This window comes from Rhizobium sp. BK602 (genome assembly GCF_014195095.1).
Taxonomy (GTDB): Bacteria; Pseudomonadota; Alphaproteobacteria; order Rhizobiales; family Rhizobiaceae; genus Rhizobium.
Genome location: NZ_JACIBC010000009.1, coordinates 165608 through 222089 on the forward strand (window position 1 = coordinate 165608; position 56482 = coordinate 222089).

The following is a 56482-nucleotide window of genomic DNA, read 5'->3' on the forward strand; positions in this document are numbered from 1 at the left end:
GGCGAGCCGCATGCTGTCGGGCATCTCGCGCGGCGCCGGGCTGGTGATCACCTCGAAGAGCGATCCGATCCTGAAACATGTCGAATTCATCCGCCTGGAGCCGACCAAGGCGCTCGCCGTGCTCGTCGGCGACCATGATCAGGTGGAGAACCGCATCATCGAGCTGCCGGCCGGCGTCACCTCCTCGCAATTGACGGAAGCGGCGAACTTCCTCAATGCCCATATGACCGGCCAGACCTTGCCGGACCTGCGCCGGCAATTGCAATCGCTGAAGGAAAGCGTGCGCCACGAGCTGGATACGCTGTCGCACGAACTGGTGGAACGCGGTATCGCCGTCTGGTCCGGTCGCGATGACGATGGCAAGCCGGGCCAGCTCATCGTGCGCGGCCGCGCCAATCTGCTGGCCGAAGTGGGCGGCGCCGAGGATCTGGACCGGCTGCGCCTGCTGTTCGACGATCTCGAAAAGAAGGACAGCCTGATCGAAATCCTCAATCTCGCCGAAAGCGGGCCGGGCGTGCGCATCTTCATCGGCTCGGAGAACAAGCTCTTCTCGCTTTCCGGCTCGTCGCTGATCGTGGCGCCCTATCGCGACGATGACGACCGCATCATCGGCGCTGTCGGCGTCATCGGCCCGACGCGGCTGAACTATGCCCGCATCGTGCCGATGGTCGACTATACCGCCCAGCTGATTTCCAAGCTGTCGCGGCCGGGGCTTTGACGAGACGCGGCTTCAGCGATGGCGTTCATTGGAACGCGGTCACTCGGGGAGCAGAGTTCCCGACCCGCCCATCTCCGCCGGCATGTCCTTTTGCTTCGGCAGGCCGTCCCTCATATGCAGCACGGTGTTCTCGTAGTTGACGTGAAGCATCGGCTGAAAGTCGAGGGTTGGAATGATCGCGGCGTAAACGTCGGTCACGCCCCACAAAGGGTGTTCGGTCAGCAGATGGCCGCCGCATAGTTCGCACCATTTGCGCAGGCTCGTTTCGCTTCTCTGATAGCTGCCGACATGTTCGGCGCCCTTGGTGATGCGGACGGCGTCCGGCGGCCAGAGCGAGAAGGCATTGATCGGCCCCGCCGACCATTCGCGACAGGAATCGCAATGGCAGTAGCCCATCGCGACCGGTTCGCCACTCACCGCGATCTCCACCGCGCCACAGAAACATTTGCCCGAATGGGAGTTGCTGCTGGACATGGTTCATACCTCATGTCGTGTTGAAACGGCTCCGATTATACCGGCAAAGGCCCTTGGAGAGTAGAAGCCCTAACGGGGGAGGCGTTCTCAGCCGATTGGTATTCGCTCAAATAAGACCGGATTGCCGGGAATCGGCTGTTCTTCACCACAAAGCCTTGATTTTTTCCGGCCAAACCTCGATATCGGGCACATCCAAAAGACAAAGCAATTCGGAGACCGTCATGACCGACGAAACAACGAAAACCGGACCTGACGCCACGGCGACCGATCTCGCGCAAGATGTCGCGGATACCGTGGAGACGGCGGCTGCATCCCAAGAGCCGGATCCGGTCGAGCTGCTGAAGGCAGAGAACAGCGATCTGCGCGACCGCTACCTGCGCCTTGCCGCCGAAATGGACAATCTGCGTCGCCGCACCGAGCGTGACGTCAAGGATGCCAAATCCTATTCCGTCGCCAGCTTCGCCCGCGACATGCTGGCCGTGTCGGACAATCTGCGCCGCACGCTGGAGGCCATCCCGGCGGACGCGCTTGCCGCCGCCGATGCCGGCCTCAAGACGCTGGTCGAGGGCGTGGATATGACGGAGCGTTCCATGCTGTCGGCGCTGGAGCGCCATGGCGTGCGCCAGATCGAGCCGGTCGGCCAGAAGTTCGATCCCAATTTCCATCAGGCGATGTTCGAGGTGCCCAACACCGAAGTTCCGAACAACACCGTCGTGCAGGTGGTCCAGACCGGTTACACGATCGGTGAGCGCGTCCTGCGCCCGGCCATGGTCGGCGTCGCCAAGGGTGGCCCCAAGGCCGAGGTTTCCGAGCCGGGCAGCAACAGCCCGCTCGACGAGAAGGACGCCTGAGCCTCAACGCAATTCCAGGAAAAGTGCCCAGCGGTTTTCCGTCCGGAATTGCGTAAAGCAAAAGGCAATTCCAGGAAAAGTGCACAGCGGTTTTCCATCCGGAATTGCGCAGAGCCAAAAAGCCAGACTGAAACGACAAGAGCCGGATGACCTCGTCATCCGGCTCTTGTCGTTTGGTGTCCTGAATTCAGGCGAGGCGGTCAGGCGGCGTTGGAGGCCTGTTCCTCATTGAGGAAAGCGTAGATCGCCGAAGCGGAATCGGTGGCGCGCAGCTTGGCGACGAGATCCTGGTCGCGCAGCACGCGCGCAATGCGCGACAGCGCTTTCAGATGGTCGGCGCCGGCGCCCTCGGGGGCGAGCAGCAGGAAAACGAGATCCACGGGCTGGTCGTCCAGCGCCTCGAAATCAACAGGCGCCTCCAGGCGCGCGAAAATGCCGATGATCGACTTGATGCTGTTGAGCTTGCCGTGCGGGATGGCAATGCCGTTGCCGACGCCGGTGGATCCCAGGCGTTCGCGCTGCAGCACGACGTCGAAGATCTCGCGTTCGGGCAGTCCGGTCAGTTTGGAGGCCTTGGCTGCCAGCTCCTGAAGCAGTTGTTTTTTGGAATTTGCCTTCAAGGCGGGGATGATCGCATCTTGGTGCAGCAAATCTGCCAATGCCATTCTCTTTATCCTTCGTGTCGCCGAGATTCGATGACGGGAGAGGGGCGACCAGCCGACATGGTGCCGGCCGCCCCTCGATCTTTTGTCTCAGCCTTTGATATTGGCGGCGTCGATCCAGCCAATGTTGCCGTCTTGACGACGGTAAACGATGTTCAAATGTTCCTTGCCGGGGCTGCGGAAAAGCAGCAGCGGCTCGTCGGTCATATCGAGCGCCATCACGGCGGTCGCGACCGACATGGTCTTCAGTTGCTTCGTGCTTTCGGCGATGATCGCCGGCGCGAAATCGGTAGGCACTTCGTCGTCATCATCGGGCACGCCGTCCATGACGGTATAGGCAACCTCGACATGTCCGTTCGTGTGGTTGCTGGCCTGATGGTCCTTCAGCTTGCGCTTATAGCGGCGCAGGCGCTTTTCGATGCGTTCGGACGCCGCGTCGAACGCCAATTGCGGGTCCATGGCTTCTCCGGCAGCATGCAACACGACGCCACTGTCGAGATGAAGTTTGCAATCGGCTGCAAAGCGGGAACTGGATTTCTGCACCGTCACTTGGCCTGAATACCCCCCGTCGAAGTATTTCGTCACGGCCATACCGATCTGGTCTTCAATCCGCTGGCGGAAGGAGTCACCAATTTCCATATGTTTACCGGAGACACGCACACTCATGGAGTTTCCCTTCTTGTAGTGGTTATTGCGCGTATCAGTTTACGCCAAGCCTCAAGCTCATCCAAGCACTTCACGCGGTCAAAGACAAATTGCGTTTATCAGGCGCCTTTTAGGATGATGGGGATAAGTTCATGGCAGTGCCGTGCCGCACCGATTGCGGCGGGCTTCTAGCTCCGCCACACCGGAAAGTCAACTGTATCTTAACGATCCGTTAGGGTGTCCGCAGTCTGCGGTTGAAGCCGGGCGATCGCTAGAAGCCGGCGACTTTTGCCAGCGCGCGCTTCTCTCTGCGGCGTTGCACGGACGAAGGGATGTTCATCGCCTCCCGGTATTTTGCAACCGTGCGGCGAGCCAGCTCGATGCCGCCCTTTTTCAGCGTATCGACGATATCGTCGTCGGAAAGCACGGCTTCCGGGCTCTCGCTGGAAATAAGCTGGCGGATCTTGTGGCGCACCGCCTCGGCCGAGTGGCTGTCGCCGCCTTCGACGGCGCTGATCGAGACCGTGAAGAAATATTTGAGCTCGAACAGACCGCGCGGCGTCAGCATGTATTTGTTCGACGTCACGCGGCTGACGGTGGATTCATGCATCTTGATGGCATCGGCCACGGTCTTCAGATTGAGCGGCCGCAGATGATCGACGCCGTACAGCAGGAAGGCGTCCTGCTGCCGGACGATCTCGCTTGCCACCTTCATGATCGTCTTGGCGCGCTGATCGAGGCTGCGTGTCAGCCAGTTGGCGTTCTGCAGGCATTCCGACAGGAAGGCGTGATCCTGGCTCGTCTTGGAGACGGAGGCGAAATAAGACTGGTTGACGAGAACGCGCGGCAGCGTATCGGGGTTAAGCTCCACCAGCCAATTGCCGTCCGAGGCGGGTCGCACGACGATATCGGGCGTGATCGCCTCGGATATGCCGGTTTCGAAGCCGCTGCCGGGCTTCGGGTTCAACTGGCGGATTTCCGCCATCATGTCGAGCAGGTCTTCCTCGTCGACGCCGCAGATCCGCTTCAGCGTCGCGAAATCGCGGCGGGCGAGCAGTTCGAGGTTCTGGATCAGCCGCTCCATGGCCGGGTCGAACCGGTCCTTCTGCCGCAGCTGGATCGCCAGGCACTCGCTGAGGCTGCGGGCGAAGACGCCGGGGGGGTCGAGCTGCTGCAAGGCGTCGAGCACCCGCTCGATATCGGTCAGCGCCGCGCCGAGGCGTTCGGCCGTTTCCGGCAAATCAGCCTGCAGATAGCCGGCATCGTCGAGCTGGTCGACAAGATGCTGGGCAATCAGCCGGTCGGCCATATCAGGCAGGGAGAAGGGGATCTGCTCGTTCAGATGGTCGCGCAGCGAAACCTGGCCGGCGACGAAATCGTCGAGATCGTAGCTTTCGCCGGCCTCGCCGCCGGGCATCGACTTCCATTGGCTCAGAAGCTCGGGCGCATCGGCGCGCTGCGGGCTGCCGTCATCGGGAAAGACATTGCTGAAATTGGTGTCGAGTTCGTCGCTCAGCCGGTCGGCATGCCCGGTGTTTTCGCTCTCGTACCAGTCGCTCGCCAGGTCGCCGCCGCCGCGCTCGAAGCTGTCGTCGCCGTGGTTTTCATCCGCGCCGTCGAAACGCTCTTCCTTCGCCTCGCGGTCACCGCTGCTGCCTATATCCTCGTCATTTGACGTAAATTCGAGCAGCGGGTTCTTCTCGACTTCCTGCGCGATGAATTGCGTGAGCTCGAAATGGGTCATCTGCAGCAACTGGATGGATTGCATCAGTTGCGGTGTCATCACCAGGCTTTGGCTTTGGCGCAGAAAAAGATTGGCCGATAATGCCATGGCGGACGCGAGACTCCCTTGATCTCTTCGAAAATCCGCGTTTTCTGTCAGGAAAAAAGCCGCAGAATTCCAACTGGCCCAAAAATTGCTTTTTTATTGGGTTTGGTCAAGTGGAAGTGTATCGAGATGGCGGATTTCCGGAGCGCCGCGCCTTTGAAGGCACAAGAGGACGCTCCGGTCCGGCCTCAGCCTATCAAAGGCTGAAATTGTCGCCAAGATAGAGCTTGCGCACTTCCGGATTGCTGACAATGTCATTGGCCCGGCCATGCGTCAGCACTTCGCCGGCATGAATGATATAGGCGCGATCGATCAGGCCGAGCGTTTCGCGCACATTGTGGTCGGTGATCAGCACGCCGATACCGCGCGCCGTCAGGTGATGCACGAGATTCTGGATGTCGGCGACCGAAATGGGGTCGACGCCGGCAAAGGGTTCGTCGAGCAGCATGAAGGTCGGATCGGTCGCCAGCGCGCGGGCGATTTCCAGGCGCCGCCGTTCACCGCCCGAAAGCGCGATCGCCGGCACGGTACGCAGATTGCGAATGTGGAACTCCTCCAGCAGTTCGTCGATCTTGCGTTCCCGCTTCTGCTTGTCCTTTTCGTGGACCTCGAGCACGGCGCGGATATTCTCTTCCACGGTCAGGCCGCGAAAGATCGAGGCTTCCTGCGGCAGGTAGCCGACGCCGAGGCGCGCGCGCCGATACATCGGCATCGAGGTGACGTTGTTGCCGTCGATCTCGATGGAGCCCTCATCGACCGGCACGAGGCCGGTGATCATGTAGAAACAGGTCGTCTTGCCGGCGCCGTTCGGTCCGAGCAGGCCGACAGCCTCGCCACGGCGCACGACCAGCGAAACGCCGTTGACGACGCGCCGCGTGCGGTAGGTCTTGGTAAGGCCACGCGCGATCAGGGTGCCCTGATAGCGCGCTTTATCCGCGGCCGGCGCGCCGGATGCCGCAACGGGCGACCCGGATGCGCCGGGTGATGTGGATGTGGTCGATGTGGTCACGAGGAGGCCGATATCAATTCTTTTTCTGTTGCTGCTGCACTTGCTGCGATTTCGGATCGAGCTGAATCTGCACGCGGCCTCCACAGGATTCCAGTTGCGCTTCGCCCGTGGCCATGTGCACGGTCAGCTGGCAGCCGGTGAAAACGTTCGGCCCGTCGGTCAGCACCACCTTCTGGCCCTTCAGGATCGCGAGCTGCTGCGCCATGTCGAAAGAGCCATCTTCTGCCGTTGCCGTCTGCGTGCCGGAGACGAGGTAGACTTTGTTGGTGACCAGAATGTGGTCGATATCGGCATCGCCGGAAACCAGCGACTGATTCTGTTCCTTGGCGGCCTTGGCGACCGGATTGGCATCCGCCGCTGCCTTGGCGTTGGCGTCCGCCGGCTGCTTCTTCTTGTAGAAGACCGTCATCTTGCCGGCCTGCAGCGTGGTCGTCCCCTGTACAACCTTGACGTTGCCGGTGAAGACCGCCTGGCTCTCGGCGTCGTGGATTTCCAGCTTGTCGCTTTCGATCTGGATCGGCTGATCGTTGGAAAGGGCAAGGCCCGGCATCTTGCTCGAGGTCGTCTGGGCCCCGGCTCCCGCCGCCACGAAAAATGCGGCGGCGCCGAGCGCACAGAGAAGGCCCGCCTTACGGAAGCCGGAGTTGAAAAGTGAGTGTTGCCAATCGTTTGTCATGAACCGCCCGGCCGTTGTTCGCTAGCTGTATTGTTGTGGAGTGTGGTCGGATCGATATGCATCCGAACCTGTCCGTCGAATTCGATTACGCTCCCCTTATCCGTCATCTTGAGCGAGCGCGCAACAACCGACATGCCCCCTCGTTGGATTGCAACCTGATCCTGGCTGGAGAGGTCGCCCTTCTTCACGTCGAGGAAGGCGGTCTGGAATTCGGCGCGCAGGCCGTTGTCCATCACGATCGTGAAAGGTTCGGTGAGCTTCAGCGTGTCGGCCTGGCGGTCGAAATCCGCGCTTTGGGCCGTGACATGCGCAATCACGTCATTGTTGACCGGCATCGAAGCCTTGATGGTCTTGAGCGTGATCATGTTCGGATTTTTGATATCCTGCAGCGCCTTTTCGGCGAGCATGGAATAATTGATGCCGTCCTTGTTGCGGCCGGCGATCGCGGGGCGTTCCATCACCACCTTGCCGTCCTCGATCCGCGCGCCCTCGATCTGGATGTTCTCCGGCATGTAGGCGCGCACGATCGAGACGGCGATGAAGATCAGCGAGATGATCAGCGCGGTCACCGGGAGCAGGACCCTCAGCTTTCTCACGCGCGTCGAGTGGAAGAGCGCGTCCTTGTACGCACTCCTTTCTCGCTCGGCGCCGATCGCCTGGCCGGTGGTCTCGATAGTATTGAGCATGCTACAGTTCCGTGTTCTCTGATCCGGAAAACCGCGTTCGGGTCATGCACAGACTGTGCCAACAAGCCCGCCAGATCGTTTCGCATTATTGCATTGGCTTGCCAATATGGATTTTTTTCTGCAACCGAGGAAGTTTAGCAGAAAAACATACGGCAAGCCTGTTTCATCCGATCGGGCGATGCCCTATCTCATGAAGCACTGGGCAAAGGTCCTGACACAATCATCTCGAAAAACGGGTCGCATTTTCCTGAAGGATTGCGCCGGTTTCAAGGTGTTATATATCCGGTTCTCAGCGTGTCCAGTTTATGACAAGGGGAGAAATAAGGCGTCATGGACAGTTCTGCAATCGCAGACCGGCGGCAATTGCGCCGCAAGCTCGGTTTTTGGCGCGTCATCGCCGTTCTCCTTCTGGTCGCGCTCGGCTTTGCCTTCTATCGCTTTTATGCCGGCGACCTGCCCGACGTGCGCGGGCCGCAGATTGCGCGCGTCACGATTTCCGGGCTGATCCAGGACGATACCGAACTCCTCGAACGGTTGAAGAAGATCAAGGACAACGACCAGGTCAAGGCGCTGGTCGTCTCGATCTCGTCGACCGGCGGCACGACCTATGGTGGCGAGCGGATCTTCAAGGCCATCCGCGCCGTCGCCGCCAAGAAGCCCGTCGTCTCCGATATCCGCACCGTGGCCGCCTCCGCCGGCTATATGATCGCGACGGCCGGCGACGACATCGTGGCGGGCGACACCTCGATCACCGGCTCGATCGGCGTCATCTTCCAGTATCCGCAGGCCAAGGATCTGCTCGACAAGCTTGGCCTTTCGCTGGAGGAGATCAAGTCGGCGCCGCTGAAGGCCGAGCCGTCGCCGTTCCATCCGCCGAGCGAGGATGCCAAGGCCATGATCCGCAACATGGTCATGGACAGCTACGGCTGGTTCGTCGATCTCGTGGCCGAACGCCGCAAGTTGCCGCGCGAGGAAGTGCTGAAGCTTGCCGACGGCAGCATTTTCACCGGCCGCCAGGCATTGCAGAACAAGTTGGTCGACACGCTCGGCGGCGAGGACGAAATCCGCGCCTATCTCGATACGCGCAAGGTGAAAAAGAACCTGCCGATCGTCGATTGGAAGGCCGAGGACAGGACCTCGTCGCTGTTCTGGCCGGGCGCTGCTTCCTGGTTGATAAATCTCTTCGGTTATGGTGATTTCATAAAGGGAGAGGATCTCCAGAAAATTATGACCGAGAAGTTGTTTCTTGACGGCCTGCTTTCTGTTTGGCAGGGTGCAGCCAATTGATAAATCAATGATTTAAGGGGGCAAACCGTGATCAAGTCGGAATTGGTGCAGATCGTTGCGGCCCGTAACCCGCATCTCTATCACCGAGACGTCGAAAATATCGTCAATGCCGTTCTTGATGAGATCACCGATGCGCTCGCCGCTGGCAACCGTGTGGAGCTGCGCGGCTTCGGAGCTTTCTCCGTCAAGAACCGCCCTTCGCGCTCTGGCCGCAACCCGCGCACCGGCGATACCGTGTTCGTCGAAGAGAAGTGGGTTCCCTTCTTCAAGACCGGCAAGGAGTTGCGCGAACGCCTCAATCCTGGCGCCGGCGACGAAGAAGACGATAATTAACAATCACTTCCGACCGGTATCCCGCACGGATATCCCTGGTGGACATCATGGTGCCACGACACGGTGGCACTTGAACTTGGCTCCGTCTTTCTTATTCTGCTGCCAGAGCAATCCCAGGAAAACCGCGCGGCGGTTTTCCGTCCGGAATTGCTTGGAAGCAAAGAGATCGAGCGGTCCCGCGATTCCATGAAACGCGAAACCGTTCTGAAGGCGATATCCGCGCATCGCGCGAATGCGCCGGGACAAAGGAGCTTGCGCGATGGCCAAGAAGATCGTCAATCTGCTGATATTGCTGCCGCTCGGCGTCATTTTGATCGTCTTCTGCGTGGCCAACCGGCAAGCCGCTACCCTTGCGCTCAATCCCTTCCGGCCTGAGGATCAGGTACTCTCGTTGCATGCGCCGCTCTTCGTGCTGCTATTTGCCGCACTGATCCTCGGCATGGTGGTCGGCGCGCTGGTCACCTGGGTCAATCAGGGCAAACACCGCAAGCGCGCCCGCAATCAGTCGCGCGAAGCCGTGCACTGGCAGGCGGAAGCGGACAAGCATCGCAACCGCGCCGAACAGATCGCCGGCCAGCTTCCCTCGAAGTGACCGGGTGGCGGGTTCCGCGCCCCTTGCCTTAATCGAAGCTACAGCAGGCATCGTGTCAACGATTGGCCGCATAGCGCGCTCTGGATCAGCCGGATTGCACGGATATGGTGTACACTTTGCGTAGCGCTATCCATTTCATGCGGGCAATTTCCGGAAGAGAGCCGAGCTTAGGGAGCGATTAATCTTCGTGACCCAATCAGCTTAGGCGACAAATTCCAAAGATGTCTCGGCAGGAATGATGCTTGCCGACAAGTCATCCTTTCAATTTCATATCGCCTAGGGCGCACGATGAACCTGCCGCGGCATCAGGAGACAATCCGGTGAAAGCAATATCATTGAACTTTGGTTCCGACTCGGCGGCCGTGCTTGCCGCTATGGACAAATCGCTGGCCATCATCGAATTCGATGTGACGGGAAAAATCCTGACGGCAAACGCGAATTTCTGCCGCACCGTCGGCTATGATCTCACCGAAATCGCCGGGCAACAGCACCGCATGTTCGTTGCACCGGCTGAAGTCAACTCGCCAGGCTATGCCGCATTCTGGGCGAAGCTCGGACGAGGTGAATTCGACAGGAGACAGTACAAGCGCATCGGCAAGGGCGGGAGGGAGATCTGGATCGAAGCCTCCTACAATCCGATTTTCAGGCATGGAAAACCCTACAAGGTCGTGAAAGTCGCGACCGACATAACGGCCGAAAAGCTCAAGAGCGTCGAAGATGCCGGCAAGCTGAATGCCCTGTCGCGCTCTCAGGCCGTTATCGAGTTCACGCCGGACGGTCGCGTCCTCACTGCGAACGCAAACTTTCTGGCGACAATGGGCTATGAGCTGCCGGAGATCCAAGGCAAGCATCACTCATTGTTCTGCGATGGCGCATACGCCACCAGCGAGGGCTATCGCCAATTCTGGCAGCGGCTGGCCAAGGGCGAATTTATCGCCGACGAGTTCATGCGTGTCGGCAAGGGTGGCCGGAGGATCTTCATCCAGGCGTCGTACAATCCGATTTTCGACATGGACAACAAGGTCTTCAAAGTCGTGAAATTCGCCACCGATGTGACCGGCCGCGTCAATAATGTCGAACAGCTTGGCGGAGCGCTCAAGCGGATGTCGGACGGCGATCTGACACAGCATCTCGATATGCCCTTCATTCCGACCTTGGACAGGCTCCGTCTGGATTTCAATAGCGCGGTTGGAAAACTTCGGGATGCCATGCGCTCGGTGGCGCAAGCGGCCGGCGCAATCTCCGCCGGCGCGCGGAAGATTCATATGGCGACGGACGATATCTCCATGCGTTCGGAACAGCAGGCGATGTCGGTCGAGGAAACCGCCGCGGCGCTCGAGGAGATCACCACCACAGTCGCCGATTCCAGCCATAATGCCGAGGATGCCGGGCGGCTTGTTCGCGACACGCGCGATACCGCGATCCGCTCCGGAACGGTCGTGCGCTCCGCCATTGACGCCATGGCCAAGATCAAGTCCTCGTCCGAAGAAATATCCAGCATCGTCGGTGTCATCGATGAGATCGCCTTCCAGACCAACCTGCTGGCGCTCAATGCCGGTATAGAGGCCGCCCGTGCCGGTGACGCTGGCAAGGGCTTTGCCGTCGTTGCCCAGGAAGTCCGCGAACTTGCACAGCGCTCGGCAAAGGCAGCGAAGGAAATCGGAGGGTTGATTGCATCGTCGCAGGACCATGTGAAAAGCGGTGTGGCGCTGGTGGCGGAAGCAGGCACAACCTTGCAGACCATCGAAGCTCAAGTCGAGCAGGCGAACAAGAATGTCTCCCTCATCGTTCAGGTCGCGAAGGAACAGGCGGTGACGCTCGGGGAAGTCAATGGCGCGGTCACGATCCTGGACAGGGGAACGCAGCAGAATACGGCTCTGGTTCAGGAATCCGCCGTCGCGGCGCGTAGTTTGTCCGCCGAAGCCGAGGAACTCTTCGTGTTGCTGAAACGGTTTAAGCTCGAAGCGAGTACGGTATCGTCATCGGCAAAGCCAGATCCTGCCGCAATATCGAAGAACGGCGATTGGCCACATCCCCGATTGGCGGGCTGATGCGCATCTCTACTCGCCGCTGAGCTGCATATCCTTGTAGTCGCCCTCCGGCGAAGCGCCGTCGCCGGTGATCTCGAAGCCGACTGCGCGGTAGAAGGCGATGGCGCGCGTATTTTTCACCAGGCATTTCAGCCGATAGCGCCGTGCGGGCCAGTCCGGCAGCGCCGACAAAAGGGCCGTGCCGGCGCCGCGCCCCTGGAAGTCGGGCAGGATATACAGCATGTGGATGAAATCGTCCGGCTCCCATAGCGCCAAGAAGCCGACAATCGTTGCATGAGGGTCTTCGCAGACGAAGACGCGTTCGCCATGCGTGTGGGCAGCGAAATCCTCCCTGTGGAAGCGGCCTGGATCGACCCAGAGGAAGGTCTGGCGGCGCACGCCGAGATAGATCTCGGCAAGGCGGTCTCCATCCTGCTCGCGAGCCGGCCGTATGGTCCAGGGATGTGATGGCGACGTCATGAACAGCCTTCGAGGGAGCGCGGCACCCGCCGTCAGGCGCCGGCTCTGCCGTTGATGGCGGCGGTGAAGTCGGCGAAAAACTGCTGCGCCAGTTTCTTGGCGCTGGAATCGACCAGCCGTGAGCCGAGCTGGGCGATCTTGCCGCCGACCTGGGCCTTGGCCTCGTATTGCAGGATCGTCTCGCCGCCATCTTCCTTGAGCACGACGTCGGCGCCACCCTTGGCGAAGCCGGCAATGCCGCCTTTTCCCTCCCCGGAAATCGTATAGCTTTCCGGCGCGTTGATGTTGGAGAGCGTCACCTCGCCATTGAAGGAAGCGGAAACCGGACCGATCTTCAGCTTCACGGTCGCCGTCAGCTCGGTCGGCGAGATCCTCTCCAGGCTCTGGCAGCCCGGAATGCACTGCTTGAGAATATCGGGGTCGTTCAGCGCGGCCCACACCGCATCCCTTGGCGCGGCAATCCGTTCTTCGCCGGTCATGTCCATGCGCAATCCTCCCGATCTGGCATTTTGTCCCGGGATCATCGCAGATCGGAAAGCGCTTTGCCAAGTGGCGGCCAGATGCTATTTGCACGCACACATCAATTTTGAGACAAGCATGGCGAAACACAGGGAAAGCCGGCCCGGCCACAAAGCCGCGGGCGGCGCGAGTGCAAAATCCCCGAGGGATGCGAGGCGTGAGGCGCCCGTCAAGACCGGCAAGCCGGCGGCAAAACCCGCACGCGATGCCGGACAGAGGCCCGTGCCGGCAGCGCGCGACCGTGGCGAACGCGCCGCCGCGCCGCGCGAGGCCGCGCCTGCTCCGACAGCACCCGAACGTCCTTTGACCCCGCGCAGCGGCGAGCGCCCGACCGAACGTGTGCCCGTCATCCTCGAATCGCTCGGTGCCGGCGATTTCCACCTGATCGACAGCGGCAACGGGCTGAAGCTCGAGCAATACGGCCCCTATCGCATCGTCCGGCCCGAGGCGCAGGCCTTGTGGCCGCCATCGCTCGCCGCGCATGTCTGGGACAATGCAGACGCGATCTTCACCGGCGATACCGATGAGGACGGCATGGGCCGCTGGCGGTTTCCGCGCGAGGCGCTCGGCGAGACCTGGCCGCTGCAATTGCTCGGCGTCGACTTTCTCGGCCGCTTCACCGCCTTTCGCCATGTCGGCGTCTTCCCGGAGCAGATCGTCCACTGGGCCTGGATGAAGCAGCAGGTCGAAGCCGCGAACCGGCCGCTGAAGGTGCTGAACCTCTTCGGCTATACCGGGGTTGCCTCGCTGGTGGCGGCTGCCGCCGGCGCCGAAGTCACGCATGTCGATGCCTCGAAAAAGGCGATCGGCTGGGCGCGGGAAAACCAGGCGCTCGGCCGGATGGAAAAGCTGCCGATCCGCTGGATCTGCGAAGACGCGATGAAATTCATCCTGCGCGAGGAACGGCGCGGCAATAAATACGACATCATCCTCACCGACCCGCCGAAATTCGGCCGCGGTCCGAATGGCGAGGTCTGGCATCTCTTCGAGCACCTGCCGTCGATGCTCGACATCTGCCGCGAGATCCTGTCACCCAAGGCGCTGGGCCTGGTGCTGACGGCCTATTCGATCCGCGCCAGCTTCTATTCGATCCATGAGCTGATGCGCGAGACCATGCGCGGCGCCGGCGGTGTCGTCGAATCCGGCGAGCTGGTCATCCGCGAAGCGGGTCTCGACGGCAAGACGCCGGGCAGGGCTCTCTCCACATCCCTCTTCAGCCGCTGGGTGCCGAAATGAACCAGGACTACAGGAATGACGGTCCCCGCAAGGTCGGGCAGGTCAAGGAGGTCACCTCGCTTGCCAATCCGATCGTCAAGGACATCAAGGCGCTGACAACCAAGAAGTCGCGCGAGGAGAGCGGCGCTTTCCTGGCTGAAGGCCTGAAACTGGTCATCGACGCGCTCGAACTCGGCTGGACCATCCGCACGCTGGTCTATGCCAAGGCCGCCAAGGGCAAGCCGCTTGTCGAGCAGGTGGCCGCCAAGACCGTCGCCGCCGGCGGGTTGGTGCTCGAAGTCAGCGAAAAGGTCATCGCCTCCATCACGCGGCGCGACAATCCGCAGATGGTGGTCGGCATTTTCGATCAGCGCTGGCGGCCGCTTCGCGACGTCAGGCCGAAGGCCGGCGAGACCTGGGTGGCGCTCGACCGCGTGCGCGATCCCGGCAATCTCGGCACCATTATCCGCACGGCGGATGCCGCCGGCGCCTCTGGCGTGATCCTCGTCGGCGAGACGACCGATCCCTTCTCGCTGGAAACCGTGCGGGCGACGATGGGCTCCGTCTTCGCCGTGCCCGTCGTCAAGGCGACGCTGGAAGAGTTTCTGGCCTGGAAGAAAACGGCGGGTGTCTCCGTGGTCGCCACGCATCTCGCCGGCGCCGTCGATTACCGCACCATCGATTACAAGAAGAAGCCCGTCGTGCTCCTGATGGGCAATGAACAATCCGGCCTGCCGGATGCCCTGGCGAAGGAGGCCGATGCGCTTGCCCGCATTCCGCAGGCCGGCCGTGCCGACAGCCTCAACCTGGCGGTGGCGACGGCGGTGATGCTGTTCGAAGCCCGCCGCCATCTTCTGACCCTCAGCGAGACACGATGACCGACAGCGACATCAACGAACAGGCCGCCGCCAAGTCCGCATTGTTTTCCCGGCCTCTGCCGATCCTGATTTTCATCGTCCTCGCCGTGATCCTCGATCAGGTCGTGAAGATCATGGTCGATCACTGGCTGCCGCTGCAGGAGATGGTGCCGGTCATTCCGATGCTGGCCCTCTATCGCACCTATAATCTCGGCGTCGCTTTCTCGATGCTGTCGAGCATGGACGGCTGGTTCATCGTCGGCATGCGGATCGTCATCGTCGGTTTCGTATTCTGGCTCTGGCGCCGCACGCCCAATCACCGCTGGCTCGCCCATCTCGGCTTTGCCTTCATCATCGCCGGCGCGATCGGCAATCTGATCGACCGCTTCCTTTATGGCCACGTGATCGATTACATTCTCTTCCATACCGAAACCTGGTCCTTCGCGGTCTTCAATCTCGCCGACAGCTTCATCACCATCGGGGCTGCCTGCGTCATTCTCGACGAGCTGCTCATGCCGAAAAAGGCAGACGCTTAAAATTCTAGCGAATCCCTGAAGGCATCGGGAAGGGTGCGTGTGTTAGCAAGCTAACATGAGCACTCTGGCAAACTTGCGGGAAAAGCTTGTCGCCGACGACCAGACCGGGCCACGTCAAAGGCTGGTGGTCGATGCGCCCGGCTTGGCCGCCGATCCGATCGACATGTCCATGGCCATCGAAGAGGGCAAGGCCCCGTCGTCGGTGTTGCCGCAATGGCTGCAGCGTCATTGGTTGAATGGCGGTGGCCTGCTTGCCGGTGCGCTATTGCTTGGCGTCGGTTATGGCGGCGGGCCGCTCGCCCTTGCCGGTCTGCTTGGCTTCATTGCCCTGGCCGTGGCGGTCGCCGGCATGCTGATGCGGCGGAATAAGGTCCGCGACGCGGATGTCGATGCGCCGCTGCTCAGCGAGCATGAGCACGATCGCCTCTGGGAGGCCGACGAAGGCACCAGCCTCTTCGCCACCATTCACGATGCGCTCGGCGATATCACGGTGACGCGCGGCATGGACCGCCGCATCCTTCATGCCAATGCGACCTTCCGCAAGCTGACCGGCAAATCGAACCCGGAAGGCTCGACGCTGGAGGAGATCGGTCTCGTCTTCCGCGCGGTGACGGCGGCGCAGCATCAGGATGCGGAAATCGCCACGCCGGATGGCCGGCGCATCTTTGCCTGGCACGATGTCATGTTCCGCGATCCGCTTTCGGGCCGGCTGAGCATCCAGAGCGTCGCCCGCGACGTGACCGAGGAGCGGCAGGCCGCTCGCCTTCGCGAGGAGGCACGGCTGAAGGCTGAGTATAATAGTGCCGCCAAGTCGCGGCTGCTTGCGACGGTCAGCCATGAGATCCGCACGCCCTTGTCGGGCATTCTCGGCATGAACCACCTGCTTGCCCAGACGCCGTTGACGCTGGAGCAGGCCAATTACTTGACCGGCATCCGCCAGTCCGGCAACGCGCTGGTGCAGCTGGTCGAAGATCTTCTGGATTTCTCGACGATCGAAGTCGGTCGCTTCCAGCTCCGGCCGCGCGCCGAGACGCTGCGGCCCCTCATCGAAGGCGTCGTCGAGATGCTCGCCCATCGCGCCCATGAAAAGGGCATCGAAATCGCCGCCACCGTTGCCGCCGATGTCCCGGAGACGCTGGAATTCGATCCGGCGCGGCTGCGGCAGGTTCTCTTCAACGTCATCGGCAATGCCGTGAAGTTCACCCAGACGGGCGGCGTCCTGATCCGCGCCGGCCTCGACGGCGGCGAGCTGGTGATATCGGTCAGGGACAGCGGTCCGGGCATGACAGGGGAGGAGCAGGCGCGGGTCTTCGGCGAATTCGAGCAGGCCGGCAACGTGCTGGACCGCAGCGCCGGCACCGGCCTTGGTCTGGCGATATCGGCCCGCATCCTGCGCGAGTTCGGCGGCGGCTTGAGCGTTGCCAGCGAGCTTGGCAGCGGCAGCGACTTCACCATCCGCTTCCCCGTCCTTGCGGTTGCGGAGCAGAGCAGCGATGGCCGGCGCAACAGCCTGCTTCGCAATTCCAGCATCCTGCTTCTGGCGCCCGAGGGGGCCGCGAGCACGGCGATCGCCGAAACCGTCCGCACGCTTGGCGGCCGCTGCCGCCTGATCGGTCCCGCGGATATCGAGAGCCTGCCGCGATCCGCCTTCGGTCATGAAGACGGGCCTTTGACCGACCTGATCGTCGATCATCGCATGGCGCCGTGGTATTTCCGCGAGGGCGGCGGGCTGGCAGCCCTGGGCCTGCGGAAGATCTTCCTGGTCAATCCGGAGGAGCGCAACACGCATCCGCTCGATCTCTTCGATGCCTGGCTGATCCGGCCGCTGCGCGAGCAATCGCTGATCGATGTGTTGAGCGGTCGCATGCGCGGCATGGAGAAGCGGGAAGCGCTGATCGACAGCCCGCCCGCTTTCGGCCCGGTGGCGCCGGAGGAAAGCGATGTTCCGCTTAACATCCTGCTCGGCGAGGACGATCCGGTCAACGCCATGCTGGTACGCGCCATGCTTACCAAGGCCGGCCACAAGGTGCGTCTCGTCGAGGATTTCACCGGCCTGCTCGCGCGCACGGAAATGACAGAGGGCCGGCCCGATATCATCGTCACCGACCTCACCATGCCGGGCGGCGAAGGGGTGGCGGTTCTGGCGCAGATCAGGGCGCAGGAGCGTCGGGCCGGCTTGTCGCCGCTGCCGATGATCGTGCTGACCGCCGACAGCCGCGATGCCATCCGCCGGCAAGCCCTGCTGGCCGGAGCCGATGCCGTCATCGTCAAGCCGGTCGAGCCTCAGCGGTTGATCGCCGAGGTCCAAGCCTTGTCGAAACAGTCTTTCGAACGCGCCTGCAACGGCTGATCCGCTTTCGAATCAACCTTCCGCGTCCCCACCTATTTAAGGCCGCTCTTACCTTGGAAATTGCGGCCCGATCTTTTGCGGGTTCTGCGGAAGTTGGGGACTTCGTGCTTATTAGAAATTTGCAACAGGCACGCTTCTTGCTTTTCCTGAAGCCCCATGTCACTTTCCTGTCGCACGAATTTGCTTTATGGCGCCTATATCAACCCGCAGGGGGAGTCGCCATGTCCATCGAAATTTTGAATCGCGAAGCTCAGGGCGAAATGGTTCAGTCTTCAAAGGCAACGGTTGCGCCGGTTGCCAGCGATGTGCTCGGACGCATCGGAAATCTAGAAACCCGCCTTGCTCGCACGGCGCGGGAAATCGATGCAGCCCAGGCTGTGCGCTATCGCGTCTTCGTCGAGGAGATGAACGCGCAGTTGCCGCCCGACGCCATGCGTCGCCAGCGCGACGTCGATAGTTATGATTCGATCTGCGACCACCTGCTGGTGCTCGACCGCTCGCTGGAAGGCGACACGGAAGATCAGATCGTCGGCACCTACCGTCTGCTGCGCCAGGAAGTGGCGATGGCGAATGGCGGTTTCTATTCCTCTTCCGAATTCGATGTCGATGCGCTTCTCGCCCGCCATCCCGACAAGCAGTTCATGGAGCTTGGCCGTTCCTGTGTTCTGCCGGCCTATCGCAACAAGCGTACCGTCGAACTTCTGTGGCAGGGCAATTGGGCCTATGCGCTGAAGCATGGCATGGGTGCCATGTTCGGCTGCGCCTCCTTCCCCGGCATCCGCCCGGAACAGCATGCGCTTGCCCTGTCCTTCCTCTATCACAATGTCGTCGCCAAGGACGATTGGGCCGTCGGCGCGCTGCCGTCGCTTGCCCGCACCATGGATCTGATGCCGGTCGAGGCGGTCAATTCCAAGAAGGCGCTGATGGCGCTGCCGCCGCTGATCAAGGGCTACCTGCGCCTCGGCGCGATGGTCGGCTCCAGCGCGGTGGTCGACCATGCCTTCAACACGACGGACGTGCTGATCGTTCTGCCGATATCAAGCATTTCGGACCGCTACGTCAATTACTACGGCGCCGACGCCGGGCGGTTCGCGAGCTGACGGAAGCGGGCAGGCCAGCCTCTCAGGGAATTGCGAAAATATCGATCTCGTCGGTGATGCCGCGAAGCGAAACGTGATGGGATACGGGCTGCAGGCCGCGCGTGCTCAGAAGCTCGGCGGCGCGTGCGTTCTCAAGAACTGAGCCCGTCGCGAAGATCTCGCGTGATGTCGCCAGATGCTGCACGCGGGAGGCGATGTTGACCGTCTGCCCGAAATAATCCTGGCGTTCGTTGAGGCTGACCGCGATGCAGGGGCCCTCGTGAATGCCGATCTTCAGGAGAAGGTCGTTGTTGCCGCGCTCGCTGTTGAGGCCGAGCATGGCTTCGCGCATCCGCATCGCCGCGACCAATGCCCGATCCGGACTGGGGAAGGTCGCCATGACGGCATCGCCGATGGTCTTGACCACGGCGCCCGCCTCGGCGGCGACGATCTCGTGCAGAATGCTGAAATGCGTCCTGACCAGATCGAAGGCGGCGAGGTCGCCGACCCTTTCATAGAGCTCCGTCGAGCCGCGCAGGTCGGTGAAGAGAAAGGTGAGGCTGGTGATCTTCAGTCTCTGATCCACATCGATCGTGTCGGTGCGGTGGATGTCGCGGAAGGTCTGGTTGGACAGCAGGCGCTTTGCGGTCAGGAAGGGCCGGCGATGGCCGAGCAGGTCGTGAAGCGCATCGTTGGCCACACAGACCGATGGCAGCGCTCGGATATTCGTATGGTTTTCCATCAGGATGCGCAGGGGGCCGGGCCTTAGGACGATGGGGTCGCCATGCCGCTGCATCCGGTCGAATACGAGCGAGATGGTCTGTCGTTCCCGCGACGGTTCGCCCTTGACGTCGAGGAATTGCGCCGCATGGGTGACCGGCTCGAAGATGACGACGAATTCGGCGGGCAATTGCAGCGAGATGACCGCCTTATCCCCCGGCGGCAGCTCCAGCGACTCGAGAACGAACTCGTCGACTTTCGCCTCGTAGCCTTCCTCGGGCAGGTCCACGCCCGAGCTCCAATAGATCTGGCGGAAATATTCGAGGGGCGGCAGTTCCTGAGGGTTGTGCGCCTCGATATGGCGCACGCGCGGGCTGATGGTGAAGGTGACTTCGACCATCTCGTCGAGGGTCGGCTCATAACCGGCCGCGCAGAGCGTGCAGTTGTAGGTATCGCTCTGCACGGTCTTCAGCGAGGTATTGGCGTCCAAGACGCCGCCGCAGCCGGGACAGAGGACATTCCACGACATTTCGAAAAGGCCGAGGCGGGAGGCGTGCAGGAAGGCGTTGATGGTCTGGTCGTCGTCGAAGCCGTGCTCGGCTGCGAAGGCAAGCGCGTTCACGCGGTTGAGCTTGCGGTCAGGGGCCTCAAGGACGAGCCGCTCGATGGAGTCGACGATATCTGACCGCGCTGAATGGCGCAGCACTGTGAACAGGGACTGAGCTTCACTCATCCCGGCATTTTACACCCAATTCGAAGCGGCCGCTATCGGTCTTCTTCGAGTCTTCGCTTGTCGTTGAGAGGGCAAGAATGCGCCCCTCACCCTGCCATCTCCCGGAGGGGAGTGGGGCAGGGTGAGGAGGCTTTTGCAAAGTTAAGCCCCAGCCCCGTAGGCCGCGATCGCCGCCATGTTGACGATGTCGGAATCCTTGGCGCCCATCGAGGTGATCTGTACCGGCTTGTCGAGACCGACGAGCAGCGGGCCGATGACCGTCGAGCCGCCAAGCTCCTGCAGCATCTTCGTTGAGATCGAGGCGGAGTGGAATGCCGGCATGACCAGCACGTTGGCCGGGCCGGAAAGCCGGGCGAAAGGATACTGGCTTTCCATGATCCTGCGGTTCAGCGCCACGTCCGCGGACATCTCGCCGTCGAACTCGAAGTTGACATGGCGCTTGTCGAGGATGCTGACCGCCTCGCGCACCCGCTCGGAGCGTTCGCCCGAAGGATGGCCGAAGGTGGAATAGGCGAGCATGGCGACGCGTGGCTCGTAGCCCATGCGCCGGGTGAAGCCCGCGGCCTCCTCGGCGATATCGGCAAGCTCCTCGGCCGTCGGCATGTCGTGCACGGCGGTATCGGCGACGAAGACCGTGCGGCCGCGGGCGAGCACCAGCGAGACGCCGACAACCCGGTGTCCCGGCTTGGCGTCGATGCAGCGGCGCACATCCTCGAGCGCGGTGGAATAGTTGCGCGTTACGCCGGTCACCATGCCGTCGGCATCGCCGAGCGCCACCATGCAGGCGGCGAAATGATTGCGGTCGTTATGGATCAGGCGCGCCACGTCGCGGTGCAGATAGCCTTTGCGCTGCAGCCGGGCGTAGAGATAGTCGATATAGGTATCGACCCGCTTGGAAATGCGGGCATTGACGATTTCGAGACCCGGCCGGTTGAGATCGATGCCGGCGCGTTCGGCCGTGGCGTGGATCAGATCCTCGCGGCCGAGCAGGATGGCGGTGCCGAGTTCCTGGTTGGCGTAGGACAGTGCGGCGCGCATGACCTGTTCTTCCTCGGCCTCGGCGAAGACGATGCGCTTCGGGTGCCGGCGCACCCGTTCGTAAAGCTGTGCCAGCGTCGAGGCGATCGGGTCGCGCCGGGCCGAGAGCTCACGGGCATAGGCCGCCATGTCCGGCATGGCGCGGCGGGCGACGCCGCTTTCGATCGCAGCCTGCGCGACCGCGACCGGGATCGCCGAGATCAGGCGCGGATCGAAGGGCACGGGAATGATGTACTGCGCGCCGAAACGCGGCCGCGCGCCCTGATAGGCGGCAACCACGTCATCCGGCACGTCCTCGCGTGCCAGGCTCGCCAGCGCCCGGACGGCGGCGATCTTCATCTCGTCATTGATCGTCGAGGCCCGCACGTCGAGCGCACCGCGGAAGATATAGGGGAAGCCGAGAACGTTGTTCACCTGGTTCGGATAGTCCGAGCGTCCGGTCGCCATGATGGCGTCGTCGCGGATACGGGCGACTTCCTCCGGCGTGATTTCCGGATCGGGATTGGCCATGGCGAAGATGATCGGCTTGTCGGCCATGGAACGGATCATCTCGGCGGAGAAGGCGCCCTTCTGCGACAGGCCGAAAACGACGTCGGCACCCTTCATCGCCTCTTCCAGCGTGCGCTTGTCGGTCTTGACCGCATGCGCCGATTTCCATTGGTTCATGCCTTCGCTGCGGCCCTGGTAGATGACACCCTTGGTATCGCAGAGAATGACGTTGTCCGGATTGAAGCCCATGGCCTTGATCAGCTCGATGCAGGCGATGGCGGCCGCCCCCGCGCCGTTGCAGACGAGCCTGGTGGTCTTGAGGTCGCGGCCGGTCAGCTCCAGCGCGTTGATCAGGCCGGCGGCGGCGATGATGGCGGTGCCGTGCTGGTCGTCGTGGAAGACGGGAATATCCATCAGCTCGCGCAGGCGCTGCTCGATGATGAAGCAATCCGGCGCCTTGATGTCCTCGAGATTGATGCCGCCGAAGGACGGGCCGAGATAGCGCACGCAATTGATGAATTCATCGACATTCTCCGTGTCGATCTCGAGATCGATCGAATCGACGTCGGCAAAGCGCTTGAAGAGGACGGACTTGCCCTCCATGACCGGCTTGGAGGCGAGCGCGCCAAGATTGCCGAGGCCGAGAATGGCCGTGCCGTTGGAGATGACGGCCACCATGTTGCCGCGCGAGGTGTAGTCGTAAGCAGTTGCCGGATCGGCGGCGATCGCCTTCACGGGAACGGCGACACCGGGCGAATAGGCCAGCGAGAGATCGCGCTGCGTCGCCATTGGCTTGGTCGGATTGATCTCAAGCTTGCCGGGCCGGCCCTGCTTGTGGAAGTCGAGCGCTTCCTGATCCGTGATACCCGTTCCCGGACGCGGCGTGCTGCTGGTGTCAGGCATATTTCCTCCAAAGCTTCTGTGGGTGACCGATCCCTGTGACCCTATAACTGTTGTCTTCTATAGCGGCGCGCGGATAGGGTGACACCTCTTTTTTGGGAAAAAATTTATATCCGTGAACGAACGAATAGTTGCCAGCGTCGATGCTTTCTCGGCCGCCGAGCTTGCCTCGGAGGAAAGCCGCGCGTCCGCCACACCGATGATGGAACAATACATAGAGATCAAGGCGAACAATCCCGGTTCGCTGCTGTTCTATCGCATGGGCGACTTCTACGAGCTGTTCTTCGAGGATGCCGTCGACGCTTCGCGCGCGCTCGGCATCACGCTCACCAAGCGCGGCCAGCACATGGGGCAGGACATCCCGATGTGCGGCGTGCCGGTGCATGCCGCCGATGATTATCTGCAGAAGCTGATCGGGCTGGGCTTCCGCGTTGCCGTCTGCGAACAGGTGGAAGACCCGGCGGAGGCGAAGAAGCGCGGCGGCAAATCGGTGGTCCGGCGCGATGTCGTGCGCCTGGTGACGCCGGGAACGATCACCGAGGAAAAGCTGCTCTCGCCCTCGGAATCCAACTATCTGATGGCGCTCACCCGCATTCGCGGCGGTGCCGAGCCGCAATTGGCGCTGGCCTGGATCGATATTTCCACCGGCGTCTTCCGGCTGGCGGAAACGGAAGCGTCCCGGCTGCTCGCCGATATCCTGCGCATCGATCCGCGCGAACTGATCCTGCCGGATACCATGTTCCACGATCCGGATCTGAAGCCGGTCTTCGACGTGCTCGGCCGCACGGCGGTGCCGCAGCCGGCCGTGCTGTTCGACAGTGCCAGCGCCGAGGGGCGCATCACCCGCTATTTCGGCGTTTCCACGCTCGACGGCTTCGGCTCCTTCAGTCGTGCCGAGCTTGCCGCCGCGGCCGCCGCCATCGCCTATGTCGAGAAGACCCAGATCGCCGAGCGGCCGCCGCTCGGCCAGCCGGAGCGCGAAAGCGGGGCCTCGACCCTGTTCATCGACCCGGCGACACGCGCCAATCTTGAGCTGGTGCGCACGCTCTCCGGCGACCGCAACGGCGCGCTCTTGAAGGCGATCGACCGCACGGTGACCGGCGGCGGCGCGCGTCTGCTTGCCGAGCGGCTGATGTCGCCGCTCACCGATCCCGCGCGCATCAATGAGCGGCTGGATTCGATCGGCTTCCTCGTCGAGGAGCCGTCGCTTTGCGGCGATCTGCGCTCGGCGTTGAAGCATGTACCCGACATGCCGCGCGCTTTGTCGCGCCTGGCGCTCGACCGCGGCGGCCCGCGCGACCTCTGGGCGATCCGCCAGGGCCTTGCCGCCGCCGCCCATATCGCCGGACTGCTGGGTGCCGCGCTTCTGCCCGAGGAGCTGGATGCCGCGCTTGGCGGCCTGCGCGCTCTGCCCGTCGCTCTCGAAGAGCTGCTGGCCACCACGCTCGCCGACGAATTGCCGCTTCTGAAACGCGACGGCGGCTTCCTGCGGGAAGGGGCGAATGCCGAGCTGGACGAGGTGCGGGCGTTGCGCGACCAGTCACGCCGCGTCATTGCCGGACTGCAACTGCAATATGCCGAGGAAACCGGCATCAAGTCGCTGAAGATCAAGCACAACAACGTGCTCGGCTATTTCATCGAGGTCACGGCCGGCAATGCCGGTCCGATGACCGACGGTGCCGAGGCCAAGGCGCGCTTCATCCATCGCCAGACCATGGCCAATGCCATGCGCTTCACCACGACCGAGCTTGCCGATCTCGAAAGCCGGATCGCCAACGCCGCCGACAAGGCGCTGTCGATCGAGCTCGCCGCCTTCGACCGCATGGTCGCGGCTGTGGTGGCCGAAGCCGAGGCGATCAAGGCGGGCGCGCGGGCGCTGTCGGTGATCGACGTTGCCGCCGGCCTGGCGCTGCTCGCGGAAGAGCAGGCTTATTGCCGCCCTGTCGTCGATGGCAGCCGGATGTTTGCCATCGAAGGCGGCCGCCATCCGGTGGTCGAGCAGGCGCTGCGCCGCCAGGCGGGCGGTCCCTTCGTCGCCAACAATTGCGACCTGTCGCCGGCATCGGACGGCAGGGATGGGGCGATCTGGCTTTTGACCGGCCCGAACATGGGCGGTAAATCGACCTTCCTGCGCCAGAACGCCCTGATCGCGATCCTCGCGCAGATGGGCTCCTTCGTGCCCGCCGCCGCCGCCCATATCGGCATCGTCGACCGGCTGTTCTCGCGCGTCGGCGCCTCGGACGATCTGGCGCGCGGCCGCTCCACCTTCATGGTCGAGATGGTCGAGACGGCGGCGATCCTCAACCAGGCGACCGAGCGTTCGCTCGTCATCCTCGACGAGATCGGCCGCGGCACGGCGACCTTCGACGGTCTCTCCATCGCCTGGGCGGCGGTCGAGCATTTGCATGAGGCCAACCGCTGCCGGGGTCTGTTTGCGACCCATTTCCATGAGCTGACCGTGCTGTCGGAGAAGCTCGATCGGCTCTCCAATGCCACGATGCGCGTCAAGGAATGGGACGGCGACGTCATCTTCCTGCACGAGGTCGGCCCCGGCGCCGCCGATCGCTCCTACGGCATCCAGGTTGCCCGGCTTGCCGGCCTGCCGGCCTCGGTCGTGGCGCGCGCCCGCGACGTTCTGACGCGTCTCGAAGATGCCGACCGCAAGAACCCGGCCAGCCAGCTCATCGACGACCTGCCGCTCTTCCAGGTCGCGGTTCGCCGCGAGGAGGCGAGCGGCAAGCGCGGGCCGTCCAAGGTCGAGGAGGCGCTGAAGGCGCTTGATCTCGACGACCTAACGCCGCGCGCAGCCCTCGATGCGCTCTACGAACTGAAAAAGACTATGAACAAGGCCGGCTGACGAGCGATTTCCAAGGACAATCCGATGCATATCGAACATCTTCTCGCCGAGGTCCGTATCCTTGCCGAGCGTTTCTCCCCGATTGCCGCCCGTGGCAAGATCTGCGGCGAGGGAGAGGCGCCGGATTGCGAGTCCGACCGTGGGCTTCTCAATATCGCCCTGTCCTGCGGCCGGATTTCCGATATCTGCTCGAAGATCGCCAAGGCCGGCTATTGGGAATGCGAGCGGGAGATGCTGACGCAGATCGGTGCCCAGTCGCGCAACATATTGCATAGCATTAACGAGCTCAGACGGTCGCTCGAGGTGCCGCAGCCCTAAAACCGCCGATTTCTGCATCGACAGCCGTCATCCTTCGTCAACCTTGACCCGATAGAACCCTGTGAGCGCTGGTTCGAGAATGTCGGCGTCAGGCGGGATTATGGGCTTCGGGTCACGAAAGCCTGTGTCAATCGCCGGGCAAAGAGGCTATAGCGCATGCAGACGAAAAGACAGGCGCCCCGGCAATGGGCCGCGGTCAAAGAACAGGATTCCGGTCGGCCGAGCATGGTGACGCGCGATATGAATTTTTCCGATATTCTCGATGTCCCAGCCCTGAGAGCCGAATGCGAAGCTCTGGCCAAGCGCCACGGCGACAAGAAGGAGGAGCGCTCCGCCCTTCTCGCTTTGTTGAAGAAGGCAAGCCACGAAGGCCGGCAAAACGCGCGCCGGCTGCTGTCGGAGGAAGGCGGCGGGCTCGATTGTGCACACCGGATTTCCTGGCTGCAGGACCAGATCACCACCATTCTCTATGATTTCACCGTCAGCCACGTCTATCCCAAGCAGAAGGGCAGCTTCGCGATTACCGCCGTCGGCGGCTACGGCCGCGATACGCTGGCGCCCGGCTCGGACATCGATCTTCTGTTCATTTTCCAGCCGAAACCGGCGGACGAGACGCACAAGGCGGTGGAATTCATCCTCTACATGCTCTGGGACATGGGCTTCAAGGTCGGTCATGCCACGCGCACGGTCGAGGAATGCATCCGCGAAGCCAAGTCCGACATGACGGTGCGCACCGCCATTCTGGAGACCCGCTACATCTGCGGCAGCGAGCCGCTGGCACGCGAGCTGGAGACGCGCTTCGACAAGGAGATCGTCACCAATACCGGCCCGGAATTCATCGCCGCCAAGCTTGCCGAGCGCGACGAGCGCCATCGCAAGGCCGGCGATACCCGCTATCTGGTCGAGCCGAATGTCAAGGAAGGCAAGGGCGGCCTGCGCGACCTGCACACGCTGTTCTGGATCTCCAAATATTATTATCACGTCCGCGATCCGGCCGAGCTGGTGAAGCTCGGCGTGCTCTCGAAGCAGGAATATCGCCTCTTCCAGAAGGCCGAGGATTTCCTCTGGGCCGTGCGCTGCCACATGCATTTCCTGACCGGCAAGGCGGAGGAACGGCTCTCCTTCGACATCCAGCGCGAGATCGCCGAGGCGCTCGGCTATCATGCCCGCCCCGGCCTTTCCGCCGTCGAGCGCTTCATGAAGCATTATTTCCTTGTCGCCAAGGATGTCGGCGATCTCACGCGCATCCTTTGCGCGGCGCTGGAGGACCAGCAGGCCAAGGCGACGCCGGGCCTGACGGGCGTCATCAGCCGTTTCGCCCATCGCCTGCGCAAGATCCCCGGCACGGTCGAATTCGTCGAGGATCGCGGCCGCATCGCGCTCGCCAATCCCGATGTCTTCAAGCGCGATCCGGTGAGCCTCATCCGGCTGTTCTTCGTCGCCGACATCAATGGCCTGGAATTCCATCCCGATACGCTGAAGCGTGTGACCCGCTCGCTGGGGCTGATCGACAATGAGCTGCGCGAGAACGAGGAGGCGAACCGGCTCTTCCTCTCCATCCTGACCTCCAAGCGCGATCCGGCGCTGATCCTGCGCCGCATGAACGAGGCCGGCGTGCTCGGCCGCTTCATTCCCGAATTCGGCAAGATCGTCTCGATGATGCAGTTCAACATGTATCATCACTATACGGTCGACGAGCATCTGATCCGTGCGGTCGAGGTGCTGTCGGAGATCGACAAGGGCAAGGCGGAGGATATCCATCCGCTCACCAACAAGCTGATGCCGGGTATCGAGGACCGCGACGCGCTCTATGTCGCCGTTCTGCTGCACGACATCGCCAAGGGCCGCGAGGAGGATCACTCCGAGGCTGGCGCCAAGGTGGCGCGCAAGCTCTGCCCGCGTTTCGGCCTGACACCGAAGCAGACGGAGCTGGTGGTCTGGCTGATCGAGGAACATCTGACCATGTCGATGGTCGCCCAGACCCGCGACCTCACCGACCGCAAGACCATCATCGATTTCGCCGACCGGGTGCAGTCGCTCGACCGGTTGAAGATGCTGCTGATCCTGACCGTCTGCGACATTCGTGCCGTTGGCCCCGGCGTCTGGAACGGCTGGAAAGGCCAGCTGCTGCGTACGCTCTATTACGAGACCGAGCTGCTGCTGGCCGGTGGTTTCTCGGAAGTGTCGCGCAAGGAGCGGGCGGAAGCCGCCGCCAAGGCGCTCGAAGCGGCATTGGATGATTGGGGCCAGAAGGCCCGCAAGGCCTATGTCAAGCTGCACTACCAGCCCTATCTTCTGTCGGTGCCGCTGGAAGACCAGATCCGCCACACGCGCTTCATCCGCCAGACGGACAAGTCGGGCCAGGTGCTGGCGACCATGGTGCGTACCGATAGTTTCCACGCCATCACCGAAATCACCGTGCTGTCGCCCGACCATCCGCGCCTCTTGACCGTCATCGCCGGCGCCTGCGCCGCGGCCGGCGCCAATATCGCCGATGCGCAGATCTTCACCACGGCCGACGGCCGGGCGCTGGACACCATCCATGTCAGCCGCGAATTCGCCGACGATGCCGATGAGCTTCGCCGCGCCGGCACCATCGGCAAGATGATCGAGGACGTGCTCGCCGGCCGCAAGCGCCTGCCGGAAGTGATTGCGACGCGCACCAAGAACCGCCGCAAGAACAAGGCCTTCGTCATTCCGCCATCGGTGACGATTTCCAACAGCCTCTCCAACAAGTTCACCGTCATCGAGGTCGAATGCCTCGACCGCACAGGTCTCCTGTCGGAAATCACCGCCGTCCTGTCGGATCTCTCGCTCGACATCCAGTCGGCGCGCATCACCACCTTCGGCGAGAAGGTCATCGATACTTTCTATGTCACCGATCTCGTCGGACAGAAGATTTCCAACGAGAACAGGCGAGCCTATATCACCGCGCGCCTGAAGGCGGTGATGGCGGGCGAGGAGGACGAGATGCGCGAGCGCATGCCGTCCGGCATCATCGCGCCCGCCGCCACGCGCTCGCCCGCTGCCGACAAGTCCGGCGCCGACAAGCCCACGACCGAAAAGCCCACGACCGAAAAGCCCACGACCGAAAAGAAAGCCGGTTCAGCCGCATGAGCCTCGTCAAGAAATTCATCACCGTCGGCGGCGCGACGCTCGGTAGCCGCATTTTCGGTTTCGCCCGCGAGACGCTGATGGCGGCAGCCCTTGGCACAGGGCCGATGGCCGACGTCTTCTACGCCGCCTTCCGCTTTCCGAACCTGTTCCGCCGCCTCTTCGCCGAAGGTGCCTTCAACGCCGCCTTCGTGCCGCTTTTCGCTAAGGAGATCGAAGCCAACGGCATCGAGGGCGCCAAGCGCTTTTCCGAAGAGGTCTTCGGCGTTCTCTTTTCCGTACTGTTCCTGATCACCGTCGTCATGGAACTGGGCATGCCGCTCATCGTGCGCTGGATCATCGCGCCGGGCTTTGCCGACGATCCGGAGAAGTTCTCGATCACGGTGCGCATGGCGGCCGTGATGTTCCCCTATCTCATGTGCATGTCGCTGACGGCGATGATGAGCGGCATGCTGAATTCGCTGCATCATTTCTTCGCCGCCGCCGTCGCGCCCATCTTCCTCAACGTGGTGATGATCGGCGCGCTGTTCTATTCGCTCTATTTCGGCGCGATTCCGCTGGAAACCGCCTGGTATCTCTCCTGGGGCGTGCTGGCGGCCGGCATCTTGCAGCTGCTCGTCGTCTATATCGGCGTGCGCCATGCCGGCATCAATATCGGCTTCCGCTGGCCGCGCTTCACGCCGAACGTCAAGCGGCTGCTGATCCTCGCCATTCCCGCCGCCGTCACCGGCGGCATCACCCAGATCAACCAGATGATCGGCCAGGCGATCGCCTCCAGCCGCGAGGGTGCCATCGCCGCCCTGCAATATGCCGACCGCATCTATCAGCTGCCGCTCGGCGTCGTCGGCGTTGCCGTCGGCGTGGTGCTGCTGCCGGAGCTCGCCCGCGCCCTGAAATCGGGGCACCTGAAGGAAGCCGCCAACCTGCAGAACCGCTCGATGGAATTCGTGCTGTTCCTGACCTTGCCGGCGGCCATGGCGCTGTGGGTTCTCTCCGACGACATCATCCGCGTGCTCTACGAGCGCCGCGCCTTTCATCAGGAAAACACCCTGATCGTCGGCTCGATCCTGGCGATCTACGGGCTCGGCCTGCCGGCCTTCGTCCTGATTAAGGCGCTGCAGCCGGGCTTCTACGCCCGCGAGGACACCAAGACCCCGATGCGCTTCTCCGGCATCGCCGTCGCCACCAATTGCGCCATCGCGCTCAGCCTCTTTCCCTATATGGGCGCGCCGGGGATCGCGGTGGCCGAGGCGACGGCCGGCTGGATCAGCACGGTGCTGCTCTTCACCACCCTGCTGCGCCGCGGCCATCTGACCTGGGAATGGGGCCTGGCCAAACGCACCGTGCTGCTGCTCGTTTCCGCTGGCGTCATGACGGCAGCGATCGTCTACCTCCAGCATCGCTGGGAACCCTATCTTGCCTCCGCCGCCTCGCTGTTGACCAAGGTCAGCACGCTCGGCCTGCTGATCGGCATCGCGATGCTGGTCTATTTCGCCGTCGCCTTCCTGATCGGCGGCGCCGACATCGGCATGATCCGCCGCAATGTGAACCGCAAGCCGGCGGCTGCTGCACCGGATGCGGAAGTGGCGAACGGGGAGTAGGCAAGCTCCTGAGCCTGTCGAAGGGGCGGGGAGAAGTTGGGTTGGGGCGATCGAACGGAGTGAGATTGCGACGAGTCGGATGCGGGGCTTTCGCGGGTGTCGCCGCAAAAGTACACTTTGCCGACGCCGCCATCGTTTGGGTTGGTCAGGATAGCCTGCCGACGCCGAGCTTTTGTACATGCCCCTCACCCTAGCCCTCTCCCCGCAAGCGGGGCGAGGGGACGCCTTTGCCGAACGCGGAGCCCTCTCATGCCCCAGTCCCTCTTCCTCATCACCCTGGTCGTCGATGACTACGATCGCGCCAAGACCTTCTATTGCGATGCCCTCGGCTTCGACTGCCTGCAGGACGAGGCGCAGCCGGAAGGAAAGCGTTGGGTCGTGGTGAAGCCGAAAGACGGGGAGGGCGCCGCACTCCTGTTGGCCCAGGCTGCCGATGACCGGCAGCGCGCCGCGATCGGCAACCAGACCGGCGGTCGGGTCGGCTTTTTCCTCAGGACCGACGATTTCGCCCGCGATCATGCCGCGATGCTTGCCAGGGGCGTGCATTTTCTGGAAGAGCCGCGCCACGAAGTCTATGGCACGGTCGCGGTCTTTTCAGATCCCTACGGCAACACTTGGGATCTGATCCAGCATTCTTCCTGAGACTGCCCGATATAACCTCTTGATCCCCGCCGGTCCCGCGTGCATAAGCCGCTCGAAACCAAGGGTCGAGCGAGAGCTCACCCAGGCCCTCCACAAGCCTTTCGAGGACGACATGACCGAATTCAAGCCGCTCGTATTCTCCGGCGTTCAGCCAACCGGCAATCTCCATCTCGGCAACTATCTCGGCGCGATCCGCAAGTTCGTGGCGCTGCAGGAAAACAACGACTGCATCTACTGCGTCGTCGACATGCATGCGCTGACCGCCCAGCTCGTGCATGAGGACATGCCGAACCAGACGCGTTCGATCACCGCCGCCTTCCTTGCCGCCGGCATCGATCCGGAAAAGCATATCGTCTTCAACCAGTCGGCCGTGCCGCAGCATGCCGAGCTTGCCTGGATCTTCAACTGCGTCGCCCGCATCGGCTGGATGAACCGCATGACGCAGTTCAAGGACAAGGCCGGTAAGGACCGCGAGCAGGCCTCGCTCGGCCTCTATGCCTATCCGAGCCTGATGGCCGCCGACATCCTGCTTTATCGCGCCACCCATGTTCCGGTCGGCGACGACCAGAAGCAGCATCTGGAGCTGACCCGCGACATCGCCATGAAGTTCAATCTGGACTACATGGAGCATATCCGCCGCTCGGGCTACGGCATCGACATCACCGTCGGCGACGAGCCGGTGCATGCCTATTTCCCGATGGTCGAGCCGCTGATCGACGGCCCGGCGCCGCGCGTCATGTCCTTGCGCGACGGCACCAAGAAGATGTCGAAGTCGGATGCTTCCGACCTGTCGCGCATCAACCTGCTCGACGACGAGGAAAACATCTCCAAGAAGATCCGCAAGGCCAAGACCGATCCCGATGGCTTGCCGAGCGAAATCGCCGGTCTTGCCGGCCGGCCGGAAGCCGACAATCTCGTCGGCATCTATGCCGCGCTCGCCGACAAGTCGAAGGCGGACGTCCTCTCGGAATTCGGCGGCCAGCAGTTCTCGGTCTTCAAGCCGGCGCTGGTCGATCTCGCCGTGCACGTCCTCTCGCCGATCACCACCGAGATGCGCCGCCTGATGGCCGATCCCGGCCATATCGACGCCATTCTGCGCGATGGCAGCGCCCGTGCTCGTGCCCGCGCCGACGTGACGATGAAGCAGGTCCGCGACATTATCGGCTTTCTCTACTGAGCCAAACCGGATGCAAGCCTCCGTTTGAAACGGGGGCTTGCCATCGGCCGCTTTCCGGTGTCAGAGTCGCCCCATGGTTTCAAAACGACTCTCACGGCTGGAAGGGCATCGCCGCAAGTTCATGGCGATCATCGACGATACGCCCGAATGCCAGCGGGCCGTCCACTATGCCGGTCGCCGCGCCAAGAATTCCAATGGCGGGCTGGTGCTTCTCTATGTGATCCCCGAGGGCGATTTCCAGCAATGGCTGGGTGTCGAGGAGATCATGCGGGCGGAAGCACGCGAAGAGGCCGAGGCGGTGACGGCGAAGGCGGCGCAGACCGTCCGCGAAAATGTCGGCATCGATCCGGAAATCGTCATTCGCGAGGGTGCGGCCGCCGAACAGATCAATGCGGTGATCGAGGAAGACCGGGACATCGCGCTCCTCGTTCTCGCCGCCGGCTCGGCCAAGGAAGGGCCGGGGCCGCTGGTCTCCTCGATCGCGGGACGCGCGGCCGCCTTTCCGATCCCGGTGACCGTGCTGCCGGATACGTTGACGAATGAGGAAATCGACGCCCTCAGTTGATGTCTTTTGGGCTATTCTTGAGCGCCAGTCTCTTGAATAATAAGACCAAAGGACCTATTCTCTTTTGAAATATTCTAAAGTTGGCGCAAGGCTTCAGCCCGCCGCATGGAGATCAAGATGTTCATTCAGACCGAAGCGACGCCGAACCCCGCGACCCTGAAGTTTCTGCCGGGCAAGGTGGTGATGGAAAGCGGCACGGCCGAATTCCGCAATGCCGAGGAAGCCGAGGCTTCGCCGCTTGCCGCGCGCCTGTTCGACATCCCCGGCGTCAGCGGCGTCTATTTCGGCTACGATTTCATCTCCGTGTCCAAGGAAAACCAGGAATGGCAGCATCTGAAGCCCGCCATTCTCGGCTCGATCATGGAGCATTTCATGTCCGGCAAGCCGGTCATGGGCGCGGCCTCGGTCCTCTCCGAAGCACAGGATGCCGGCGGCGAATTCTTCGATGAAGGCGACGAGGCGATCGTGCTGACCATCAAGGAGCTGCTCGAAACCCGCGTTCGACCGGCCGTCGCCCAGGATGGCGGTGACATCACCTTCCGTGGTTTCCGCGACGGCAAGGTCTATCTCAATATGAAGGGGTCCTGCGCCGGCTGCCCGTCCTCGACGGCGACGCTGAAGCACGGCGTGCAGAACCTGCTGCGCCATTTCGTCCCGGAAGTTCAGGAAGTCGAAGCCGTCTAATCCCGGCGTTTCGGAAACATAAATATGATCGTACTGGCGCTCGACACGGCAGGTGTGGATTGCGCTGCCGCTGTGTATGATAGCGGCAGTGATTCTGTGATGGGGGAGGTCACGGAGACGATCGGGCGGGGGCATGCCGAGCATCTGATGCACGTTGTCGACGCGGCGCTGGCGAAAGCCGGCATCGCGCTGTCGGCCGTTCAGCGTGTCGTTGTCACCGTCGGCCCCGGTTCCTTCACCGGCATCCGCATCGGCGTTGCCGCCGCGCGCGGTTTTGCGCTCTCCCTCAACATTCCCGCCATCGGCGTCACGACCCTCGAGGTCATGGCGGCGGCTGCAAGAGCACAGAATCCCGGTCAATCGGTTCTGGCCGCTATCGATGCCAAGCGCGAGGAGATTTATCTCCAGTCCTTCGACAGCGATGGCCGTCCGCTGGACGAGGCGCGCGCGGTGACGGTCGAGGAGGCCGGCGAGATTGCGGGCGCCTTCGACGGCATCGTCACCGGCACGGCTGTCGCCCGGCTGAGCGATGCGCCGCCGCCGGAGCGGCCCGACGCCTTCCCGATTGCCGTCGTCGCCCGGCTGGGCGCTGCCAAACCGGTAAGCGAAAAGCCGAAACCGCTCTATCTTCGCGGGCCCGATGCCAGACCGCAGGCCGGGTACGCCGTCGCCAGGCTATGACCATGCTCGAATCCTATCTCACCCTGAAAGCCGAATACGAGATCGTCCCGATGCAATTGCAGGATTGCGCCGAGGTGGCCGCCCTGCATGGCGAGCGGTTTACGCGGGTCTGGGGCGATAGCGAATTCGAGAGCCTGCTGACGCAGAACACCACCTTCGGCTTCGTTGGCCGGCAGACGAACGCCATCCTGAAGAAAGCGCTTCCAGGTTTCGTGCTGGCGCGCAACGTCGCGGGTGAGGCCGAGATCCTGACGATCGCCGTCAGCACCAGGCTTGCCCGTTCCGGCCTCGGTTGGCGGCTGATGCAGGCGGCAATGCGCGAGGCGCGCAATCGCGGTGGCGAAACCATGTTTCTCGAGGTCGACGGCGTCAATCAGCCGGCGCTCGGCCTCTACCGCAAGCTCGGCTTCGAGACGGTCGGCGAGCGCAAGGCCTATTATGTCGGTGAAAACGGCGCGAAATCGACGGCGCTTGTCATGCGCCGCGTTCTTCGCTAGTCCCTTATCATAGACGAATGGACTGAAGACCGTATCGATGACCGATCCCGTGAAATCCCTGGAGGAGCTCTGCGTCGAGCGCGGCATGCGCATGACGGAGCAGCGGCGGGTCATTGCCCGCATCATCGAAGGGTCCGAGGATCATCCCGATGTCGAGGAGCTTTATCGCCGCTCCGCCGAAGTGGACGCGAAGATCTCGATTTCGACCGTCTACCGCACGGTGAAGCTGTTCGAGGATGCCGGCCTCCTGGCTCGCCATGATTTCCGCGACGGCCGATCGCGCTACGAGACCGTGCCGGAAGAGCATCATGATCACCTGATCGATCTGAAGAGCGGCGAGGTGATCGAATTCCGCTCGCCCGAGATCGAGGCGTTGCAGGAGCGTATTGCCCGCGAACACGGTTTCAAGCTCGTCGACCATCGGCTGGAGCTCTATGGTATCCCGCTGAAGAAGGACGAACGCTGAGGTGATGACGGTCGTGCGGGAGCGAATGATTTGGTGACCTGGCTGCGCGTCGGCTGTGCCGCCATCGTCATCTTTACTGTCAGTCTCGTCATGCTGCCCTTGCAGATCCTTTGCCTGCGCTTCGACTGGAAGCTCAGGCGCTACCTGCCGCGCTACTGGCATCGCATCGTCTGCTACTGGCTCGGCGTGCGCGTCCATGTCGTCGGCAGTCTGGAAAAACAGCGGCCGTTGATGCTGGCGTCAAACCATGCCTCCTGGCTCGACATACTGGTACTGTCCTCCGTCGCCGATGTCGCCTTCATCGCCAAGTCGGAGGTGCGGGACTGGCCGGTCTTCGGCCTCTTCGCCCAATGGCAGAAGAGCGTCTTCATCGAGCGTGAGCAGAAGCGCAAGACCGGCGATCAGGTCAACGAGATCGCCGAGCGCATGGCCGATGGCGAGATCATGGTGCTGTTTCCCGAAGGCACGACCTCCGACGGCAATCGCCTGCTGGAGGTCAAGTCCTCGCTGTTCGGCGCGGCGGCGGCCGCCCTGCCGAAAACGCCGGATGCGGTCGTCCACGTCCAGCCGGTGGCGATCGCCTATACGCGCGTCCATGGCGTCGCCATGGGCCGCTATTATCGCCCGATCGCCTCCTGGCCGGGCGATATCGAGCTGGTGCCGCATCTGAAGGGCATCCTTGCCTGCGGCGCCATCGATGTCGATGTCTGTTTCGGCGAAGCCGTGGATTATCGTGCCGACACCAACCGCAAGCAGGTCAGCGCCACCATCGCCCGGCGCATCCGCGCCATGCTGGCGAGCCGGCTGCTCGGCCGCGAGATCGCTTGATTTCCAGGTGATTCCAACTTTTTGATTTTCTCCGCAAGCAAAAGCCACTACATAGCGGCCATGACCAAGGACAGCCTGACCCTCGACGCCCCGGCAACCGATGCATTCCAGCTCGGCTCCCGCGACGGCTCCAACAGCCGCAAGGTCTTCATCAAGACCTACGGCTGTCAGATGAACGTGTATGATTCCACGCGGATGAGCGATGCTCTGTCCCGCGACGGCTACGAGCCGACCGAGGACATGGAGGAGGCCGACCTCGTCCTGTTGAACACCTGTCACATCCGCGAAAAGGCCGCTGAAAAGGTCTATTCCGCGCTCGGGCGCCTGCGTGAAATGAAGAAGCGCAAGGCCGCCGACGGTCGCGAGATGATGATCGGCGTCACCGGCTGCGTCGCCCAGGCGGAAGGCGAGGAGATCCTGCGCCGAGCGCCGGCGGTCGACGTCGTCATCGGCCCGCAGACCTATCACCGCCTGCCCGACGCGCTGCGTCGCGCCAAGGAAGGCCAGCGCGTCGTCGATACCGAATATGCGATCGAGGATAAATTCGAGCACCTGCCGATCGCCGAAAAGCCGAAGATCCGCGCCCGCGGCGTCACCGCCTTCCTGACGGTGCAGGAGGGCTGCGACAAGTTCTGCACCTTCTGCGTTGTGCCCTATACGCGCGGCTCCGAAGTCTCCCGCCCGGTCGCGCAGATCGTCGAAGAGGCGGAAAAACTGGTGGATGGCGGCGTGCGCGAAATCACGCTGCTTGGCCAGAACGTCAATGCCTGGCACGGCACCGGTCCCGACGGCAAGGCCTGGAGCCTGGGCGACCTGCTCTACCGGCTGGCGGAAATTCCGGGCCTCGCCCGGCTGCGCTATACGACCAGCCATCCGCGCGACATGGACGAGCGGCTGATCGGCGCGCATCGCGACCTGCGCACGCTGATGCCCTATCTGCACCTGCCGGTTCAGGCCGGCTCCGACCGCATCCTGAAAGCGATGAACCGCCGGCACACGGCCGCCGAATATATCGCCCTGATCGAGAAAATCCGCGCGGCGCGACCGGATATCGCCCTTTCCGGCGATTTCATCGTCGGCTTCCCGGGGGAGACAGACCAGGATTTTGAAGATACACTCAAGCTCATCGAGGCGGTGAATTACGCGCAGGCCTTCTCGTTCAAATATTCCACGCGCCCGGGAACGCCCGGTGCGGAGTTGAAGGATCAGGTGCCCGAAGAGGTCAAGACCGAGCGGCTGGAGCGGTTGCAGGCACTGCTGTTGAAGCAGCAGCACGCGTTTGCCGAGGCTTGCGTGGGCAAAACAGTGGATATCCTTCTGGAAAAGCCGGGCCGCATGCCAGGCCAGTTGATTGGACGCTCTCCCTGGCTGCAATCTGTGAATGTTGATGCAAAAGCATCGCAAATCGGTGACATTATCAATGTACGAATCACCGGGACCAGCACCAACAGCCTTTTTGCTGAATTGCTCTAGGTTCCGGACGGGCACAAGGAGCCACACCGCTTGAATGGACAGGAATTGGTTTCTTCTTCATCGCGCCAGCCACGCACCGCGAGCGACGCCAATCACTTCATCCTGACGTTCGAGAATAATCGGTTCGCCAGTGAACTTTTCGGGCAGTTCGATCAGAATTTGAAGCTGCTCGAGGAGCGCCTTGGCATCGATGCCCGCGCGCGCGGCAATTCCGTCGTCATCACCGGCGATGTGCTGGCGACCAATCAGGCTCGCCGCACGCTCGATTACCTCTATGACAAGCTGCAAAAGGGCGGTAGCGTGGAACGTTCCGACGTGGAAGGGGCAATTCGCATGGCGGTTGCCGCCGATGATCAGTTGACGTTGCCGACCATGGAGAAAAAAGCCAAGCTGACGATGGCGCAGATTTCGACGCGCAAGAAGACGATCATTGCGCGCACGCCGACGCAGGACGCCTATATGCGGGCGCTGGAACGTTCCGAGATGGTCTTCGGCGTCGGCCCGGCCGGCACCGGCAAGACCTATCTCGCCGTCGCCCATGCCGCCCAGCTTCTGGAGCGCGGCGCGGTGGAAAAGATCATCCTGTCGCGCCCGGCCGTCGAAGCCGGCGAGCGCCTCGGCTTCCTGCCTGGCGACATGAAGGAAAAGGTCGATCCCTATTTGCGTCCGCTCTATGACGCGCTCTACGACATGATGCCGGGCGACAAGGTCGAGCGCGCCATCACCGCCGGCGTCATCGAAATCGCACCGCTCGCCTTTATGCGCGGCCGCACGCTCGCCAATGCCGCCGTCATCCTCGACGAGGCGCAGAACACCACCTCGATGCAGATGAAGATGTTCCTGACGCGCCTCGGCGAGAATTCGCGGATGATCATCACCGGCGACCCGAGCCAGGTCGACCTGCCGCGCGGCGTCAAGTCCGGTCTGGTGGAAGCCCTGCAATTGCTCAATGGCGTCGAGGGCATCACCATCGTCCGTTTCAAGGATACGGATGTCGTCCGTCATCCGCTGGTGGCGCGCATCGTCAGGGCCTATGATTCCACCTATGCCGTCCCGGCCGAGGGCGGTGAGGCCGATCCGCAGATCTGATGGCCGATCTCGATATACAAATCAGCGTCGAGGAGGGCGACTGGCCCTCCGAGGAGACATTGCAGGCGCTCGCCGAGCGCGTGCTCGGCGCGGCGGCGATCCATCTGAAAACACAGGAGAAGCAGCCTTTCCCGCAGATGGCGCCGGAAGTGTCGCTGGTCTTTACCGACGATGCTTCCATCCGCGAGATCAATGCCGAATGGCGCGAGCAGGACAAGGCGACCAATGTGCTCTCCTTCCCCGCCTTTCCGCTGGTGCCCGGCGGCAAGCCGGGTCCGATGCTTGGCGATATCATCATCGCCAGGGAGACGGTGGAGCGCGAGGCGGCGGAGCTGGAGAAGAGTTTCAACGACCATCTGACGCATTTGATGGTGCATGGTTTCTTGCATCTCTTCGGCTACGACCATATGAATAATAGCGAAGCCGAAAGAATGGAGGGGCTGGAGACTCGCATTTTGGCAGGTCTTGGCCTATCTGATCCCTATGCGGGGCAGGACCCCATTTGATTTGAACCCTGCCTGATCAGGAACAATGAGCGACTTTACGACAAGACCGGCCCCTGAGGCCAAAGATGCAGCCGATGCCTCGTCCTCCGACGAGGCGGGCAGTAGTAGCGGCAAGCGATCGCAATCCTCCTTCTGGGCGCGTGCTGCGCGCCTCCTGCGTCCGGCGCAGGCATCGACGCGGCTGCGCGAGGATCTCGCCGACGCGTTGATGACCAATGCGACGGATGATGCCTTCTCGCCCGACGAGCGGGCGATGCTGCACAATATCCTCCGCTTCCGCGAGGTGCGTGTCGAGGACGTGATGGTGCCGCGCGCCGATATCGAGGCGGTCGACCAGACCATCACCATCGGCGAGCTGATGATCCTTTTCGAGGAAAGCGGCCGTTCGCGCATGCCGGTCTATGCCGAAACGCTGGATGATCCGCGTGGCATGGTGCATATCCGCGACCTGCTCTCCTATGTCGCCAAGCAGGCGCGCAACAAGCGCCGCGCCGGCAATGGCAAGGCGGCGGCCGCTGCGGCAGCTTCGGCGAACCCCTCTGAAAAGCCGCCGCGCTCGGCCAAGCCGAATTTCGATCTTTCGCGCGTCGATCTGCAGAAGACGCTCGTCGAGGCCGGCATCATCCGCAAGATCCTGTTCGTGCCGCCCTCCATGCTGGCCTCCGATCTTCTGCGCCGCATGCAGGTCAATCGCACGCAGATGGCGCTGGTCATCGACGAATATGGCGGCACCGACGGTCTTGCCTCGCATGAGGACATCGTCGAGATGGTCGTCGGCGATATCGATGACGAGCACGATGACGACGAGGTCATGTTCAAGCGCGTCACCGAGGATGTCTTTGTTGCCGATGCTCGTGTCGAGCTGGAGGAGATCGCCGCCGCGATCGGCCCCGATTTCGATATCACCGAACAGGTGGACGACGTCGATACGCTGGGTGGGCTGATCTTCTCGGCGCTTGGCCGCATTCCGGTGCGCGGCGAAGTCGTCCAGGCTCTTCCGGGTTTCGAATTCCACATTCTCGATGCCGATCCGCGCCGCATCAAGCGCGTGCGCATCACCCGCAAGCGCCACGCGGTACGCCGCCGGCCGGCCAAGGCCGAAGGGGAGGGCGGCGGAAGCGAGCGCGACCTGCCCTCGCCGGAGGCCTTTGCCGACGAGCAGCCGGCCGAACGTAACGCCGCCAACCAATAAGTGGTGCTTCAGCGCGACAAATCGCTGCTTTTTTGAAAGACTGCGGCCAATTGATTCGCAGTTTTGACGGAGCGCGCGCATGGAACGGCTTTCGGGCAGGGTAATCCTCGTCTGGGGTTTCAAACGCGCAGTGCTTACCGTTTTTGCCGGGGCGGTCGGCGTTCTCGCCTTGCCGCCCTTCGGCTTTTTCGCGGCGATGTTCATCTCCTTCACGCTGCTGGTCTGGCTGCTGGATGGCGCTGCTGCTGGTCCCGACAGCGGTTTGCTCGGCCGCCTCTGGCCGGCTTTTTCCACCGGTTGGCTGTTCGGCTTCGGCTATTTCGTCGCCGGCCTCTGGTGGCTCGGCCACGCGCTGCTGATCGATGCCGATCAATTCGCCTGGGCCTTGCCGCTGGCCATTCTCGGCCTGCCCGCCTTTCTTGCGATCTTCTATGGCGTGGCGGCGGTGCTTGCCCGCCTGCTTTGGTCCGACGGCATGGGGCGTATCGCGGGCCTCGCCTTTTCCTTCGGTCTGCTGGAATGGCTGCGCAGCTTTCTCTTCACCGGCTTTCCGTGGAATGCCATCGGCTACGGCGCCATGCCCATGCCGCTGATGATGCAATCGGCCCATGTGATTGGCATGCTGGGCGTCACCGTCCTTGCCGTTTTCGTCTTCGCGGCTCCGGCGCTGCTCGGCACGCGTCAGGGCCGGGTGCCGGGGATCGGGCTGGCCGTGCTGCTGGCCGCGGCGCATGTCGGCTACGGCTATTATGCGCTGCATGCGCCGGAGCCGCCGCCAGCGGTCGGAAAACCGGCGCCCGTCGTGCGCATCGTCCAGCCGGCGATCGACCAGGAAGCCAAGATGGACACGGATGCCGATCGCGCGGCCATTTTCGACAAGCACCTGTCCCTTTCGGTGCAGCCGCCGGCGAACGGAGGCAGGCGGCCGGACATCATCGTATGGCCGGAAACCGCTATCCCCTTTATTTTGACCGACAACCGGGACGCGTTGGTTCGCATCGCCGAGCAGCTCGACGACGATCAGATTCTGATCACCGGCGCGGTCCGCGTCGAGGAAATGGGACCCGGTTTGCCGCCGCGTTACTACAATTCCGTGTATGTCATCGACGGGCGCGGGCAGATCATCGGCGCCTCCGACAAGACCCATCTTGTGCCTTTCGGCGAATATGTGCCCTTCGAAAACATCCTCGGCTATCTCGGCATCGAGAACGTCATTGAGCTGCCGGGCGGCTTCTCGGCTGCCGCCAGCCGGCAGCTGCTGACGCTGCCCGATGGCATCAAGCTCTATCCGCTGATCTGCTACGAGATCATCTTTCCGAACGAGATGACGCCGGAAATCCGACAGGCGGATGCGATTTTGAACGTGACCAACGACGCCTGGTTCGGGGATACGCCAGGCCCGTACCAGCATTTTCTGCAGGCGCGCGTGCGCGCTGTCGAGCAGGGATTGCCGCTCATTCGAAGCGCCAATACCGGTGTTTCGGCCTATGTCGATGCTCACGGACGTTTGATTTCCGGAATCGACTTTAATGAGCAAGGATTTGTTGATGCTACCTTGGGTAGTGCAACCGTGTCGCGCATCGACGACGGCCTTCGAAAAACCTATTTCTGGTTGATTATGGGAGCCGTCGGCCTCATTGCTGCAATTTCACGTCTGGGTTTTATTTCAAGGGCGAATTGACCAAAAAACCCTAAAATTGCATAGTGGTGGCCGTTCGCCGTTTTGCACGTAAACAAGAAGCCGGATGGGCGACGGCTGCAACGTGGCGTTAATAGGGGTGGTTAAAGGCACTGGGTACAGGGACCTGAATTCAACCTATGTTAGGGTATTATGATGATTGAAAATAAGAAGAAGCCAAACCCGATCGACATTCATGTCGGTAGCCGCATCCGCCTCCGCCGTACCATGCTGGGCATGAGCCAGGAAAAGCTCGGCGAAAGTCTTGGAATTACCTTTCAGCAGATTCAGAAATATGAAAAGGGCACCAACCGCGTTGGCGCCAGCCGTCTTCAGAATATTTCCAGCATTCTCAACGTTCCGGTTTCCTTCTTTTTCGAGGATGCGCCGGGCGAGCAGGCGGCAAGCGCCGGTGGCTTGGCCGAAGCCTCCAGCTCCAACTATGTCGTGGATTTCCTGTCGTCGTCGGAAGGCTTGCAGCTGAACCGCGCCTTCGTGAAGATCTCCGACGGCAAGGTCCGCCGCAAGGTGGTCGAACTCGTCAAGGCGCTCGCGGCTGAAGCCGACGCGGAATAAAGCAATTCCAGGAAAAGTGCGCAGCGGTTTTCCGTCAAAACAATAGGCTGGAGCGGTTCAACGATTCTGGGGAACACTGAACCGCTCCAGTCGTTTCGACATCATGCCGTAACGGCAAAGACAAAAGGCGGTCATCTTTGGCCGCCTTTTGCATATTGCGAGCAAAATTTTATTACGGTCACGGGGATATAAAGATATATTTATGTCCTTGTGTGGCTTGTTTTTCGGCCCCGAGGCGAATATTTAGATCGGAGTTTGTTCTTTGAGGGGAATCCCGCATGCGCGCTAACTATCTCTTTACCAGCGAGTCTGTTGCCGAAGGTCACCCGGATAAAGTCTGTGACCGTATCTCCGATGAAATCGTCGATCTGGTTTACCGTGAAGCTGCAAAGACGGGTGTCAATCCCTGGGGCGTGCGCATTGCCTGCGAGACCCTTGCCACCACCAACCGTGTCGTCATCGCCGGCGAAGTTCGTCTGCCGCCGAGCCTGATGAAGAAGGACAAGGACGGCAACGACGTCATCAATCCCTCGAAGTTCAAGGCCGCGGCGCGTCGTGCCATCAAGGACATCGGCTACGAGCAGGATGGCTTCCACTGGAAGAAGGCGCGCATCGACGTGCTCCTGCATTCGCAGTCCGCCGACATCGCCCAGGGCGTCGACAGCGCCGCCGACCAGCAGGGTGACGAGGGTGCCGGCGACCAGGGCATCATGTTCGGCTATGCCTGCACGGAAACGCCGGACCTCATGCCGGCGCCGATCTATTACTCCCACAAGATCCTGCAGCTGCTCGCAGCCGCCCGCAAGAAGGGCGACGGCGAAGTCGCCAAGCTCGGCCCGGATGCCAAGAGCCAGGTGACCGTGCGCTATGTCGACGGCAAGCCGTCGGAAGTGACCTCGATCGTGCTGTCCACCCAGCATCTCGATGATAGCTGGGATTCGAAGAAGGTTCGTTCCGTCGTCGAGCCCTACATCGTAGAAGCACTCGGCGATCTGAAGATCGCCGCCGATTGCAAGTGGTACATCAACCCCACGGGCAAGTTCGTCATCGGCGGCCCGGACGGCGACGCCGGCCTGACCGGCCGCAAGATCATCGTCGACACCTACGGTGGCGCAGCCCCGCATGGCGGCGGCGCATTCTCCGGCAAGGACACGACCAAGGTCGACCGTTCCGCCGCCTATGCCGCGCGCTACCTCGCCAAGAACGTCGTTGCCGCCGGTCTTGCCAGCCGCTGCACGATCCAGCTTTCCTACGCCATCGGCGTTGCCCAGCCGCTGTCGATCTATGTCGACCTGCACGGTACGGGTGACGGCGTCACCGAGGACCAGGTCGAAGCGGCGATCCGCAAGAACATGGACCTGTCGCCGACCGGCATCCGCCGTCATCTCGACCTGAACAAGCCGATCTACGCCAAGACCTCCGCCTATGGCCATTTCGGCCGCAAGGCAGGCCGCGACGGCTCGTTCTCCTGGGAGCGCACGGATCTCGTCAAGGCGCTCAAGGAAGCCGTGAAGACCCGGGAAGCTGCATGATCGATACGGAGCGCCGGTCGCGGGCGACGGAAGCGTTTTTCGGCCGGCGCAAGGGTAAAGCCTTGCGCGGCCAGCAGGCCGAAAAGCTGGAAACGCTGCTGCCGCGATATATTGTCGATCTTTCCGCGTCGGCGCCTCAGCCGCTGAATGACCTGTTTCCAGTGCAGACCGAGCGTTTGCGCCTGGAAATCGGCTTTGGCGGCGGCGAGCACCTGATCCACCGGGCGCTCGAACGGCCGGCGACCGGTTTCATCGGCGTCGAGCCCTTCGTCAATTCCATGCAGAAGCTGCTGGCCCGTGTCGACGAGACCGGAGCACGCAACATTCGCGTCTATAACGACGACGCGACGCAATTGCTCGACTGGCTACCGGATGCCTGCCTCGACCAGATCGATCTGCTCTATCCCGACCCCTGGCCGAAGAAGAAGCACTGGAAACGCCGCTTCGTCTCGCAGGTGAATCTCACCCGGTTCCATCGCGTCCTGAAGCCCGGCGCGCTCTTCTGCTTCGCCTCCGACATCGATACCTATGTCAACTGGACGCTGCAGCATTGCCAAGCCCATGGCGGCTTCGACTGGACGGCGCAGAATGCCGCCGACTGGCTGACGCCCTATGAGGGCTGGCCGAGCACGCGCTACGAGGCCAAGGCCCGGCGCGAAGGGCGGTCGTCCGCCTATCTGACCTTCAGGAAGGTTTGAGCGGTCTTTTCCGGATCGCTGAGATTGCAATTCCGGGCATTCGAACCGGAATGGCTCCGGGCTCGCAATTGCGGTTGGGCTCGATATCATCGGCCCCGGTGCAGTCCCGGTCGGGCTGCGCATTTCATCGCCATGAAAGCGGCGGCGATTGCCCCGCCGCTTTGCCGGGTTTAGTGCAGGCTGACGGTCTTCAGCTCATCCTCGGCCGCCTTGTAGAAGGTGCTGGACCGGTTGTCGGTCAGAAGGATCGGCGTGCCGTCGGCGCCGAAGAGAGCCCACAGGTCGACATCCGGATCGATATCGGAGGGCGCTTCCGGGAAACAGCGGGACACCTCTTCGGAACGCATTTTCCGGATATAGGCGACTTCGCCGCTGCCGAGATGGGCAAGTTCGGATTGGGTCAGGCGGGCGGTTGCTTCTCTCAAAAGCATGTTCGTACCTCCAGTATGAGGAACCAACGGCGTTAAGCCGTTGTCCTACTGTGAGACCGAAATGTTAATTTTCTTTACCATACGCGCCGGCTCCGGGCGAATGAGGTCGACGGACAGCAGCCCGTTCTTCAGGGCGGCGCCCAGGACCTGCATGCCGTCCGCGAGCACGAAGACGCGTTGGAACTGGCGGGCGGCGATGCCGCGATAGAGATAGTCGCGCTCTTCCTGATCCACCTGACGGCCACGGATCAGAAGCTGGTTTTCTTCCGTGGTGATATCAAGCTCATCTTCGGAGAAGCCCGCGACCGCAAGCGTGATGCGCAGGCGTTCGGGCTCGCCGGAAATGCGATCGGGGCGCATGCGTTCGATATTGTAGGGGGGATAGCCATCGCTGGCCTTGGAAATCCGCTCCAGCGTCTTTTCCATGGTATCGAAGCCCAGAAGCAGAGGGCTGGCAAAGGGAGTCGTCCGGCTCATCGTTTTCAAGTCCTTGGTAGCAAGCGACCTTTCCGGACCTGATTTTTCAGCACCCGGTTGCGGTTAATATGGGGTCCTGCCCGGGGGAGTGCAAGAAGCCGTGGCTTCGCATCTGCGAAAACGATCGCTTCCCGCGAACATGGTCCGATACGGCGCCCATGTGGCTGCTTGACAAAGCTTCGGTAGGCTCGCATCAAGGCTTGCCCGCGCTGCACCGGAGGATAGCCAAGACATGACCGAGCCCAGGAAAATCATCATCGACACCGATCCCGGCCAGGACGACGCGGCAGCGATATTGCTCGCCTTCGGAAGCCGCGAGGAGCTCGACGTGCTCGGCATCACGACGGTTGCCGGCAACGTGCCGCTGTCACTGACGAGCCGCAACGCCAGGATCGTCTGCGAACTTTGCGATCGCCGCGACGTGAAGGTCTTTGCCGGCGCGGATGCGCCGATCAAGCGCAAGCTGGTCACCGCCGAACATGTACACGGCAAGACCGGCCTCGACGGCCCGGAGCTTCCCGAGCCGACCATGGCGCTGCAGCCGGGCCATGCGGTCGATTTCATCATCGAGACGCTGCGCGGCGAGCCGGAAGGCACCGTTACGCTCTGCACGCTCGGCCCGCTGACCAATATTGCACTCGCCTTCCAGAAGGCGCCCGACATCGTCGGCCGCGTCCGCGAGCTGGTGATGATGGGCGGCGGTTTCTTCGAAGGCGGCAACATCACGCCGGCCGCGGAATTCAACATCTATGTCGATCCGGAAGCCGCCGATGTCGTCTTCCGCTCGGGCGTACCGATCGTCATGATGCCGCTCGATGTCACCCATCAGCTCCTGACCCGCAAGGATCGCGTCGCGCGCATCGCAGCCATCGGCACCGCGCCCGCCACGGCCATGGTCGAGATGCTGGAATTCTTCGAACGTTTCGATATCGAAAAATACGGCTCCGACGGCGGCCCGTTGCACGACCCCACGGTCGTTGCCTATCTGCTGAAGCCGGACCTCTTCCAGGGCCGCGAGTGCAATGTCGAGATCGAGATCACCTCGGACCTCACCGTCGGCATGACCGTCGTCGACTGGTGGCACGTCACCGACCGCAAGCGCAACGCCAAGGTCATGCGTCATGTCGACGCCGATGGTTTCTTCGCGCTGCTGACCGAGCGCTTCGCCCGCATCTGACGCTCGCATCGCAGCACAAACGACAAAGGCCGCCGGAGCGATCCGGCGGCCTTTGTGCATCTATCTTAGTCGGCTCAGAACTCTTCCCACTCGCTCTGGGCCAGGGCGGTGGCACCCTGGGTCTGCGGCTGTGGCCTGCGGATGGCGGGCGGCGCGGCGGGAGCGGCGCGTGCGGGACTGGGCGTGCGCATCTGCTGGGCGGCGGCGCGCAGCACCGATGCATGGCTTTCGCCGCCGCCGGCGGTGCGGAAGCGGGCGACGAGGGTTTTCAGCGTCTGTGCCTCGTCGTTGAGCGCGACGCTCGCGGCCGTGGTCTCCTCCACCATCGCGGCATTCTGCTGCGTCACCTGGTCCATCTGGTTGACGGCCGAGTTGATTTCCTTCAGCCCGATCGCTTGCTCGCTGGCAGAGGCCGAGATCTGGCGGATGAGGCCGTTGATCTCCATCACCTGCTCGGCGATCTTGTGCAGCGCATTGCCGGTGCGGCCGACGAGATCGACGCCTTCCTTGACCTGTCCGGCCGAGGTGTTGATCAGGGTCTTGATCTCCTTGGCGGCGCCAGCCGAGCGTTGCGCCAGTTCGCGCACTTCCTGGGCAACGACGGCGAAACCCTTGCCGGCTTCCCCGGCGCGGGCGGCCTCGACGCCGGCATTCAGCGCCAGCAGGTTGGTCTGGAAGGCGATCTCGTCGATGACGCCGATGATGCGTGAAACCTCCTGCGAGGATTGCTCGATGCCGTGCATGGAGGCGATCGCCTTCTGCACGATCTCGCCGGAGCGTTCGGCATCCTCGGAGGCGGCGCTGACGCTGCTGGCCGCCGTGCGGGCGTTCTCGGCGCTGGAATTGACTTGCGCTGTCAACTGGTTGAGCGCGGCTGCGGTCTCCTCGAGGCTCGCCGCCTGCTGCTCCGTGCGCCGCGCGAGGTCGGAAGCGCTGTTGCTGATCTCGCTGGTGCCGCCGCCGATATTGCCGACGCTGAGGTTCATCGTCTGCACGGTCTCTTCGAGGCTTGCGAGTGCCGCGTTGAAATCCTGTTTCAGGCTGGCGTACTCGCCGGGGAAATCCTCCGCGATGCGGTGGCCGATATTGCCGCTGGAAAGTTCCGAGAGGCTCTGGCCAAGGATCGTGACGATCCGCCGTTGCAGGGCCACCGTCTCACCGCGCTCCGTCTCCGAGCGATGGCGCTCGCCTTCGGCGGCGCGGCGCTGGTCGGCGGCCTCGGTTTCCAACCGTTTCGCATCGGCAAGCGCGAAGCGGAAACCGTCGAGCGCCTTGGCGACCGAGCCGATCTCGTCGGCGCGCGCCTGGCCGTCGATGGGGTCGGCGTAATTGCCGGCGCTGAGGCCGTTGACGCTGGCGATCAACCCGCCGAGCGGCTTCTGCACGAAGCGGCGGACGGCGGCGTAGAGGGCCAGCATGACGGCGGCGAGCACGAGGATACCGCCGATGACCATCATGCGGGTCTGGTCGCGCACCGGTGCGGCGATCGCGCTATGCGGCACGTCGACGAGCACCACCCAGGTGGCGTTCACGCCTGGCACCGCGAAAGGATAGACGACACGGTCGAAAGCCTCCTTGCCGTCATCGGCGAGGTTTTTAACCAGGCCGGCGGTCGACGAGGTCAGCGCGGCCTTGACGGCATCCGCACCGCCGCCGCTATAGTCCTTCATCAGCAGTTCCTTGTTCGGCGCCACCAGCCATTTATTATCCTGCGACACCAGCAGCACCCGGCCGGAACCGAAGGGGTGCAGGCTCTGCAGCTTGGTGGAGAGCGAGGCAAGCGAGATGTCGACGCCGGAAACGCCGATCATCTTGCCGCCCGACATAACCGGATAGGCGATCGAGCTCATGGTCGTCGGAACTTCGGTACCTTCGGCCAGATAGGGCGGCGTGATCGCTCCCTTGCCGCTATCGGCGGCGAGCTTCCACCATGCGGCACTATAATCGTTGTCGAAGGTGGAGAACTGGATGCCGCCGTCCCTGGTCTTCGACCAATAGGGCGTAAAGGCGCCCTTGTCATTGACCGCCAGATCCTTGTTGCCGGCAAGTTCCGCCGTCTTGCCATCGAGGGCGCCGAGCTGCTCGCAGAACCAGCTGCCGAAAGCGAAGGCGTTCTGTTCGACATTGGCCTTGAGGATATTGACGATCCCCTTGCGGTCGAAGGTGTGGCCCTCGTGGCCGCGGCCGATCACGGCGGCCATCGAACGGGCAGCGCTGGCGAGCTCGCCGACATTGGCGGCGATTTCGTTGGAGATGGATTTGGCTTCGCTGTTCGCCGCGTCCATCGTCAGCTGCTCGACGCGATCGCGGGTTTGCGAAATCAGGAAGACGTTGGACACGATCAGGACAAGCGTGATCGCCACCCCGGTGACCAGGATGAGCTTGGCCGCAAGCGACTTCATACGAAAGGTGGACATCATTTCCTCGAGAAAGCGATGCGTCGGATGCTCATTATCCGCAAGCACGATCGGCATGGGATGGCCCTGTCATGGGGCCGCCGGGGAGCGCGCCCGCCGCGATACACGGCAGGCGAGAGGAGAATGATGATGAAAGCGCAAAAATTTAATTAATTCGTTCGCATGAACGCATAAGAAACGGCTGCCTTCAGAGACGTGCGGCCACGTCGCTTGCAACCGGGATCGATGGTTGCGCACCGGCCTTCAGGCAGGCGAGCGAACCGGCGACGGCGGCGCGGCGCAGGCTCGCATGAAAATCCAGGCCCTGATCGAGGCTGGCGGCGAAATAACCACAGAAGGTATCGCCGGCGCCAACGGTATCGACCGGTTCGATGACGAGGCCCTTGGCGCGCGACAATTCACCGTCGCGGATGGCGATGACGCCGTCACCGCCGAGCGTGACGATGAGCGTCTGCCCGGTCTCGGCATGCAGGCGGACAAGGGCCGCCTCGCGCTCGGCAGCCGACATGCCGTCCTGGCCGGCGAGCCGCTCGAACTCGGTCTCGTTGGCGATGACGATGTCGGCGAGGCGTCCGAGGCGCGCGGCGTCGGGAATGAGCGGCGCGAGATTGAGGATCGTGCGCACGCCCTTGGCCTTGGCGGCGGCGAGTGCGGTTTCGACGGCCGCGACCGGGATCTCGAATTGCAGCATCAGCGTATCGCCGGGGCTGAGCGCATCGACGGCGGCGGTCGCGTCCTTGGCCGTCACCGTGCCGTTGGCGCCGGGAACGACGGCAATCATGTTCTCGCCGTCGCCGCCGACGAGGATCAGCGCCGTGCCGGTCGGCTCGGACACATGGGCGACGGCGGAGAGATCGGTGCCGGCCGCACCGAGCAGGGCAAGGGCGGGCTTGGCGAAATCGTCATTGCCGACGGCGCCGCTCATGCGCACGGTCGAGCCGGCGCGGCGCGCCGCCAGCGCCTGGTTGGCGCCCTTGCCGCCGGCCGCGGTGGAAAAACCATTGCCGGCCACGGTCTCACCCGGCTTCGGAAGGCGGTCGGTGGTGGCGATGAGGTCCATGTTGATGGAGCCGAAAATAGTGATCATGGGATGTCCCGCGCTGCGTGTTGATCGCGCAATGATCCGCAAACCCGTTTGGCTTGCGGTGTCATGCGCCGATTTGGCGGCGACACTGCCCGAAGCGATCAGTCCTCGTCAACCACCCTCAGCTTGAGTTGGCCAGTGCGATTGTCGATCGGCTTCGGCCGCTCGTCGCTGGCGGGCTTCGCCGGCTCTCCGGCGGCCTCGAATTCCAGCGCCTCGATCCGCTCGCCGCGCCGGGCCAGCTTGTCGGCGGAGGTGACGATCATGTCCACATCCTTCTGCGCCATGGCGAAGTGGCCCTGCAGCTTGCGCACCCGTTCGTCCAGGCGGGCAAGATCGTCCATCAGATGCGCCACCTCTCCCTGGATGACATGCGCCTGCTCGCGCATGCGCTGGTCCTTCAACACCGCCTGGATCACCTGGATCGACAGCATCAGCAGCGACGGCGAGACGATGACGATGCGCGAACGCTGCGCCTTCTGCACGATCGCCTCGAAATTCTCGTGGATTTCCGCGAAGATCGATTCGGAGGGAACGAAGAGGAAGGCGGTATCCTGCGTCTCGCCCTGGATGAGATATTTTTCGGCGATATCGCGGATATGCAACTCGATATCCCGGCGGAACTGCTGCGCGGCGATCTTGCCTTGCTCGCGGCCCGTTGCCGCGGCATTGCGGATGGCGTTCCAGGCCTCCAGCGGAAATTTGGCATCGATGACCAGCGGCGGCGAACCGTTCGGCATGCGCACCGTGCAGTCCGGCCGCGAGCCGTTCGACAGCGTCGGTTGGAAGGCATAGGCGCCGATCGGCAATCCGTCGGCGATGATCGTTTCCATACGTGCCTGGCCGAAAGCGCCGCGCGTCTGCTTGTTGGAAAGAATCGCCTGCAGCCCGACGACGTCCTTCGCCAGCGACTGGATGTTCGTCTGCGCGGCATCGATGACGGCCAGCCGCTCCTGTAGACGGCGCAGGTTCTCGTGCGTCGAGCGCGTCTGTTCGCCGATGGTCGCCGTCACCCGCTGCGACATGCCGTCGAGCCGCTGGCCGATGGCATGGTTGAGTTCCGCCTGCCGCGAGCCGAACAGCTCGGCCATGGTGGCGAGCCGCCCCTGCATTTCCGCCTGCGCCCTGAGGATTGCCGCCATGCCATGCTCGACATCCTCGCTTCGCAGCAGCTCCTCTTCCGACTGCCGTCGCCTGCCGGCGAGGAGAAGGACGACCACGATGGCCGCAAGCAGGATGGCGAGACCAGTCAGGATTTCGATCGCGGAAAAGGCTTGGCCGAAGAGGGTAAAGGACATGATATCGGGTAAACTCATGGAACGCGTGACGGCACCATAGCAAAATCGGTGTGAATATCCAGATCAAAACGTGAACAAAATTTCAGGCCGCCGTTATGGGTGCGGATGCGGCGGGCGTTGAAAAAACACGGCGTTGCCGCCATCTAGAGAATTCCATCGCATCACAAGATGCGTTATGGGAAACGTCATGACGATCAAGCCACTCATCATTTTGCCCGATCCGCTGCTCCGCCAGGCTTCCAAGCCCATCGAGCGCGTCGATACCGAAATTCAACGTCTCGCCGACGACATGCTGGAAACCATGTATGATGCGCCAGGCATCGGCCTTGCCGCCATCCAGATCGGCGTTCCCCGCCGCATGCTGGTGATCGATGTCGCGCGCGAGGGCGAGGACAAGAAGCCATTGGTCTTCATCAATCCCGAGATTGTCGCGTCCTCCGACGAACGTTCGGTCTATGAGGAGGGCTGTCTCTCGATCCCCGATTATTATGCGGAAGTGGAACGCCCGGCGCGCATCACCGTCAAGCATGTTGACCGCGACGGCAAGGAACAGGTGCTCGAGGCCGACGGCCTGCTCGCCACCTGCCTCCAGCACGAGATCGATCATCTGAACGGCGTGCTGTTCATCGATTATATCTCGCGCCTGAAGCGCGACATGGTGATCAAGAAGTTCACCAAGGCGGCCAAGGCGAAGGCGCTCTGAGGCGAACGTTGAAAGATCGGCCTGATGCGCTTATGATATCAGTGATATCATAATGGAGATGCCGAATGAGCGACCTTTTGATTCGCGATATTCCCGATGCGATGAAGCAGGATATTGCCGAGCGGGCAAAGCAGACGGGTCGCAGCCTGTCGGAGGAAGCAAAGGTGTTGCTTCGTAAAGCTCTGTTGGCTGAAAATGATAACCGCCGCAGTGGACTATCGGCCTGGGAGGCGCTGCGTCCGATCTTCTTCGACGAAAGTGATCCTGAGGCGGGCGAGGAATTTGCGCGCATTATGGACGAGATCGAAGCGGAGCGGAAAAAGGATTTCGGCCGGCCGGTCGAAGAATTTGAATGATCGTTCTCGATACGAATGTCGTCTCGGAGCTGACCAAGCCTGAGACAAACCAGCAAGTCAAAGCATGGATGTTGGTTCAACCCGAATGGGATGTTCATCTCTGTGATGTGGTCGTGATGGAGTTGTCGTACGGGGCGGAACGCTTCCGTCTTCGAACGAATTCCAGTCGCCATGTCGAGATTTTCAACGCGCTTCTGGGCGCGTTCAGAGGCAAAATAGTGAGCTTCGATCATCATTGCGCGATTGAGACTGGCCGCATTCGTGCCCGTCGCGAACGGATCGGCCATCAGATTTCCGTCCAGGACGCCATGATCGCCGCTATCTGCCTTTCGCATGGCGCCACCTTGGCGACGCGCAACACAAAAGATTTCGAAGGGCTTGATCTCAAGCTCGTAAACCCGTTTGAAGGTGGCTGATCCATGACCCGAAATGGCGCGGAGCGCTTTTGGATGAAACCCGCGCCAAGCCGCATATCCTAGCCGGACAAACTGTATGTCGCTGAATATCATCTTTATGGGAACGCCCGAATTCTCCGTGCCGACGCTGCGGTCGCTGGTCGATGCCGGGCATAGAGTTCGCGCCGTCTACACGCAGCCGCCACGGCCGGGTGGGCGCCGCGGGCTCGATCTGCAGAAGTCGCCGGTGCATCAGGCCGCGGAACTATTGGGCCTGCCGGTCTTCACGCCGGTCAATTTCAAGGAACCGGACGAGCGCCAGCGCTTTCGCGATCTTCAGGCCGATGTCGCCGTGGTCGTCGCCTATGGGCTGCTGCTGCCAGAGGCGATCCTCACGGGCACGCGGCTAGGCTGCTATAATGGCCATGCCTCGCTGCTGCCGCGCTGGCGCGGAGCGGCCCCCATCCAGCGGGCGATCATGGCCGGCGACAGGAACACCGGCATGATGGTGATGAAGATGGACAAGGGCCTGGACACCGGCCCGGTCGCCCTCACACGGGAGGTCGAGATCGGCGACACCATGACCGCCGGCGAGCTGCACGACAGGCTGATGCTGGTCGGCGCCAAGGCGATGGCGGAAGCGATGGACAGACTGGAGCATGGCGAGCTGCCGTTGACGGAACAGCCCGCCGACGGCGTCGTCTACGCCTCCAAGATCGACAAGGCCGAGACCCGCATCGATTTCAACCGACCCGCCGCCGATGTGCACAATCATATTCGTGGGCTGTCGCCGTTTCCGGGCGCCTGGTTCGAGGCCGAGATCGCCGGCAGGCCCGAGCGGGTCAAGGTGCTCGGCTCCGAGCCTGCGGCAGGCGAGGGCGCGGCCGGCGAAGTGCTGACGGACGATCTGGTGATCGCCTGCGCGTCCGGCGCCATCAGGCTGACGAAGCTGCAAAAGGCCGGCGGCAAGCCGCTGGCTGCGGCCGATTTCCTGCGCGGCACGCCGATCGCGCCGGGCACGATGCTTGCGGCGGGGCCAGCCTGATGCCGCGCTACCGCATGACCGTCGAATATGACGGCATTCCCTATGTCGGCTGGCAGCGTCAGGACAATGGTCCCTCCGTGCAGGGCGCGATCGAGGGCGCCATCCTGTCGCTGACGGGCGAGAAGGTTTCCATTCGCGGTGCGGGCCGCACCGATTCCGGCGTGCATGCCATGGGCCAGGTGGCGCATGCCGATCTCTCCAGGGACTGGAAGCCGCATACGCTGCGCAACGCGCTGAACGCCCATCTAAGGCTCGCGGGAGATCGTGTCGCCATCGTTGACGTCATGGAAGTCGATGCCGGTTTCGACGCCCGCTTTTCGGCCATCCGCCGGCATTATCTCTACCGGATCATTGCCCGCCGTGCGCCGCTGGCGCTGGAAGCCGGGCGTGCCTGGTGGGTGCCGAAGGACATGGATCACGAGGTCATGCATGCGGCGGCGCAGATGCTGGTCGGTCGGCACGATTTCACGACCTTCCGCTCTGCCCATTGCCAGGCGAACAGCCCGGTGCGCACGCTCGACCGGCTGGACGTGACGCGCAGCGGCGACCTGATCGAAATCCGCGCCACGGCGCAGAGCTTCCTGCACAATCAGATTCGCTCCTTTGCCGGAACGCTGAAGCTTGCCGGCGAAGGCAAGTGGACGCCCGACGACGTGCGCGCCGCGCTGGAGGCGCGCGACCGCAAGGCCTGCGGCCCCGTCGCACCGCCGGACGGTCTCTATTTCATGCAGGTGGATTATCGCGACGATGCCAGCACCGAGGCGCCGGTCCTCGAGGACGAGGCCGACGATAGCTGATCGTCAGGCGATGTGGCGTCACATCGCAACTCAGACCGGCGGGTAGATACCGAGAAATCGCTGCAGGAAGTCGGTCAGTAGCATACTCGGAATGAGCAGCATCAGCGTCAGTGTGCCGACGAAGAGCGGGTGCGTGCCGAGGATCATTCTCAGAATGCGCGCGAGTGAAAAGATGATCGCCATCATCAGCGCCAGCCACAGCATGGCCGCCAGCGCACTGGCGCCGGGAACGAAAGCGAGCAGCGCGATCAGCAGGGCATTGAGGTAGGATGTCGGCAGGCCGAGCCAGTTCACGACGACGACGATTGGAGTGAACTTGTCGCCGAAACGGAAGATCAATAGCAGCACGCCGGCAAAGACCAGCGGCGTCAGCCAGCTCGCCGCCTCGACCAGGGCAAGCCGAAAGAAGAAGGCCATGCCGGTCACGGTTTCCGGCGGCATGGCGAAGAGATAGGCCCGCTGCCACCAGAGCCAGGAAATGCCGATCGACGGCAGGCACCAGAGGATCGCCCAGAAGGAGCGCATCATGCCGCGATCCGAAATGTCCAGATACTGGAAGCCGCGCGCATCCATGCGGATGAGAAGCCACAGGCCGGCCAGATAATATTGGACTTCCCTAAAGCTCGGCATTCGCGAACCAGCGCTGGATGAAGGTCTCGTAGATGCCGGTCAGGGTTTCGAGATCGGAAACGGCGACGCGCTCGTCGACCATATGCATGGTCTGACCGACGAGGCCGAACTCCACCACGGGGCAATAATCCTTGATGAAGCGTGCATCCGAGGTGCCGCCGGTGGTCGAAAGCTGCGGCGTCCGACCGGTGACGTTTTCGACCGCCGAGGATAGCGAGGCGATCAGCGCGTTGTTGCGGGTCAGGAACACCTGGCTCGGCCGTTCGGACCAGACGATATCATATTTAGTCGGCGCACGACCCGGGCGCAGCATCTGATCCGCCGCGGCGGCATCGAGGCGTGAGAGAATCTCCGCCTTCAGTGTCTCGGCGGTCCAGCTGTCGTTGAAGCGGATGTTGAAGGCGGCGGTCGCCTTGGCCGGAATGACGTTGGTGGCGGCATTGCCGACATCGATCGTCGTCACCTCGAGGTTCGACGGCTGGAAATTCTCGGTGCCGGCATCGAAGGGCGGATGGAGCAGCGCTTCGGTCAGCTTGACGATGCTGCGCACCGGATTGTCGGCAAGATGCGGATAGGCGGCATGGCCCTGCACGCCGTGAACGGTGATGAAACCGGATATCGAGCCGCGGCGTCCGATCTTGATCATGTCGCCGAGCTGGTCGGGATTGGTCGGCTCGCCGACCAGCGACGCATCCCAGCGCTCGCCGCGCTCGGCGGCCCATTGCAGCAGCTTGACCGTGCCGTTGATCGCGGGGCCTTCCTCGTCGCCGGTGATCAGGAAGGAGATGGAG

Annotated in this window: 56 protein-coding genes (2 of these 56 cut by a window edge); 37 read left to right on the top strand and 19 right to left on the bottom strand. The window is 62.5% G+C overall.

Translation table 11 applies throughout. The features are described 5' to 3' along the window. Nucleotides 1–718, top strand: partial view of a heat-inducible transcriptional repressor HrcA gene (hrcA, locus tag FHX11_RS25660; protein WP_184362826.1) — the 3' portion only. 371 nt of this gene lie to the left of the window's left edge; the window shows 718 of its 1089 coding nt (coding positions 372–1089); its start codon lies off the left edge, out of view; the stop codon is at nt 716–718. 39 nt (nt 719–757) lie between these two features. On the opposite strand, the gene FHX11_RS25665 is transcribed toward hrcA, so the two are convergent. Then, nucleotides 758–1192 carry a GFA family protein gene (locus FHX11_RS25665; protein WP_184362829.1) on the bottom strand — a complete coding sequence of 145 codons (435 nt, stop codon included), beginning with the start codon at nt 1190–1192 and terminating at the stop codon, nt 758–760. A 221-nt stretch (nt 1193–1413) separates the two neighbouring features. Here FHX11_RS25665 and grpE point away from each other — a divergent pair, with 221 nt between their 5' ends. Then, entirely contained in the window at nt 1414–2043 is a 630-nt protein-coding gene (grpE, locus tag FHX11_RS25670; protein ID WP_184362833.1) for a nucleotide exchange factor GrpE, read from the top strand. Between the two features lie 200 nt (nt 2044–2243). Here grpE and ptsN read toward each other — a convergent pair whose 3' ends face one another. From ptsN to lptC, 6 genes are all read right to left on the bottom strand, one after another. After that, nucleotides 2244–2708, bottom strand: coding sequence for a PTS IIA-like nitrogen regulatory protein PtsN (gene ptsN, locus FHX11_RS25675; RefSeq protein ID WP_184362835.1), 465 nt, complete (start codon nt 2706–2708; stop codon nt 2244–2246). A gap of 87 nt (nt 2709–2795) precedes the next feature. Next, the gene (gene raiA, locus FHX11_RS25680) at nt 2796–3371 is read right to left on the bottom strand and encodes a ribosome-associated translation inhibitor RaiA (RefSeq protein ID WP_184362838.1); all 576 of its coding nucleotides are present in this window, start codon (nt 3369–3371) and stop codon (nt 2796–2798) included. Between the two features lie 250 nt (nt 3372–3621). Beyond that, complete coding sequence (gene rpoN / locus FHX11_RS25685; RefSeq protein WP_184362840.1) at nt 3622–5181, bottom strand: RNA polymerase factor sigma-54; 1560 nt, start codon at nt 5179–5181, stop codon at nt 3622–3624. Between the two features lie 193 nt (nt 5182–5374). Next, on the bottom strand, nt 5375–6088 hold the full coding sequence (gene lptB / locus FHX11_RS25690; RefSeq protein ID WP_210292596.1) for an LPS export ABC transporter ATP-binding protein: 714 nt from the start codon (nt 6086–6088) through the stop codon (nt 5375–5377). A 112-nt stretch (nt 6089–6200) separates the two neighbouring features. Further along, on the bottom strand, nt 6201–6863 hold the full coding sequence (locus FHX11_RS25695; protein ID WP_184362846.1) for an LptA/OstA family protein: 663 nt from the start codon (nt 6861–6863) through the stop codon (nt 6201–6203). Then, nucleotides 6860–7549: an LPS export ABC transporter periplasmic protein LptC gene (gene lptC / locus FHX11_RS25700; protein WP_184362849.1), complete on the bottom strand. Its 690-nt coding sequence runs from the start codon at nt 7547–7549 to the stop codon at nt 6860–6862. The genes FHX11_RS25695 and lptC overlap by 4 nt, the downstream gene beginning before the upstream one ends. 330 nt (nt 7550–7879) lie before the next feature. Between lptC and sppA the strand changes: the two genes are divergently transcribed. The 4 genes from sppA to FHX11_RS25720 all read left to right on the top strand — a co-directional run bounded on the left by sppA (nt 7880) and on the right by FHX11_RS25720 (nt 11812). After that, nucleotides 7880–8836, top strand: coding sequence for a signal peptide peptidase SppA (sppA, locus tag FHX11_RS25705; RefSeq protein WP_184362852.1), 957 nt, complete (start codon nt 7880–7882; stop codon nt 8834–8836). Nucleotides 8837–8863: 27 nt separating this feature from the next. Continuing rightward, nucleotides 8864–9169, top strand: coding sequence for an integration host factor subunit beta (locus FHX11_RS25710; RefSeq protein ID WP_004120746.1), 306 nt, complete (start codon nt 8864–8866; stop codon nt 9167–9169). A gap of 259 nt (nt 9170–9428) precedes the next feature. Next, nucleotides 9429–9761: a LapA family protein gene (locus FHX11_RS25715; RefSeq protein ID WP_184362854.1), complete on the top strand. Its 333-nt coding sequence runs from the start codon at nt 9429–9431 to the stop codon at nt 9759–9761. 320 nt (nt 9762–10081) lie between these two features. Continuing rightward, nucleotides 10082–11812 (top strand): PAS domain-containing methyl-accepting chemotaxis protein, encoded by a 1731-nt coding sequence (locus tag FHX11_RS25720; RefSeq protein WP_184362858.1) that lies wholly within the window; start codon nt 10082–10084, stop codon nt 11810–11812. Nucleotides 11813–11821: 9 nt separating this feature from the next. On the opposite strand, the gene FHX11_RS25725 is transcribed toward FHX11_RS25720, so the two are convergent. Beyond that, complete coding sequence (locus FHX11_RS25725) at nt 11822–12271, bottom strand: N-acetyltransferase (protein ID WP_184362861.1); 450 nt, start codon at nt 12269–12271, stop codon at nt 11822–11824. 32 nt (nt 12272–12303) lie between these two features. Continuing rightward, a complete protein-coding gene (locus FHX11_RS25730; protein ID WP_184362864.1) occupies nt 12304–12756 on the bottom strand; it encodes a carbon monoxide dehydrogenase subunit G in 453 nt (150 codons plus the stop codon). Between the two features lie 112 nt (nt 12757–12868). On the opposite strand from FHX11_RS25730, the gene FHX11_RS25735 reads away from it, so the two are divergent. The 5 genes from FHX11_RS25735 to FHX11_RS25755 all read left to right on the top strand — a co-directional run bounded on the left by FHX11_RS25735 (nt 12869) and on the right by FHX11_RS25755 (nt 18848). Next, complete coding sequence (locus tag FHX11_RS25735; protein WP_184362867.1) at nt 12869–14026, top strand: class I SAM-dependent methyltransferase; 1158 nt, start codon at nt 12869–12871, stop codon at nt 14024–14026. Continuing rightward, nucleotides 14023–14883 carry an RNA methyltransferase gene (locus tag FHX11_RS25740; RefSeq protein ID WP_184362871.1) on the top strand — a complete coding sequence of 287 codons (861 nt, stop codon included), beginning with the start codon at nt 14023–14025 and terminating at the stop codon, nt 14881–14883. The genes FHX11_RS25735 and FHX11_RS25740 overlap by 4 nt, the downstream gene beginning before the upstream one ends. After that, a complete protein-coding gene (gene lspA, locus FHX11_RS25745; RefSeq protein WP_184362873.1) occupies nt 14880–15398 on the top strand; it encodes a signal peptidase II in 519 nt (172 codons plus the stop codon). The genes FHX11_RS25740 and lspA overlap by 4 nt, the downstream gene beginning before the upstream one ends. 55 nt (nt 15399–15453) lie before the next feature. Continuing rightward, nucleotides 15454–17748, top strand: a complete 2295-nt coding sequence (locus FHX11_RS25750) for a PAS domain-containing hybrid sensor histidine kinase/response regulator (RefSeq protein WP_184362876.1) — start codon at nt 15454–15456, stop codon at nt 17746–17748. 260 nt (nt 17749–18008) lie between these two features. Then, nucleotides 18009–18848 (top strand): GNAT family N-acetyltransferase, encoded by an 840-nt coding sequence (locus FHX11_RS25755; protein WP_246781147.1) that lies wholly within the window; start codon nt 18009–18011, stop codon nt 18846–18848. A 22-nt stretch (nt 18849–18870) separates the two neighbouring features. Here the strand turns inward: FHX11_RS25755 and FHX11_RS25760 are convergent, their stop codons facing one another. Together FHX11_RS25760 and FHX11_RS25765 are read right to left on the bottom strand one after the other, a co-directional pair. Beyond that, nucleotides 18871–20280: an adenylate/guanylate cyclase domain-containing protein gene (locus FHX11_RS25760; RefSeq protein ID WP_184362881.1), complete on the bottom strand. Its 1410-nt coding sequence runs from the start codon at nt 20278–20280 to the stop codon at nt 18871–18873. 141 nt (nt 20281–20421) lie between these two features. Next, nucleotides 20422–22710 carry an NADP-dependent malic enzyme gene (locus FHX11_RS25765; RefSeq protein ID WP_184362883.1) on the bottom strand — a complete coding sequence of 763 codons (2289 nt, stop codon included), beginning with the start codon at nt 22708–22710 and terminating at the stop codon, nt 20422–20424. A gap of 196 nt (nt 22711–22906) precedes the next feature. Here FHX11_RS25765 and mutS point away from each other — a divergent pair, with 196 nt between their 5' ends. From mutS to FHX11_RS25865, 20 genes are all read left to right on the top strand, one after another. Then, entirely contained in the window at nt 22907–25564 is a 2658-nt protein-coding gene (gene mutS, locus FHX11_RS25770; RefSeq protein ID WP_210292598.1) for a DNA mismatch repair protein MutS, read from the top strand. Between the two features lie 24 nt (nt 25565–25588). Then, nucleotides 25589–25882: a hypothetical protein gene (locus FHX11_RS25775; protein ID WP_184362887.1), complete on the top strand. Its 294-nt coding sequence runs from the start codon at nt 25589–25591 to the stop codon at nt 25880–25882. Between the two features lie 156 nt (nt 25883–26038). Next, nucleotides 26039–28999 (top strand): [protein-PII] uridylyltransferase, encoded by a 2961-nt coding sequence (locus FHX11_RS25780; RefSeq protein ID WP_246781144.1) that lies wholly within the window; start codon nt 26039–26041, stop codon nt 28997–28999. After that, entirely contained in the window at nt 28996–30597 is a 1602-nt protein-coding gene (gene murJ, locus FHX11_RS25785) for a murein biosynthesis integral membrane protein MurJ (RefSeq protein WP_184362890.1), read from the top strand. The genes FHX11_RS25780 and murJ overlap by 4 nt, the downstream gene beginning before the upstream one ends. Before the next feature lie 249 nt (nt 30598–30846). Beyond that, the gene (locus tag FHX11_RS25790; RefSeq protein ID WP_184362893.1) at nt 30847–31239 is read left to right on the top strand and encodes a VOC family protein; all 393 of its coding nucleotides are present in this window, start codon (nt 30847–30849) and stop codon (nt 31237–31239) included. A 112-nt stretch (nt 31240–31351) separates the two neighbouring features. Next, nucleotides 31352–32416, top strand: a complete 1065-nt coding sequence (trpS, locus tag FHX11_RS25795; RefSeq protein ID WP_184362896.1) for a tryptophan--tRNA ligase — start codon at nt 31352–31354, stop codon at nt 32414–32416. A gap of 73 nt (nt 32417–32489) precedes the next feature. Then, nucleotides 32490–32981 carry a universal stress protein gene (locus tag FHX11_RS25800; RefSeq protein WP_184362899.1) on the top strand — a complete coding sequence of 164 codons (492 nt, stop codon included), beginning with the start codon at nt 32490–32492 and terminating at the stop codon, nt 32979–32981. Between the two features lie 117 nt (nt 32982–33098). Further along, nucleotides 33099–33665 carry a NifU family protein gene (locus FHX11_RS25805; RefSeq protein ID WP_184362902.1) on the top strand — a complete coding sequence of 189 codons (567 nt, stop codon included), beginning with the start codon at nt 33099–33101 and terminating at the stop codon, nt 33663–33665. 24 nt (nt 33666–33689) lie between these two features. After that, nucleotides 33690–34346, top strand: coding sequence for a tRNA (adenosine(37)-N6)-threonylcarbamoyltransferase complex dimerization subunit type 1 TsaB (gene tsaB / locus FHX11_RS25810; RefSeq protein ID WP_184362905.1), 657 nt, complete (start codon nt 33690–33692; stop codon nt 34344–34346). A gap of 2 nt (nt 34347–34348) precedes the next feature. After that, nucleotides 34349–34843, top strand: coding sequence for an N-acetyltransferase (locus FHX11_RS25815; protein ID WP_184362909.1), 495 nt, complete (start codon nt 34349–34351; stop codon nt 34841–34843). 37 nt (nt 34844–34880) lie between these two features. Continuing rightward, nucleotides 34881–35309 carry a Fur family transcriptional regulator gene (locus FHX11_RS25820; protein ID WP_184362912.1) on the top strand — a complete coding sequence of 143 codons (429 nt, stop codon included), beginning with the start codon at nt 34881–34883 and terminating at the stop codon, nt 35307–35309. A gap of 30 nt (nt 35310–35339) precedes the next feature. Then, a complete protein-coding gene (locus FHX11_RS25825; RefSeq protein ID WP_184362915.1) occupies nt 35340–36137 on the top strand; it encodes a lysophospholipid acyltransferase family protein in 798 nt (265 codons plus the stop codon). Nucleotides 36138–36197: 60 nt separating this feature from the next. Next, the gene (miaB, locus tag FHX11_RS25830) at nt 36198–37610 is read left to right on the top strand and encodes a tRNA (N6-isopentenyl adenosine(37)-C2)-methylthiotransferase MiaB (RefSeq protein WP_184362919.1); all 1413 of its coding nucleotides are present in this window, start codon (nt 36198–36200) and stop codon (nt 37608–37610) included. Between the two features lie 30 nt (nt 37611–37640). Next, a complete protein-coding gene (locus FHX11_RS25835) occupies nt 37641–38699 on the top strand; it encodes a PhoH family protein (protein WP_184362922.1) in 1059 nt (352 codons plus the stop codon). Further along, the gene (gene ybeY / locus FHX11_RS25840) at nt 38699–39205 is read left to right on the top strand and encodes an rRNA maturation RNase YbeY (RefSeq protein ID WP_184362925.1); all 507 of its coding nucleotides are present in this window, start codon (nt 38699–38701) and stop codon (nt 39203–39205) included. Before FHX11_RS25835 ends, ybeY begins: the two co-directional genes overlap by 1 nt. A 25-nt stretch (nt 39206–39230) precedes the next feature. Beyond that, the gene (locus tag FHX11_RS25845; protein WP_184362930.1) at nt 39231–40397 is read left to right on the top strand and encodes a hemolysin family protein; all 1167 of its coding nucleotides are present in this window, start codon (nt 39231–39233) and stop codon (nt 40395–40397) included. A gap of 79 nt (nt 40398–40476) precedes the next feature. Beyond that, entirely contained in the window at nt 40477–42078 is a 1602-nt protein-coding gene (gene lnt / locus FHX11_RS25850; protein ID WP_184362933.1) for an apolipoprotein N-acyltransferase, read from the top strand. 153 nt (nt 42079–42231) lie between these two features. Beyond that, nucleotides 42232–42651 (top strand): helix-turn-helix domain-containing protein, encoded by a 420-nt coding sequence (locus FHX11_RS25855; protein WP_184363083.1) that lies wholly within the window; start codon nt 42232–42234, stop codon nt 42649–42651. Between the two features lie 278 nt (nt 42652–42929). Next, nucleotides 42930–44183 carry a methionine adenosyltransferase gene (gene metK, locus FHX11_RS25860; RefSeq protein ID WP_184362936.1) on the top strand — a complete coding sequence of 418 codons (1254 nt, stop codon included), beginning with the start codon at nt 42930–42932 and terminating at the stop codon, nt 44181–44183. Next, nucleotides 44180–44881 (top strand): tRNA (guanosine(46)-N(7))-methyltransferase TrmB, encoded by a 702-nt coding sequence (locus tag FHX11_RS25865; RefSeq protein WP_184362939.1) that lies wholly within the window; start codon nt 44180–44182, stop codon nt 44879–44881. The genes metK and FHX11_RS25865 overlap by 4 nt, the downstream gene beginning before the upstream one ends. Before the next feature lie 170 nt (nt 44882–45051). Here the strand turns inward: FHX11_RS25865 and FHX11_RS25870 are convergent, their stop codons facing one another. Both FHX11_RS25870 and FHX11_RS25875 read right to left on the bottom strand, forming a co-directional pair. Next, nucleotides 45052–45312: a DUF1150 family protein gene (locus tag FHX11_RS25870; RefSeq protein ID WP_184362942.1), complete on the bottom strand. Its 261-nt coding sequence runs from the start codon at nt 45310–45312 to the stop codon at nt 45052–45054. A gap of 45 nt (nt 45313–45357) precedes the next feature. Further along, nucleotides 45358–45789: an Hsp20 family protein gene (locus FHX11_RS25875; protein ID WP_184362944.1), complete on the bottom strand. Its 432-nt coding sequence runs from the start codon at nt 45787–45789 to the stop codon at nt 45358–45360. 232 nt (nt 45790–46021) lie between these two features. Between FHX11_RS25875 and FHX11_RS25880 the strand changes: the two genes are divergently transcribed. After that, nucleotides 46022–46966 (top strand): nucleoside hydrolase, encoded by a 945-nt coding sequence (locus tag FHX11_RS25880; protein WP_184362947.1) that lies wholly within the window; start codon nt 46022–46024, stop codon nt 46964–46966. A 74-nt stretch (nt 46967–47040) separates the two neighbouring features. Here the strand turns inward: FHX11_RS25880 and FHX11_RS25885 are convergent, their stop codons facing one another. The 4 genes from FHX11_RS25885 to FHX11_RS30090 all read right to left on the bottom strand — a co-directional run bounded on the left by FHX11_RS25885 (nt 47041) and on the right by FHX11_RS30090 (nt 51908). After that, nucleotides 47041–49383, bottom strand: coding sequence for a methyl-accepting chemotaxis protein (locus FHX11_RS25885; RefSeq protein WP_184363086.1), 2343 nt, complete (start codon nt 49381–49383; stop codon nt 47041–47043). A 187-nt stretch (nt 49384–49570) separates the two neighbouring features. Beyond that, entirely contained in the window at nt 49571–50470 is a 900-nt protein-coding gene (locus tag FHX11_RS25890) for a ribokinase (RefSeq protein ID WP_184362950.1), read from the bottom strand. Between the two features lie 98 nt (nt 50471–50568). After that, complete coding sequence (gene rmuC, locus FHX11_RS25895) at nt 50569–51783, bottom strand: DNA recombination protein RmuC (RefSeq protein WP_184362953.1); 1215 nt, start codon at nt 51781–51783, stop codon at nt 50569–50571. Then, nucleotides 51780–51908 (bottom strand): hypothetical protein, encoded by a 129-nt coding sequence (locus FHX11_RS30090; RefSeq protein ID WP_281411639.1) that lies wholly within the window; start codon nt 51906–51908, stop codon nt 51780–51782. Before FHX11_RS30090 ends, rmuC begins: the two co-directional genes overlap by 4 nt. A gap of 44 nt (nt 51909–51952) precedes the next feature. Between FHX11_RS30090 and def the strand changes: the two genes are divergently transcribed. From def to truA, 5 genes are all read left to right on the top strand, one after another. After that, complete coding sequence (gene def, locus FHX11_RS25900) at nt 51953–52468, top strand: peptide deformylase (protein ID WP_184362956.1); 516 nt, start codon at nt 51953–51955, stop codon at nt 52466–52468. A 65-nt stretch (nt 52469–52533) separates the two neighbouring features. Beyond that, on the top strand, nt 52534–52824 hold the full coding sequence (locus tag FHX11_RS25905; protein WP_184362958.1) for a plasmid stabilization protein: 291 nt from the start codon (nt 52534–52536) through the stop codon (nt 52822–52824). Further along, complete coding sequence (locus tag FHX11_RS25910) at nt 52821–53240, top strand: type II toxin-antitoxin system VapC family toxin (protein ID WP_184362961.1); 420 nt, start codon at nt 52821–52823, stop codon at nt 53238–53240. The genes FHX11_RS25905 and FHX11_RS25910 overlap by 4 nt, the downstream gene beginning before the upstream one ends. Nucleotides 53241–53316: 76 nt before the next feature. Beyond that, nucleotides 53317–54264 (top strand): methionyl-tRNA formyltransferase, encoded by a 948-nt coding sequence (fmt, locus tag FHX11_RS25915; RefSeq protein ID WP_184362964.1) that lies wholly within the window; start codon nt 53317–53319, stop codon nt 54262–54264. Continuing rightward, nucleotides 54264–55061, top strand: coding sequence for a tRNA pseudouridine(38-40) synthase TruA (truA, locus tag FHX11_RS25920; RefSeq protein ID WP_184362967.1), 798 nt, complete (start codon nt 54264–54266; stop codon nt 55059–55061). The genes fmt and truA overlap by 1 nt, the downstream gene beginning before the upstream one ends. 30 nt (nt 55062–55091) lie before the next feature. Here the strand turns inward: truA and FHX11_RS25925 are convergent, their stop codons facing one another. Further along, entirely contained in the window at nt 55092–55691 is a 600-nt protein-coding gene (locus FHX11_RS25925; RefSeq protein ID WP_184362970.1) for a hypothetical protein, read from the bottom strand. Beyond that, nucleotides 55678–56482, bottom strand: partial view of a succinyl-diaminopimelate desuccinylase gene (gene dapE, locus FHX11_RS25930; protein WP_184362973.1) — the 3' portion only. The gene runs 389 nt beyond the window's last position; 805 of the gene's 1194 nt are visible here — the last part of the coding sequence; the start codon falls outside the window, past its right edge — the gene reads right to left on this strand; it ends in the stop codon at nt 55678–55680. Before dapE ends, FHX11_RS25925 begins: the two co-directional genes overlap by 14 nt.

Bases quoted from the DNA above. Each gene is read 5' to 3' on its own strand.
- ybeY (WP_184362925.1), top strand. From the start codon at position 38,699: ATGGCCGATCTCGATATACAAATCAGCGTCGAGGAGGGCGACTGGCCC.
- FHX11_RS25880 (WP_184362947.1), top strand. From the start codon at position 46,022: ATGACCGAGCCCAGGAAAATCATCATCGACACCGATCCCGGCCAGGAC.
- FHX11_RS25765 (WP_184362883.1), bottom strand. From the start codon at position 22,710: ATGCCTGACACCAGCAGCACGCCGCGTCCGGGAACGGGTATCACGGAT.
- raiA (WP_184362838.1), bottom strand. From the start codon at position 3,371: ATGAGTGTGCGTGTCTCCGGTAAACATATGGAAATTGGTGACTCCTTC.
- FHX11_RS25695 (WP_184362846.1), bottom strand. From the start codon at position 6,863: ATGACAAACGATTGGCAACACTCACTTTTCAACTCCGGCTTCCGTAAG.
- FHX11_RS25800 (WP_184362899.1), top strand. From the start codon at position 32,490: ATGGTTTCAAAACGACTCTCACGGCTGGAAGGGCATCGCCGCAAGTTC.
- FHX11_RS25875 (WP_184362944.1), bottom strand. From the start codon at position 45,789: ATGAGCCGGACGACTCCCTTTGCCAGCCCTCTGCTTCTGGGCTTCGAT.
- FHX11_RS25775 (WP_184362887.1), top strand. From the start codon at position 25,589: ATGCATATCGAACATCTTCTCGCCGAGGTCCGTATCCTTGCCGAGCGT.
- sppA (WP_184362852.1), top strand. From the start codon at position 7,880: ATGGACAGTTCTGCAATCGCAGACCGGCGGCAATTGCGCCGCAAGCTC.
- FHX11_RS25730 (WP_184362864.1), bottom strand. From the start codon at position 12,756: ATGGACATGACCGGCGAAGAACGGATTGCCGCGCCAAGGGATGCGGTG.
- FHX11_RS25925 (WP_184362970.1), bottom strand. From the start codon at position 55,691: ATGCCGAGCTTTAGGGAAGTCCAATATTATCTGGCCGGCCTGTGGCTT.
- murJ (WP_184362890.1), top strand. From the start codon at position 28,996: ATGAGCCTCGTCAAGAAATTCATCACCGTCGGCGGCGCGACGCTCGGT.
- grpE (WP_184362833.1), top strand. From the start codon at position 1,414: ATGACCGACGAAACAACGAAAACCGGACCTGACGCCACGGCGACCGAT.
- FHX11_RS25890 (WP_184362950.1), bottom strand. From the start codon at position 50,470: ATGATCACTATTTTCGGCTCCATCAACATGGACCTCATCGCCACCACC.
- fmt (WP_184362964.1), top strand. From the start codon at position 53,317: ATGTCGCTGAATATCATCTTTATGGGAACGCCCGAATTCTCCGTGCCG.
- FHX11_RS25740 (WP_184362871.1), top strand. From the start codon at position 14,023: ATGAACCAGGACTACAGGAATGACGGTCCCCGCAAGGTCGGGCAGGTC.
- FHX11_RS25790 (WP_184362893.1), top strand. From the start codon at position 30,847: ATGCCCCAGTCCCTCTTCCTCATCACCCTGGTCGTCGATGACTACGAT.
- FHX11_RS25865 (WP_184362939.1), top strand. From the start codon at position 44,180: ATGATCGATACGGAGCGCCGGTCGCGGGCGACGGAAGCGTTTTTCGGC.
- FHX11_RS25885 (WP_184363086.1), bottom strand. From the start codon at position 49,383: ATGTCCACCTTTCGTATGAAGTCGCTTGCGGCCAAGCTCATCCTGGTC.
- lnt (WP_184362933.1), top strand. From the start codon at position 40,477: ATGGAACGGCTTTCGGGCAGGGTAATCCTCGTCTGGGGTTTCAAACGC.
- FHX11_RS25820 (WP_184362912.1), top strand. From the start codon at position 34,881: ATGACCGATCCCGTGAAATCCCTGGAGGAGCTCTGCGTCGAGCGCGGC.
- trpS (WP_184362896.1), top strand. From the start codon at position 31,352: ATGACCGAATTCAAGCCGCTCGTATTCTCCGGCGTTCAGCCAACCGGC.
- FHX11_RS25755 (WP_246781147.1), top strand. From the start codon at position 18,009: ATGGTTCAGTCTTCAAAGGCAACGGTTGCGCCGGTTGCCAGCGATGTG.
- FHX11_RS25815 (WP_184362909.1), top strand. From the start codon at position 34,349: ATGCTCGAATCCTATCTCACCCTGAAAGCCGAATACGAGATCGTCCCG.
- metK (WP_184362936.1), top strand. From the start codon at position 42,930: ATGCGCGCTAACTATCTCTTTACCAGCGAGTCTGTTGCCGAAGGTCAC.
- FHX11_RS25910 (WP_184362961.1), top strand. From the start codon at position 52,821: ATGATCGTTCTCGATACGAATGTCGTCTCGGAGCTGACCAAGCCTGAG.
- lptC (WP_184362849.1), bottom strand. From the start codon at position 7,549: ATGCTCAATACTATCGAGACCACCGGCCAGGCGATCGGCGCCGAGCGA.
- FHX11_RS25780 (WP_246781144.1), top strand. From the start codon at position 26,039: ATGCAGACGAAAAGACAGGCGCCCCGGCAATGGGCCGCGGTCAAAGAA.
- mutS (WP_210292598.1), top strand. From the start codon at position 22,907: ATGATGGAACAATACATAGAGATCAAGGCGAACAATCCCGGTTCGCTG.
- FHX11_RS25905 (WP_184362958.1), top strand. From the start codon at position 52,534: ATGAGCGACCTTTTGATTCGCGATATTCCCGATGCGATGAAGCAGGAT.
- rmuC (WP_184362953.1), bottom strand. From the start codon at position 51,783: ATGAGTTTACCCGATATCATGTCCTTTACCCTCTTCGGCCAAGCCTTT.
- FHX11_RS25870 (WP_184362942.1), bottom strand. From the start codon at position 45,312: ATGCTTTTGAGAGAAGCAACCGCCCGCCTGACCCAATCCGAACTTGCC.
- FHX11_RS25715 (WP_184362854.1), top strand. From the start codon at position 9,429: ATGGCCAAGAAGATCGTCAATCTGCTGATATTGCTGCCGCTCGGCGTC.
- FHX11_RS30090 (WP_281411639.1), bottom strand. From the start codon at position 51,908: ATGGCGGCAACGCCGTGTTTTTTCAACGCCCGCCGCATCCGCACCCAT.
- rpoN (WP_184362840.1), bottom strand. From the start codon at position 5,181: ATGGCATTATCGGCCAATCTTTTTCTGCGCCAAAGCCAAAGCCTGGTG.
- FHX11_RS25725 (WP_184362861.1), bottom strand. From the start codon at position 12,271: ATGACGTCGCCATCACATCCCTGGACCATACGGCCGGCTCGCGAGCAG.
- FHX11_RS25760 (WP_184362881.1), bottom strand. From the start codon at position 20,280: ATGAGTGAAGCTCAGTCCCTGTTCACAGTGCTGCGCCATTCAGCGCGG.
- FHX11_RS25735 (WP_184362867.1), top strand. From the start codon at position 12,869: ATGGCGAAACACAGGGAAAGCCGGCCCGGCCACAAAGCCGCGGGCGGC.
- FHX11_RS25665 (WP_184362829.1), bottom strand. From the start codon at position 1,192: ATGTCCAGCAGCAACTCCCATTCGGGCAAATGTTTCTGTGGCGCGGTG.
- def (WP_184362956.1), top strand. From the start codon at position 51,953: ATGACGATCAAGCCACTCATCATTTTGCCCGATCCGCTGCTCCGCCAG.
- FHX11_RS25750 (WP_184362876.1), top strand. From the start codon at position 15,454: ATGAGCACTCTGGCAAACTTGCGGGAAAAGCTTGTCGCCGACGACCAG.
- miaB (WP_184362919.1), top strand. From the start codon at position 36,198: ATGACCAAGGACAGCCTGACCCTCGACGCCCCGGCAACCGATGCATTC.
- tsaB (WP_184362905.1), top strand. From the start codon at position 33,690: ATGATCGTACTGGCGCTCGACACGGCAGGTGTGGATTGCGCTGCCGCT.
- ptsN (WP_184362835.1), bottom strand. From the start codon at position 2,708: ATGGCATTGGCAGATTTGCTGCACCAAGATGCGATCATCCCCGCCTTG.
- truA (WP_184362967.1), top strand. From the start codon at position 54,264: ATGCCGCGCTACCGCATGACCGTCGAATATGACGGCATTCCCTATGTC.
- lspA (WP_184362873.1), top strand. From the start codon at position 14,880: ATGACCGACAGCGACATCAACGAACAGGCCGCCGCCAAGTCCGCATTG.
- FHX11_RS25805 (WP_184362902.1), top strand. From the start codon at position 33,099: ATGTTCATTCAGACCGAAGCGACGCCGAACCCCGCGACCCTGAAGTTT.
- FHX11_RS25855 (WP_184363083.1), top strand. From the start codon at position 42,232: ATGATTGAAAATAAGAAGAAGCCAAACCCGATCGACATTCATGTCGGT.
- FHX11_RS25845 (WP_184362930.1), top strand. From the start codon at position 39,231: ATGAGCGACTTTACGACAAGACCGGCCCCTGAGGCCAAAGATGCAGCC.